55 protein-coding genes and 3 tRNA genes (1 of these 58 running past the window's edge) are annotated in these 57,671 nt (G+C 41.7%); 22 read left to right on the forward strand and 36 right to left on the reverse strand.

From position 1 onward, the window contains the following. The first annotated feature begins 723 nt into the window (after window positions 1-723). The 4 genes from thrS to rplT all read left to right on the forward strand — a co-directional run bounded on the left by thrS (window position 724) and on the right by rplT (window position 3,994). Window positions 724-2,670 (forward strand): threonine--tRNA ligase, encoded by a 1,947-nt coding sequence (thrS, locus tag CRO16_RS00005; protein WP_097054315.1) that lies wholly within the window; start codon window positions 724-726, stop codon window positions 2,668-2,670. 58 nt (window positions 2,671-2,728) lie between these two features. After that, window positions 2,729-3,250 (forward strand): translation initiation factor IF-3, encoded by a 522-nt coding sequence (gene infC, locus CRO16_RS00010; protein WP_262504842.1) that lies wholly within the window; start codon window positions 2,729-2,731, stop codon window positions 3,248-3,250. A gap of 70 nt (window positions 3,251-3,320) precedes the next feature. Then, window positions 3,321-3,518, forward strand: a complete 198-nt coding sequence (gene rpmI, locus CRO16_RS00015) for a 50S ribosomal protein L35 (protein WP_097054316.1) — start codon at window positions 3,321-3,323, stop codon at window positions 3,516-3,518. A gap of 131 nt (window positions 3,519-3,649) precedes the next feature. Continuing rightward, a complete protein-coding gene (rplT, locus tag CRO16_RS00020; RefSeq protein ID WP_097054317.1) occupies window positions 3,650-3,994 on the forward strand; it encodes a 50S ribosomal protein L20 in 345 nt (114 codons plus the stop codon). Window positions 3,995-4,148: 154 nt separating this feature from the next. Here rplT and CRO16_RS00025 read toward each other — a convergent pair whose 3' ends face one another. The 8 genes from CRO16_RS00025 to tgt form a co-directional block, all read right to left on the reverse strand. After that, entirely contained in the window at window positions 4,149-4,580 is a 432-nt protein-coding gene (locus tag CRO16_RS00025; RefSeq protein ID WP_218839717.1) for a secondary thiamine-phosphate synthase enzyme YjbQ, read from the reverse strand. Window positions 4,581-4,610: 30 nt separating this feature from the next. Continuing rightward, on the reverse strand, window positions 4,611-5,438 hold the full coding sequence (locus CRO16_RS00030; RefSeq protein WP_097054318.1) for an amidohydrolase family protein: 828 nt from the start codon (window positions 5,436-5,438) through the stop codon (window positions 4,611-4,613). 85 nt (window positions 5,439-5,523) lie between these two features. Then, a complete protein-coding gene (locus CRO16_RS00035; RefSeq protein ID WP_245858904.1) occupies window positions 5,524-6,765 on the reverse strand; it encodes an asparagine synthetase B in 1,242 nt (413 codons plus the stop codon). Window positions 6,766-6,856: 91 nt separating this feature from the next. Next, a complete protein-coding gene (gene dnaB / locus CRO16_RS00040) occupies window positions 6,857-8,410 on the reverse strand; it encodes a replicative DNA helicase (RefSeq protein WP_097054319.1) in 1,554 nt (517 codons plus the stop codon). 167 nt (window positions 8,411-8,577) lie between these two features. Beyond that, the gene (locus CRO16_RS00045) at window positions 8,578-9,531 is read right to left on the reverse strand and encodes an acetyl-CoA carboxylase carboxyltransferase subunit alpha (protein ID WP_097054320.1); all 954 of its coding nucleotides are present in this window, start codon (window positions 9,529-9,531) and stop codon (window positions 8,578-8,580) included. A gap of 45 nt (window positions 9,532-9,576) precedes the next feature. After that, entirely contained in the window at window positions 9,577-10,500 is a 924-nt protein-coding gene (locus CRO16_RS00050) for a DMT family transporter (RefSeq protein ID WP_097054321.1), read from the reverse strand. Continuing rightward, the gene (locus CRO16_RS00055) at window positions 10,487-11,563 is read right to left on the reverse strand and encodes an LptF/LptG family permease (protein WP_097054322.1); all 1,077 of its coding nucleotides are present in this window, start codon (window positions 11,561-11,563) and stop codon (window positions 10,487-10,489) included. The genes CRO16_RS00050 and CRO16_RS00055 overlap by 14 nt, the downstream gene beginning before the upstream one ends. 1 nt (window position 11,564) lies before the next feature. Continuing rightward, window positions 11,565-12,695: a tRNA guanosine(34) transglycosylase Tgt gene (tgt, locus tag CRO16_RS00060; protein WP_097054323.1), complete on the reverse strand. Its 1,131-nt coding sequence runs from the start codon at window positions 12,693-12,695 to the stop codon at window positions 11,565-11,567. Between the two features lie 719 nt (window positions 12,696-13,414). Between tgt and CRO16_RS00070 the strand changes: the two genes are divergently transcribed. From CRO16_RS00070 to CRO16_RS00080, 3 genes are all read left to right on the forward strand, one after another. After that, window positions 13,415-14,260 carry a transketolase gene (locus CRO16_RS00070; protein WP_097054325.1) on the forward strand — a complete coding sequence of 282 codons (846 nt, stop codon included), beginning with the start codon at window positions 13,415-13,417 and terminating at the stop codon, window positions 14,258-14,260. 110 nt (window positions 14,261-14,370) lie between these two features. Continuing rightward, window positions 14,371-15,324: a transketolase family protein gene (locus CRO16_RS00075; RefSeq protein WP_097054326.1), complete on the forward strand. Its 954-nt coding sequence runs from the start codon at window positions 14,371-14,373 to the stop codon at window positions 15,322-15,324. 117 nt (window positions 15,325-15,441) lie between these two features. Next, a complete protein-coding gene (locus tag CRO16_RS00080; RefSeq protein WP_097054327.1) occupies window positions 15,442-16,050 on the forward strand; it encodes an outer membrane beta-barrel protein in 609 nt (202 codons plus the stop codon). Between the two features lie 59 nt (window positions 16,051-16,109). Here the strand turns inward: CRO16_RS00080 and CRO16_RS00085 are convergent, their stop codons facing one another. Next, the gene (locus tag CRO16_RS00085) at window positions 16,110-17,015 is read right to left on the reverse strand and encodes an FKBP-type peptidyl-prolyl cis-trans isomerase (protein WP_097054328.1); all 906 of its coding nucleotides are present in this window, start codon (window positions 17,013-17,015) and stop codon (window positions 16,110-16,112) included. Window positions 17,016-17,093: 78 nt separating this feature from the next. Between CRO16_RS00085 and CRO16_RS00090 the strand changes: the two genes are divergently transcribed. Next, window positions 17,094-17,486, forward strand: a complete 393-nt coding sequence (locus CRO16_RS00090; protein WP_097054329.1) for an RNA-binding S4 domain-containing protein — start codon at window positions 17,094-17,096, stop codon at window positions 17,484-17,486. A gap of 39 nt (window positions 17,487-17,525) precedes the next feature. Continuing rightward, entirely contained in the window at window positions 17,526-18,029 is a 504-nt protein-coding gene (locus tag CRO16_RS00095; protein ID WP_097054330.1) for a phosphoribosyltransferase family protein, read from the forward strand. Here the strand turns inward: CRO16_RS00095 and CRO16_RS00100 are convergent. Continuing rightward, on the reverse strand, window positions 18,021-18,542 hold the full coding sequence (locus tag CRO16_RS00100; protein WP_097054331.1) for a shikimate kinase: 522 nt from the start codon (window positions 18,540-18,542) through the stop codon (window positions 18,021-18,023). The two genes, CRO16_RS00095 and CRO16_RS00100, sit on opposite strands and share 9 nt — an antisense overlap. Before the next feature lie 133 nt (window positions 18,543-18,675). Between CRO16_RS00100 and CRO16_RS00105 the strand changes: the two genes are divergently transcribed. The 4 genes from CRO16_RS00105 (at window position 18,676) to CRO16_RS00120 (ending at window position 19,592) form a co-directional block, all read left to right on the forward strand. Next, window positions 18,676-18,748: transfer RNA gene (locus tag CRO16_RS00105), tRNA-Lys, on the forward strand. Between the two features lie 23 nt (window positions 18,749-18,771). Continuing rightward, window positions 18,772-18,844: transfer RNA gene (locus CRO16_RS00110), tRNA-Lys, on the forward strand. 57 nt (window positions 18,845-18,901) lie between these two features. Next, window positions 18,902-18,985 (forward strand) — tRNA-Leu (locus CRO16_RS00115). Between the two features lie 184 nt (window positions 18,986-19,169). Continuing rightward, the gene (locus CRO16_RS00120; protein WP_097054332.1) at window positions 19,170-19,592 is read left to right on the forward strand and encodes a hypothetical protein; all 423 of its coding nucleotides are present in this window, start codon (window positions 19,170-19,172) and stop codon (window positions 19,590-19,592) included. A gap of 364 nt (window positions 19,593-19,956) precedes the next feature. Here CRO16_RS00120 and CRO16_RS00125 read toward each other — a convergent pair whose 3' ends face one another. The 4 genes from CRO16_RS00125 to CRO16_RS00140 all read right to left on the reverse strand — a co-directional run bounded on the left by CRO16_RS00125 (window position 19,957) and on the right by CRO16_RS00140 (window position 25,763). Further along, window positions 19,957-22,227: an aconitate hydratase gene (locus CRO16_RS00125; protein ID WP_097054333.1), complete on the reverse strand. Its 2,271-nt coding sequence runs from the start codon at window positions 22,225-22,227 to the stop codon at window positions 19,957-19,959. Window positions 22,228-22,520: 293 nt separating this feature from the next. Further along, window positions 22,521-23,474 carry an AAA family ATPase gene (locus CRO16_RS00130; RefSeq protein ID WP_097054334.1) on the reverse strand — a complete coding sequence of 318 codons (954 nt, stop codon included), beginning with the start codon at window positions 23,472-23,474 and terminating at the stop codon, window positions 22,521-22,523. A 20-nt stretch (window positions 23,475-23,494) separates the two neighbouring features. Next, window positions 23,495-24,931, reverse strand: coding sequence for a peptidylprolyl isomerase (locus tag CRO16_RS00135; protein WP_394341383.1), 1,437 nt, complete (start codon window positions 24,929-24,931; stop codon window positions 23,495-23,497). Then, a complete protein-coding gene (locus tag CRO16_RS00140) occupies window positions 24,906-25,763 on the reverse strand; it encodes a peptidylprolyl isomerase (protein ID WP_097054336.1) in 858 nt (285 codons plus the stop codon). The genes CRO16_RS00135 and CRO16_RS00140 overlap by 26 nt, the downstream gene beginning before the upstream one ends. Before the next feature lie 153 nt (window positions 25,764-25,916). Here CRO16_RS00140 and CRO16_RS00145 point away from each other — a divergent pair, with 153 nt between their 5' ends. After that, window positions 25,917-26,168 carry a hypothetical protein gene (locus tag CRO16_RS00145; protein ID WP_097054337.1) on the forward strand — a complete coding sequence of 84 codons (252 nt, stop codon included), beginning with the start codon at window positions 25,917-25,919 and terminating at the stop codon, window positions 26,166-26,168. Window positions 26,169-26,235: 67 nt separating this feature from the next. Beyond that, on the forward strand, window positions 26,236-26,745 hold the full coding sequence (locus tag CRO16_RS00150) for an OmpH family outer membrane protein (RefSeq protein ID WP_097054338.1): 510 nt from the start codon (window positions 26,236-26,238) through the stop codon (window positions 26,743-26,745). A gap of 358 nt (window positions 26,746-27,103) precedes the next feature. On the opposite strand, the gene guaB is transcribed toward CRO16_RS00150, so the two are convergent. The 7 genes from guaB to CRO16_RS00185 all read right to left on the reverse strand — a co-directional run bounded on the left by guaB (window position 27,104) and on the right by CRO16_RS00185 (window position 33,931). Beyond that, on the reverse strand, window positions 27,104-28,576 hold the full coding sequence (guaB, locus tag CRO16_RS00155) for an IMP dehydrogenase (protein ID WP_097054339.1): 1,473 nt from the start codon (window positions 28,574-28,576) through the stop codon (window positions 27,104-27,106). A 184-nt stretch (window positions 28,577-28,760) separates the two neighbouring features. Next, entirely contained in the window at window positions 28,761-29,255 is a 495-nt protein-coding gene (locus CRO16_RS00160; protein WP_097054340.1) for a hypothetical protein, read from the reverse strand. Further along, window positions 29,255-29,776 carry an FMN-binding protein gene (locus CRO16_RS00165; RefSeq protein WP_097054341.1) on the reverse strand — a complete coding sequence of 174 codons (522 nt, stop codon included), beginning with the start codon at window positions 29,774-29,776 and terminating at the stop codon, window positions 29,255-29,257. The genes CRO16_RS00160 and CRO16_RS00165 overlap by 1 nt, the downstream gene beginning before the upstream one ends. Window positions 29,777-29,864: 88 nt before the next feature. Continuing rightward, a complete protein-coding gene (locus CRO16_RS00170; protein WP_097054342.1) occupies window positions 29,865-31,031 on the reverse strand; it encodes a porin family protein in 1,167 nt (388 codons plus the stop codon). Window positions 31,032-31,158: 127 nt separating this feature from the next. Then, a complete protein-coding gene (locus tag CRO16_RS00175) occupies window positions 31,159-32,022 on the reverse strand; it encodes a hydroxymethylglutaryl-CoA lyase (RefSeq protein ID WP_097055714.1) in 864 nt (287 codons plus the stop codon). A gap of 272 nt (window positions 32,023-32,294) precedes the next feature. Then, window positions 32,295-32,912 carry a LysE family translocator gene (locus tag CRO16_RS00180; protein WP_097054343.1) on the reverse strand — a complete coding sequence of 206 codons (618 nt, stop codon included), beginning with the start codon at window positions 32,910-32,912 and terminating at the stop codon, window positions 32,295-32,297. After that, the gene (locus CRO16_RS00185; RefSeq protein WP_097054344.1) at window positions 32,912-33,931 is read right to left on the reverse strand and encodes a quinone-dependent dihydroorotate dehydrogenase; all 1,020 of its coding nucleotides are present in this window, start codon (window positions 33,929-33,931) and stop codon (window positions 32,912-32,914) included. Before CRO16_RS00185 ends, CRO16_RS00180 begins: the two co-directional genes overlap by 1 nt. Before the next feature lie 110 nt (window positions 33,932-34,041). Here CRO16_RS00185 and pepT point away from each other — a divergent pair, with 110 nt between their 5' ends. Together pepT and CRO16_RS00195 are read left to right on the forward strand one after the other, a co-directional pair. Then, the gene (pepT, locus tag CRO16_RS00190; protein ID WP_097054345.1) at window positions 34,042-35,307 is read left to right on the forward strand and encodes a peptidase T; all 1,266 of its coding nucleotides are present in this window, start codon (window positions 34,042-34,044) and stop codon (window positions 35,305-35,307) included. A 141-nt stretch (window positions 35,308-35,448) separates the two neighbouring features. Then, entirely contained in the window at window positions 35,449-36,042 is a 594-nt protein-coding gene (locus CRO16_RS00195; RefSeq protein WP_097054346.1) for a YdeI/OmpD-associated family protein, read from the forward strand. A gap of 350 nt (window positions 36,043-36,392) precedes the next feature. Here the strand turns inward: CRO16_RS00195 and yajC are convergent, their stop codons facing one another. From yajC to CRO16_RS00215, 4 genes are all read right to left on the reverse strand, one after another. Continuing rightward, window positions 36,393-36,686, reverse strand: coding sequence for a preprotein translocase subunit YajC (yajC, locus tag CRO16_RS00200; protein ID WP_097054347.1), 294 nt, complete (start codon window positions 36,684-36,686; stop codon window positions 36,393-36,395). Between the two features lie 23 nt (window positions 36,687-36,709). Next, the gene (locus CRO16_RS00205; RefSeq protein ID WP_097054348.1) at window positions 36,710-37,162 is read right to left on the reverse strand and encodes a DUF1573 domain-containing protein; all 453 of its coding nucleotides are present in this window, start codon (window positions 37,160-37,162) and stop codon (window positions 36,710-36,712) included. Between the two features lie 49 nt (window positions 37,163-37,211). Further along, window positions 37,212-38,150, reverse strand: coding sequence for a transcription antitermination protein NusB (locus CRO16_RS00210; RefSeq protein ID WP_097054349.1), 939 nt, complete (start codon window positions 38,148-38,150; stop codon window positions 37,212-37,214). Between the two features lie 87 nt (window positions 38,151-38,237). Continuing rightward, a complete protein-coding gene (locus tag CRO16_RS00215) occupies window positions 38,238-39,335 on the reverse strand; it encodes a Glu/Leu/Phe/Val family dehydrogenase (RefSeq protein WP_097054350.1) in 1,098 nt (365 codons plus the stop codon). A gap of 129 nt (window positions 39,336-39,464) precedes the next feature. On the opposite strand from CRO16_RS00215, the gene CRO16_RS00220 reads away from it, so the two are divergent. The 3 genes from CRO16_RS00220 (at window position 39,465) to CRO16_RS00230 (ending at window position 44,290) form a co-directional block, all read left to right on the forward strand. Further along, a complete protein-coding gene (locus CRO16_RS00220) occupies window positions 39,465-41,222 on the forward strand; it encodes an ABC transporter ATP-binding protein (RefSeq protein ID WP_097054351.1) in 1,758 nt (585 codons plus the stop codon). A 75-nt stretch (window positions 41,223-41,297) separates the two neighbouring features. Continuing rightward, window positions 41,298-41,687 carry a PUR family DNA/RNA-binding protein gene (locus CRO16_RS00225; protein ID WP_097054352.1) on the forward strand — a complete coding sequence of 130 codons (390 nt, stop codon included), beginning with the start codon at window positions 41,298-41,300 and terminating at the stop codon, window positions 41,685-41,687. An 80-nt stretch (window positions 41,688-41,767) separates the two neighbouring features. Beyond that, complete coding sequence (locus CRO16_RS00230; protein WP_097055715.1) at window positions 41,768-44,290, forward strand: M14 family metallopeptidase; 2,523 nt, start codon at window positions 41,768-41,770, stop codon at window positions 44,288-44,290. 276 nt (window positions 44,291-44,566) lie between these two features. Here the strand turns inward: CRO16_RS00230 and CRO16_RS00235 are convergent, their stop codons facing one another. Next, window positions 44,567-45,211: a cation transporter gene (locus CRO16_RS00235; RefSeq protein ID WP_097054353.1), complete on the reverse strand. Its 645-nt coding sequence runs from the start codon at window positions 45,209-45,211 to the stop codon at window positions 44,567-44,569. A 175-nt stretch (window positions 45,212-45,386) separates the two neighbouring features. Here CRO16_RS00235 and CRO16_RS00240 point away from each other — a divergent pair, with 175 nt between their 5' ends. Then, complete coding sequence (locus tag CRO16_RS00240) at window positions 45,387-45,875, forward strand: endonuclease domain-containing protein (protein ID WP_097054354.1); 489 nt, start codon at window positions 45,387-45,389, stop codon at window positions 45,873-45,875. A 199-nt stretch (window positions 45,876-46,074) separates the two neighbouring features. Here CRO16_RS00240 and CRO16_RS00245 read toward each other — a convergent pair whose 3' ends face one another. The 4 genes from CRO16_RS00245 to CRO16_RS00265 form a co-directional block, all read right to left on the reverse strand. Further along, window positions 46,075-48,258 carry a TonB-dependent receptor gene (locus CRO16_RS00245; protein ID WP_097054355.1) on the reverse strand — a complete coding sequence of 728 codons (2,184 nt, stop codon included), beginning with the start codon at window positions 48,256-48,258 and terminating at the stop codon, window positions 46,075-46,077. A 64-nt stretch (window positions 48,259-48,322) separates the two neighbouring features. Beyond that, entirely contained in the window at window positions 48,323-48,610 is a 288-nt protein-coding gene (locus CRO16_RS00250; RefSeq protein ID WP_097054356.1) for a hypothetical protein, read from the reverse strand. Window positions 48,611-48,643: 33 nt separating this feature from the next. Next, window positions 48,644-48,982 (reverse strand): tRNA-binding protein, encoded by a 339-nt coding sequence (locus CRO16_RS00255; RefSeq protein ID WP_097054357.1) that lies wholly within the window; start codon window positions 48,980-48,982, stop codon window positions 48,644-48,646. Between the two features lie 387 nt (window positions 48,983-49,369). Then, entirely contained in the window at window positions 49,370-49,828 is a 459-nt protein-coding gene (locus tag CRO16_RS00265) for an Mpo1 family 2-hydroxy fatty acid dioxygenase (protein ID WP_097054359.1), read from the reverse strand. Between the two features lie 92 nt (window positions 49,829-49,920). Here CRO16_RS00265 and CRO16_RS00270 point away from each other — a divergent pair, with 92 nt between their 5' ends. Then, on the forward strand, window positions 49,921-50,490 hold the full coding sequence (locus tag CRO16_RS00270) for a thioredoxin family protein (protein WP_097054360.1): 570 nt from the start codon (window positions 49,921-49,923) through the stop codon (window positions 50,488-50,490). Window positions 50,491-50,816: 326 nt separating this feature from the next. Here CRO16_RS00270 and CRO16_RS00275 read toward each other — a convergent pair whose 3' ends face one another. The 6 genes from CRO16_RS00275 to CRO16_RS00300 form a co-directional block, all read right to left on the reverse strand. Continuing rightward, on the reverse strand, window positions 50,817-51,944 hold the full coding sequence (locus CRO16_RS00275; protein ID WP_143544378.1) for a hypothetical protein: 1,128 nt from the start codon (window positions 51,942-51,944) through the stop codon (window positions 50,817-50,819). 147 nt (window positions 51,945-52,091) lie between these two features. Continuing rightward, window positions 52,092-53,087 (reverse strand): STELLO glycosyltransferase family protein, encoded by a 996-nt coding sequence (locus tag CRO16_RS00280; RefSeq protein ID WP_097054362.1) that lies wholly within the window; start codon window positions 53,085-53,087, stop codon window positions 52,092-52,094. A 47-nt stretch (window positions 53,088-53,134) separates the two neighbouring features. Further along, window positions 53,135-53,863, reverse strand: a complete 729-nt coding sequence (locus CRO16_RS00285) for a glycosyltransferase (RefSeq protein WP_218839718.1) — start codon at window positions 53,861-53,863, stop codon at window positions 53,135-53,137. A gap of 178 nt (window positions 53,864-54,041) precedes the next feature. Then, entirely contained in the window at window positions 54,042-54,905 is an 864-nt protein-coding gene (locus CRO16_RS00290) for a glycosyltransferase family 4 protein (RefSeq protein ID WP_317042517.1), read from the reverse strand. 665 nt (window positions 54,906-55,570) lie between these two features. Beyond that, window positions 55,571-56,587: a glycosyltransferase family 4 protein gene (locus CRO16_RS00295; protein WP_097054364.1), complete on the reverse strand. Its 1,017-nt coding sequence runs from the start codon at window positions 56,585-56,587 to the stop codon at window positions 55,571-55,573. A 3-nt stretch (window positions 56,588-56,590) separates the two neighbouring features. Next, window positions 56,591-57,671, reverse strand: partial view of an O-antigen ligase family protein gene (locus CRO16_RS00300; RefSeq protein WP_097054365.1) — the 3' portion only. The gene runs 293 nt beyond the window's last position; the window shows 1,081 of its 1,374 coding nt (coding positions 294-1,374); its start codon lies off the right edge, out of view; the stop codon is at window positions 56,591-56,593.

Consider the following 57,671-nt stretch of genomic DNA (forward strand, 5'->3'; position numbering starts at 1 on the left):
ATTTTTGGAAGGATCGTCTTGTTGAAATAAAAGGAGTTGAACCTTTTCTACCTGTGCCCTACCCGGGATTCCTTTTCAGTATAATTTGTGAACTTCGCTCCTGTTTTAAGCGGCTGCAAATATACAACCGATTTTAAAACCTGCAAGAAAAAATTTTATTTTTTTTCGAAGCTTCCTGGAAAGCTTTCTATTCAGAACAGGGATGCAAATCTACAACCTTTTTCCGGTACAAAACAAACAAAATTTTAAACTTTTTTCAGAGAACGTATTTGCTTTGAAGCTCCTGCCCTACTGGGCTTACAACTCCCGGTCCAAAGACCTGTTGTTGTTTCTCAAAGCGGCTGCAAATATACGATCGGATTCCATTTGTGCAAGTCTCCTGCAAAAGTTTTTTAAGTTTTTTTTGACATTTTTAGAGCCACATAAGATAAGGTGTTGGAAATGATATTTTTGAGAGATGTTAAATTTCCAACCCTCCCCAGGTTCCAATCCCTGGCTGGGTTTCTTTTTCGCGTTAGGGACCTGCCTACGCTGAAGCTACGGCAGGCAGGTAGCAGCAAAAATCCTTTTTGTGAGGGACAAACAAAAAGATTGAAGTGTATAGCCCGCCTCACCTAAGCCAAAGACTGTGGAGGGGAAACGCCCAAAAAATTACTAGTCATATATAATAGTATTGTAAAGCAAAGCATAACCTGTTATCTTTGCAGCCTTAATTAAAGTTTTATGATAAAGATTACGTTGCCGGATGGCAGTATAAAGGAATTCGAAAAGGGAACTACTCCTATGGAGGTTGCCAAAAGTATTAGTGAAGGTCTTGCGCGGAATGTCATTTCGGCAAAATTTAATGATACCACGGTTGAAGTTTCCACACCTCTTACTACCGATGGCAGCCTTACCTTATATACATGGAATGACGAGGAGGGAAAAAAGGCTTTTTGGCACTCCTCTTCTCACGTGATGGCGCAGGCAATTCAAGATCTTTATCCGGGAGCGAAACTAACCATCGGTCCGGCAATCGAGAACGGCTTCTATTACGATGTGGATTTTGGAGCGCAGAAGATATCTGACAGTGATTTCAAAAAGATCGAGGATCGTATGCTGGAGATCGTCCGCGGAAAACATGACTTCAACATGCGTTCAGTACCAAAGGAAGAAGCATTAGGTTACTATAGACGTGAAAACAATCCGTTCAAAGTTGAACTTATTGAAAACCTTGAGGACGGAACCATCACTTTCTGTGACCACGACACCTTCACCGACCTTTGCCGCGGCGGACATCTACCCAATACCGGTTCTATTAAAGCCGTAAAAATAATGAGCGTGGCCGGAGCCTACTGGAGAGGTAATGAAAAGAATCCACAGTTGACAAGGGTATACGGCATTTCATTTCCGAAGCAGAAAGATCTTAAGGAATATCTGGAACTCTTGGAAGAAGCAAAAAAGAGAGACCATAGAAAACTTGGAAAGGAATTGGAATTATTCACCTTTTCACAAAAAGTTGGTCAGGGATTGCCCTTATGGCTACCAAAGGGTGCTGCTTTAAGAGAGCGCCTGGAAAATTTTCTGAAAAAAGCCCAGAAAAGAGCCGGATATGAAATGGTGGTTACGCCACATATCGGTCATAAAGAATTATATGTGACTTCGGGTCACTATGAAAAATACGGGGAAGACAGCTTTCAGCCGATTAAAACTCCTAATGAAGGAGAAGAATTTTTGCTGAAGCCTATGAATTGCCCTCACCACTGTGAGATCTACAACAATGGCCACTGGAGCTACAAAGATCTTCCAAAGCGCTTTGCGGAATTTGGAACTGTTTATCGCTACGAGCAGAGCGGCGAATTACATGGACTTACCCGTGTTCGCGGCTTCACTCAGGATGATGCCCACATTTTCTGTACGCCAGACCAGCTGGATTCTGAATTTAAGAAGGTGATAGACCTTACCTTATATGTATTCAATTCTTTGGGATTTGAAAATTTCACTGCACAAGTGTCTTTAAGAGATCCTGAGAACAAAACCAAATACATAGGATCTGACGAAAACTGGGAGAAAGCAGAGAACGCTATTATAAATGCAGCGATAGAAAAAGGCCTTAATTATGTGATCGAAACCGGAGAAGCCGCCTTTTATGGCCCCAAACTGGATTTCATGGTAAAGGATGCTCTGGGAAGACAATGGCAGTTGGGAACAATACAGGTAGATTACAATTTACCGGAACGTTTCAATCTTACCTATAAAGGAAGTGATAACGAAATGCATCGCCCGGTGATGATCCACCGTGCTCCTTTTGGAAGTATGGAACGCTTTGTAGCCATACTCTTAGAGCATACTGCAGGTAATTTCCCGTTGTGGCTGATGCCCGAACAGGCTATTATTCTCTCTCTCAGTGAGAAATACGAAAAATACAGCCAAAAAGTTTTAACTTTGCTGGAAAATAACGAAATTCGCGCCCTTGCAGACAACCGAAGTGAAACTATTGGTAAGAAGATCAGGGAAGCCGAGGTAAGCAAGATTCCGTACATGTTGATCGTAGGGGAACAGGAAGAAAATAACGGAACAGTTTCTGTACGTAAACATGGGGAAGGTGATCTTGGCAGCATGTCTGTCGAAGACTTTGCCCAATTAATTAAAAAAGAAGTAAATAGTACTTTACAATCATTTGAAGTTTAACCAAAATTTTTGAGCCATAGCAATACGTAGAAAAAGAACCAAAAGACCTCTTAGAGAAATCAAAGAAGATCCGCACAGAATTAACGGAAAAATCCGTGCGGAAGAAGTTCGCCTTGTAGGCGACAACGTGGAAATGGGTGTTTACCCAACCAGAAAAGCATTAGCCATTGCCGAGGAGCAGGAGCTGGACCTTGTGGAGATCTCTCCCAATGCCAATCCTCCCGTTGCAAAAGTAATGGACTATAAAAAGTTTCTCTATGAACAGAAAAAACGTGATAAGGCATTAAAGGCCAAAGCCACCCAGGTGGTTGTAAAAGAGATACGTTTTGGTCCTAATACAGACGATCACGACTATGAGTTTAAGAAAAGGAATGCAGAGAAATTCCTCAAAGACGGAGCAAAATTAAAGGCTTTCGTTTTCTTTAAAGGACGTTCTATTGTATTTAAGGAGCAGGGAGAGATCCTGTTACTGCGCCTTGCTACAGATCTTGAAGAACTTGGAAAGGTAGAGCAAATGCCTAAGCTGGAAGGAAAACGTATGACTATGTTCCTTTCTCCCAAGAAAACCAAATCGAAATAATTTCGTGATGGCTTCAAACAGCTAATTACGAATTACAATAATAAGTGAGATAATTAAAAAGAAGGACAGAATGCCTAAGATGAAAACAAAATCCAGTGCCAAGAAGCGTTTCAAGCTTACCGGTACCGGAAAGATCAAAAGAAAGCATGCTTACAAGAGTCACATTTTAACAAAGAAGACTAAGAAGCAAAAGCTTGCGTTGACTCACAGCACTTTGGTGCATGAGGCCGACGAGAATAATATCAAACTTCAGTTACGTTTAAAGTAATTGAACCTTTGATGGTTTACCAAATTTAATAACCCTGGAGTAAGGCAACTGGAAGTACGAATTTAGAAGTTAGAAATTAAACTTTCGGTTAAAAGTGTCAACGACCGCCTGCTACAAAAAAATTTAAAAATATGCCAAGATCAGTAAATTCAGTTGCGAAGAGAGCCAGAAGAAAAAAGGTTCTTAAGCAAGCAAAAGGTTACTTTGGACGTCGTAAGAACGTTTGGACAGTAGCTAAAAACGCGGTTGACAAAGCAATGTTATATGCTTACAGAGACCGTAAGACCAAGAAAAGAAATTTCCGTTCACTATGGATCATCCGTATTAATGCAGGTGCCCGTCTACACGGAATGTCTTATTCACAATTCATGGGGAAAGTAAAAGCCGCAGGGATCGAATTAAACCGTAAGGTTTTAGCCGATCTTGCGATGAACCATCCCGATGCGTTTGAAGCTATCGTCAAAAAAGTAAAATAAATTAAACTGTTATCTCACTTATAAAGGATCCCGTTCGAAAGAGCGGGATTTTTTTTGCTGAAATTTTGATGAGGAAATACACATGTGCCTGGGATAACTTTTCACACAGACCTGCAAGGTATATGGAACTTTACAGATCCCTGTCTCAGTTTCCCTATTTTCTCTCTCCGTAAATCGTCAGGACCAATTTCCTGCTGCCACCTTGATTGCGGTGTTCTCCTAAATAGATGCCTTGCCAGGTACCAAGGTTTAATTTTCCATTTGTAATGGGGATCTGAAGGGAATTCCCCATCAATGCAGCCTTTATATGAGCCGGCATGTCATCGCTACCCTCTAAGGTATGCCTGTAGTATGGCTGATCCTCCGGCACCATTTTATCAAAATGACTTTCAAAATCTTCCCTAACCGTGGGATCTGCATTTTCGTTGATGGTAATTCCGGCGGAAGTATGTTTGATGAAGACATGAAGAAATCCCACAGAAATTTCCTTTAGCTCCGGAAGTTGGCGGAGAACTTCATCAGTAATTAAATGAAAGCCTCTTGATTTGGCCGAAAGTTTGATCTCCTTTTGAAATATGCAATTCAAATTTCCCGTTTTTGACACCTCTGTTCTTTCTTACTTCAAATTATAAAAATTCACGGCATTCTTCCCAAAGATCTTCTCTTTTTCTTCTTTTGAAACGCTGCGGAAAAATTCTTCAACTATCGCAATTACTTCCTTATAACCTGCTGCGGAAAGGCATACCGGCCAATCTGATCCAAAAATGAGGCGGTCCGCTCCAAAGGCTTCATACGCCACTTCCATAAAAGGAAAAAGATCAGTAGGTTTCCAGCTGAAGTTTTTGGTTTCAGTCACTAATCCCGAAATCTTACACCATACATTTGCCAATTCCCCTAATTGACGGATGTTACTTATCCATTCCTTCTCGGGTTTTCCAAAGATCTTAGGTTTTCCCATATGATCCAGTACAAATTTTTGTCTCGGGAATGCCTCCACGAGTTCAACGGCAGATCTAAGCTGGTAATCAAATGCCAGAATATCATAGCTTAGTCCGAGATTAGCCAGCAATCCTATTCCCCGCTGAAATTCCGGAGAGGTCATAAATTCACCTTTTTCATCCCAGACGGTGTTACGAATTCCTTTCAAAAAAGGGTTTTTAGAGAAGTATTTCAACCGCTCCTCCACATCGGGCGAAGTGAGATCTATCCATCCCACCACTCCTTTGATAAAGCTATACTGTTCTGCCATCTTCAGAAGCTTTTCTGTTTCAGCTTCAGATTGGTCTGCCTGCACTGCAATACAGCCGGAAAATCCGTTTTCTTTGAGTAGTGGCCGCAAATCTTCGGGAGTATAATCCTTTTTTAATACGGCCATTTCATCTGTAATCCAAGAGTATGTTTGTGGATCAAATTTCCAGAAATGTTGATGGGAGTCGATTCTCATATGACAAGGGAGGAGATATTGGATTGGTTGATCGTGTTAGAGCCGGACCATGGTCCGTCTTTACAAAGGTATAGGTGCATAGCACCTATGTTTTTTGCTTCTGTTTCTTTGCAGCCGGGAAGAGCACATTATTGAGGATGAGCCTGTAACCCGGGGATGTGGGATGCAATTGCAGCTCGGTCTTGGGATCCCCTACCATGTGCTGATAGTCTTCGGGATCATGACCTCCGTAAAATGTGAAAAATCCGTTGCCTTTAATTCCGTGGATATATTTTGCTTCGCCGTTGATCTTGCTTTCTCCCATGACCAGTACAGTAGGTTTTATGGTCGCAGGATCATAAGCTGTGGTTTGTCCCATAAATCCTTTAACCAGCATGGTATGATTCTGGGTTAGCATGGTAGGTATGGGATCCCATTTTGCCGAATATTCCATAAGTGTAAAATAATCCACATCCATTGAAACCTGTCGCTTATTAGTCATATCTATTGAAGAAAATTCATAAACCATAGGATTTCTTTCCAGGATAAAATTTTCAAAGGCAAAGCTCTTCTCAAAATTAAGTCTGCTCTGGTAGTCTGCATCACTGGGATCGCCGTCAAACATAGGTTCTGCGATATCTACACCTTCGGCAGAAAGAGCGATATCAAAGCTGTCGGTTGCGCTACACATGGCGAACATAAATCCGCCACCCACCACGTAATCTCTTATTTTTAGGGCAACATCAAGTTTTTCTTCAGAAACCTTATCATACCCCAAACTTGCCGCTAAAGCTTCCGCCTGTTTTTTATCTTCAATATACCATGGGGCCGTACGGTAGCTGCGGTAAAACTTTCCATACTGCCCGGTAAAATCTTCGTGATGTAAATGAAGCCAATCAAAGAGCAGTAAAGCATCATTAAGTACTTCTTCATCATAGATGGTCTCGTAAGGAATCTCGGCATAAGTAAGCACCATGGTTACGGCATCATCCCATGGCTTATTGCCCTGGGGAGAATAAACCGCAATTTTTGGTGCCTTTTCCAGCAGGACCGCCTCCATATTTTTTGCCGGACTGGAAATTTCTTCCAGGATCTCTTCGGTTTTTTGATCACTTATTACCTCAAAAGAGACTCCACGAATCTGGCATTCGCGCCGCAGTTCTTCAGAATCTGGCAGCAGAAAGGATCCGCCGCGATAATTTAAAAGCCATTGTACCTTTACTTCTTTTTCAAGCATCCAATAGGTTATTCCATAAGCTTTAAGATGATTCCGCTGGGTTTCAGCATCCATGGGAATGAGCACCTGGGATGCCATTGCGGGAAGAGAAAGCAGGAAAAACAAGAGCATAAAAAAGCCGGAAAAGAATGAGTTCTTTCCGGCTTTTTTAATAGGTTCAGTAAAAGATTTTCCGAAGAAAATCAGAAGAAAAATTGCGTTTTTAGAAAGGCACGTCGCTGTCGTCATTGTTAAAATCATCATTCATTGAGCTTCCAAAGGCTTCATCGGCACTGGGGAAGTGGCTGGTGTTGAAGCCAAAATCTCCGGCATCATCATCGTTCATTTTTGAATGGAATTCAGACGGAGAATCGAAATCATCTAAGTTATCGAATTTACCTAAATGTCCAACGAATTTCAACCTAATATTCTCTAATCCCCCGTTACGGTGCTTAGCAACAATGAATTCTGCCTGCCCGTCTGTTGGAGAGCGTTCTTCATCATCCCACTCCTCTATCTTATAGTATTCGGGACGGTAAATGAAGGATACAATATCGGCATCCTGCTCAATTGCCCCCGATTCCCTAAGGTCACTCAAAAGTGGCCTTTTTGAACCTCCCCTTGTCTCCACGGCACGGGATAACTGCGAAAGTGCGATCACCGGCACGTTCAATTCTTTGGCAAGTGCCTTAAGGTTTCGTGAAATGGTAGAGATCTCCTGTTCACGGTTTCCGCCTTTTTGGCTTCCGCCGGCAGTCATTAACTGCAGGTAATCAATTACGATCAATCTAATTCCATGTTGTGAAGCGAGCCTTCTTGCTTTAGCTCTAAGGTCAAAGATGGAAAGAGACGGGGTATCGTCTATAAATAAAGGCGCTTTTTCAAGACCTTTCACTTTTACGTTAAGCTGTTCCCATTCGTGCTTTTCCAGGTTTCCTGTACGGAGTTTTTCTGAAGAAAGTCCGGTTTCTGAAGAGATCAATCGGGTGATCAACTGTACAGAAGACATCTCCAGAGAAAAGAATGCTACCGGAATGTTCTGGCCTACAGAAATATTTCGTGCCATGGACAGCGTTAGGGCGGTTTTACCCATACCCGGACGCGCTGCGACAATAATAAGGTCACTCGGTTGCCATCCCGAGGTCAATTTATCAAGTTTTTCAAATCCTGAAGGAATTCCGGAAAGCCCCGACTTGTTAGAGATCTCCTGGATCTTTTTCTTCGCCTGCATAACAAGGTCCTGAGCGGTCTCTGAAGATCTTTTGATATTCCCTTGCGTGACTTCGTAAAGTTTGGATTCTGCGGTGTCTAAAAGGTCAAAAACATCGGTAGTTTCGTCATAGGACTCTTCAATGATCTCGTTTGAAATTTTTATAAGACTTCGCTGAATATATTTTTGAAGAATGATCCTTGCATGGAACTCAATATGTGCAGAAGAAGACACCTTTTGGGTAAGCTGAACCAGGTAGAAATCACCTCCCACCTGCTCCAGCTTCTGATCTTTCCTTAATTGATTCGAAACCGTTAATAAGTCGACAGGTTCTGAATTCTCAAAAAGCTTAAAAATCGCTTCGAAGATATGCTGATGCGCATTTTTATAGAATACCTCCGGATGTAAAATATCAATAATTTCATCAACCCCTCGTTTGTCGATCATCATTGCGCCAAGTACAACTTCCTCTAAATCAACGGCTTGTGGCGGAACTTTTCCTTTCTCGAGACTTATCACATTCCCGGGACTGTAATTATAATTTTGGGGGGCTTTGGCTTTTTCCATGTTACGAATGTAGAAAAATAGAGTTTAGTACCTTGCTGCGAACCGGCTGACTTAGTCCACAGTTTATGAACATTTTAACTGTTGAAAACTTTAATAATTTGTTGATAAGGCCAAAAAAATCCGAAGAGCGACCCTTCGGATTTTTTCAAATCTTATATATAAGGAGTTTAACCTTTAAACACTCCCATTTGAGCATATTTTTCCATCCGGTTTTTGACCAAATCTGCTGGTGATAAGTTTTTAAATTCACCATAAGCTTCAGAAATGGCATTCTTCACAGTTTCAAAAGTCATTTCCCTGTTACTGTGTGCACCTCCAAGCGGCTCCTTAACGATCTCGTCAATGAGCTTCTGCTTTTTCATGTCTTTGGCAGTAAGTTTTAGAGCATCGGCAGCTTTTTCCTTGAATTCCCAGCTTCTCCAAAGAATTGAAGAACAGGATTCAGGAGAAATTACAGAATACCAGGTATTCTCAAGCATAAGCACTTTATCTCCCACTCCAATTCCCAAAGCTCCTCCACTGGCACCTTCTCCAATGATCACTACGATAATTGGCACTTTTAGACGGGTCATCTCCAGAATGTTTCTGGCAATAGCCTCTCCCTGTCCACGTTCTTCGGCTTCAAGGCCGGGATAAGCCCCGGGAGTATCTACAAAAGTAACCACAGGAATTCCAAACTTTTCTGCAGATTTCATAAGACGCAGCGCCTTACGGTAGCCTTCCGGATTTGCCATTCCAAAGTTTCGGTATTGACGGGTCTTGGTATTATAACCTTTTTGCTGCCCTACGAACATATAACTTTGATCACCTATCTTTCCAAGGCCGCCAATCATAGCTTTGTCATCCTTCACATTGCGATCGCCATGAAGTTCCAGGAAGGTGTCCCCGCAAATGGCGTTGATATAGTCTAATGTATAAGGACGGTTTGGATGCCTGGAGAGCTGCACCCGTTGCCAGGCAGTTAGATTCTTATATATTTCCTTTTTTGTCTCGTTAAGTCTTTTTTCAATTTGGCGACAGGTGGCCGAAACATCGACCTCGCTTTCCTTACCTATGGCGCAAGCCTTTTGGTATTGTTCTTCCAACTCCTTTATAGGTAATTCAAAGTCTAAATATTCCATAATGAGTTATGGGTTGTTTAAAATTAGCTTACAAATATAAGAAACTTAAAAGGTAGCTTTCGGTTGTTTTTTGAATTTTCTGCGCGTCTTGAGAAAGCCGTTAAGGATCACCGTAGACAGAATGATCGCTGCACCATAGTAAAATTCAGGGTTCATTGCTTCTTCGCTGCCAAAGATCCAAAAGGCCAGCAAGATTCCGTAAACCGGCTCCAGGTTGATCGTTAGCATAATGGTGTATGGACTAAGGTGTTTCATCACTGCCACGGAAGCTATAAAAGCGTAGGCGGTACAGACTGAAGCCAGGATGAGCAGATAGGTCCAGTCCATAGCCGAAACATCAAAGAATTTATTACTAAAACCTGCAGTATTACTTCCGGAGAAGGTAATGATAAGAAGGTAAATTGTGATTGCCGCGGTACCGGTAAGTAATTCGTAAAATGAGATTACCGAAGCATCTTCCTTTTGAGCCAGTTTCCCGTTGATCAAAGAAAATACTGCGGAAAGAAAAGCTGAAAGCAAAGCGAGGAGGATCCCGGCTAAATACTCGGTCTCTACTTTAAAGATGATATAAAGCCCGCAGATCACCACCAGACCAAAAAGGATCTCATACCATATTACTTTTCGTTTGTAAAAGATAGGTTCCAGAAAGGAAGTGAAAAATGCTCCTGTAGAAAGTAAAGCCAGTGTAATGGAAACATTGGAGACCTTAATTGCTCCAAAAAAGGTGAGCCAATGTGCTGCGATAACGACCCCGGCGATCAACATCACCATTACTCTTTTGGGTGCGAGACGCAATTTTTTTTTCCTGAATTTGATCCACAGGTAGATGAATCCGCTGGCAAGCAGCATACGGTACCATACCAGCGGCACTGCATCGAGGGTGATCAAAGCGCCCAGCACAGCTGTAAATCCCCAAATGAACACGATGACGTGAAAATGGAGATAACTTCTTAATTTATCGTTTGGCATTCCAGAGCAGGTAAATAGCTAATATCCCAAAGAAAATATTGGGGAACCACACAGCAAGCAAGGGAGAAAAAGTACTTTGTTCGGCGATGGTTCCAAAGACCTTGTCCATAAAGATAAAGACAAATGCCAGGGTAATTCCCAGGGCCAGGTTTACTCCCATTCCGCCCCGCCGTTTCATGGAAGAAACAGCCACCGCGATCACTGTAAGAATATATGCTGAAACCGGTAAACTCCAGCGTTTGTATGCTACCACCTGGTAACGATTAATATTTCCGGAACCTCTCCTTTTTTCCTGTGCAATAAAATCCCGAAGCTCCTGATAGTTCAGGGTTTCGGCCATATAGGAAACCGGAGTAAGATCCTCAAATTCGAAGGGAAGTACCGTATCTAAACTTATTTCAGTAATAAGTTCATCCCCTTCTTCTCCTATGATCCTCTTATTAAAATTAGTAAGAGTGTAGGTAGAATCCTCCTCGTTGAGTTTCAACCGGGAGGCACTTATTTTGAATTTTAGTTCATTGCCTTCAAAATGTTCCAGCGTAAAATTTCTTGCCGTGTTAAGCCGTGGCTGGAAATGCGAAGCATAGATGTACTCCTTATCATTAATTTGCCTGTAAACATCGCTTGTTTCCTGAACTTCGGCTCCGCGTTTGAGATAGGTGTACTTAAATTCATTGAAACCTTTGCTGGCATTTGGCGCCAGGTACATGCCCATCACCAAAGCTCCCAGGGAAACAACAGTGGAACCAATGAGATAAGGCCGCAGAAACCTCCAAAAGCTTACTCCACTACTCAAAAATGCAATGATTTCGGTGTTTTGCGCCAGTTTTGAGGTGAACCAGATCACCGACAGAAACAGGAACAGCGGAAACAGCAAATTGGCGAAGTAAACCGTAAAATCTATATAGTAATTTACTACCTCCCAAAAAGGCACCTCATTCTCCAGGATCTTGTCGATCTTTTCTGCAATGTTGATGGTGATCCCTATAGGAATAAACAGGAACAACATCATTACGAATGTTCCCAGGTAACGCTTTAATATGTACCAGTCAAGGATCTTCAACTTAGAGACGATTGTTCATTTGCTTTACCATCACATTTTTCCAGGAGGAAAAATCCCCGGCTAAGATATGTTTTCTCGCTTCACGAACCAACCAGAGGTAAAATCCGAGATTGTGCATGGTTGCAATTTGTTTGCCAAGCAGTTCATTTACCGAAAAAAGGTGTTTCAAGTAAGCTTTGGTATAATATGTATCCACATAGGTATTGGCAGCTTCATCTATAGGAGAAAAATCGTCTTCCCACTTCTTGTTCTTGATGTTAATGGTTCCGTGCGATGTGAATAACATTCCGTTTCTTGCATTCCGGGTAGGCATCACACAGTCAAACATATCAACTCCCAGAGCTATATTTTCCAGAATATTAATCGGAGTTCCCACTCCCATGAGGTAGCGGGGTTTTTCCTTCGGAAGAATATTGGTCACGATCTCTGTCATGGCATACATTTCTTCAGCCGGTTCTCCAACTGAAAGTCCTCCAATGGCGTTTCCTTCTGCTCCGGCGGAAGCTATATATTCCGCAGATTCCTTCCTCAGATCTTTATAGGTACTTCCCTGAACAATTGGAAATAGCGCCTGAGAATAACCATATAAGGGCGGAGTTTTTTCAAAATGAGTGATACACCTGTCAAGCCACCGGTGTGTGCGATGCATAGAATTTTTTGCATACCTGTAGTCGCACGGGTAAGGCGTACATTCATCAAAAGCCATAATAATATCGGCCCCGATAGCCCGCTGAATTTCCATTACGTTCTCGGGCGTGAAGTTGTGATAGGAGCCGTCGATATGCGATTTGAACCGCACCCCTTCTTCTTTGATCTTTCGTCTTTCAGAAAGGGAATACACCTGGTATCCGCCACTATCGGTAAGGATATTCCGGTCCCAGTTCATGAATTTGTGAAGTCCGCCTGCCTTTTTTAAAATTTCTGTTTGCGGCCGAAGGTAAAGATGATAAGTGTTCCCCAGGATAATATCCGGGTCTACCTGTTCCTTAAGATCCTTTTGGCTTATTCCTTTTACTGTAGCTATAGTTCCCACCGGCATAAAGATGGGAGTTTCAATAATTCCGTGATCTGTAGTTATCACTCCGGCCCTTGCACTGCTGCCCGGATCTGTAACTGCTAATTCAAATTTCATAGAAGATTTTAATGGGCGCAAAGATAGCTATTTTTAGTGGTCAGAGGCCAATGGTCAGTGATCAGAAATTTTTTCGATGTCAGGTCGAGCGGAGTCGAGACCTTGGTATTAAATTACAAGCACCAAATTCCAAAAATAAATATCCCGACACGGATTGCAAATCCGCGCCACCATCAGCGAAGATCTCTGTAATCAGCGGGAAATAGTTAAGCACTAAATCCAAAACACACATAATTTCAAAAGCTTTTTCAATGTCAGGTCGAGCGGAGTCGAGACCTTTGTATTAAATTACAAGCACCAAATTCCAAAAAGAAATATCCCGGCACGGATTGCAAGTCCGCGCCATCATCAGCGAAGATCTGCGTAATCAGCGGGAAATAGTTAAGCACTAAATCCAAAACACACGTAATTTCAAAAGCTTTTTCAATGTCAGGTCGAGCGGAGTCGAGACCTTTGTATTAAATTACAAGCAACAAATTCCAAAAAGAAATATCTCGGCACGGATTGCAAATCCGCGCCATCAACAGCGAAGATCTGTGTAATCATCGGGAAAAAATAGTACTTCCCGAGTCCAATTACCTCTCTAACAAATTAATCATTCTCCAATAACTAATCTCCAACTTTCCCACTGTTAACAGCTTTTGATAAGAATTGGGGCTGGTTGATTTCCAAAGCTTTTATAAAATAGTATTTTTGCAACACATTTAATCAAAACCCAGATGTCAAACACACAACAACTAGAAGATTTTGTCACCCAGGTGAGAAGGGACATTGTAAGGCAGGTTCATAAAGTTAATTCGGGTCATCCCGGAGGTTCTTTAGGCTGCGCCGAATTTATAAGCGTCCTTTACCAGGAAGTGATGGATCGCAAAGAAGGATTTGATATGGACGGAAAAGGCGAAGACCTGTTCTTCCTTTCCAATGGCCATATCTCTCCTGTTTTTTACAGCGTACTTGCCCGCAGCGGATATTTTCCAGTAGAGGAACTCAGCACCTTCAGGCTTATTGATTCCCGTCTGCAGGGACACCCTACTACTCATGAAGGTCTACCGGGAGTAAGAGTAGCTTCAGGCTCTCTCGGTCAGGGACTTTCAGTAGCTATAGGTGCCGCAAACACCAAGAAACTTAACGGCGATGATCATTTAGTGTATTCATTGCACGGAGATGGCGAACTGCAGGAGGGACAAAACTGGGAAGCTATTATGTATGCAGCGGCAAAAAAAGTAGATAATCTTATTGCCACTGTAGATAGGAATCACCAGCAAATCGATGGCTGTACAGATGATGTTTTACCTATGGGTAACCTGGTAGAAAAATTTGAGGCTTTTGGATGGGATGTTTTGGAACTGGAAAATGGGAATGATATTTCTCAGGTTCGTGAAGCTCTTAAGGAAGCCAAGGGTCGTACCGGAAAAGGAAAACCTGTGGCCGTTATAATGACTACCGAAATGGGTCACGGCGTTGACTTCATGATGGGCAGTCACAAATGGCACGGAGTTGCCCCTAACGATGAGCAGCTGGAAAAAGCCCTGGCTCAAAATCCTGAAACCTTAGGCGACTACTAGCCCCACCCTTCCTCTCCGAAGGGGAGGAGTTGAATCGAGAAAAAATGAAAATTATTACTAATTAAAAATATACCCGAACTCCCCTCCTTTGGAGGGAACGGGGGAGGCTTATGAAAAAATATACAAATACAGGAAGTAAAGACACCCGTTCGGGTTTTGGAGACGGCCTTACCGAACTGGGAAAAACCAATCCTAACGTGGTAGCCCTTTGTGCCGATCTTACCGGATCTTTAAAAATGGGAGATTTCGAGAAGAATCATCCCGAGCGTTTTTTCCAGGTAGGAATTGCCGAAGCAAACATGATGGGCATTGCAGCCGGAATGACCATTGGCGGAAAAATTCCATTTACGGGAACTTTTGCCAATTTCTCTACCGGAAGGGTTTATGACCAGATAAGGCAATCCATTGCCTATAGTGACAAAAATGTCAAAATTTGCGCCTCGCATGCCGGTCTCACTTTAGGGGAAGACGGGGCAACCCACCAGATCCTTGAGGACATCGGGTTGATGAAAATGTTGCCGGGAATGACAGTGATCAACACCTGCGATTATAACCAGACGAAAGCAGCGACCATTGCCATCGCAGAACATCACGGACCTGTTTACCTTCGCTTCGGAAGACCAAAAGTTGCCAATTTCACGCCTGAAGATCAAAAGTTCGAGATTGGAAAAGCTGTACTTCTGAATGAAGGTAAGGATGTGACCATTATCGCTACCGGACATCTGGTTTGGGAAGCGCTTCAAGCGGCTGAACAACTTGAGGAAAAAGGTATTTCTGCTGAAGTGATCAACATTCACACCATCAAGCCTCTTGATGAAGCTGCTATCCTGGCTTCAGTGGGAAAAACAGGTTGTGTGGTGACCGCCGAAGAGCATAACTTCCTTGGCGGCCTTGGAGAGAGTGTAGCGCGTACTCTTGTACAGCACCAGCCTGCTCCACAGGAGTTTGTTGCCACGATGGATACCTTCGGGGAAAGTGGAACTCCCGAACAACTTATGGAGAAGTATGGTTTAAACGCCGCAGCAATCGTAAAAGCTTCAGAAAAAGTGATCAAAAGAAAATAATTTTTGTTCCCTGAAAGATAAGGCCTCTCAAAAAAGCAATTTTTAGAGAGGCTTTTCTTTTTAGAAATATTTTTCGAAGGAAACCGTTCTATAGATCATGAACTTAAAAAACCTATTATGAAAAAGTACGTAGTGCTCTTAATGTTTTGTATCACTTCCGCAGCAATGGCCCAAAGTGGATTTGGAGTAAAGGGCGGACTCAATTATGCCGACAACGGAGAAATGACCTATACTGATTTTACAAATGCCGGCGAAGACATCATAGAAGGTGGAGAAAGTAAAATGGGATATCACTTTGGTGTTTTTTATCAGATGAATATCCTTGGATTTTCTCTAAGGCCGGAGCTGGTGTATACCACTACAAAAAGTTCCTACCAATTCAACCAGGAAGAAGCAGATTACAACGTTTCAAAAATAGATCTTCCCATCCTGGTAGGCACAAAAGTTTTTGGTCCCGTGAAATTGTTTGCCGGGCCAAGTCTTCAATATATAGTTGACAATGACTTTGAAGGTTTTGAACTGGGCGATGTAAAAGATGAGTTCACCATTGGCGCACAACTGGGAGCGGGAATCCAGCTCGGAAAGATAGGATTGGACGTGAGATACGAAAGAGCCCTAAAAGAAAACGAAGCAGAATTTATGACGCTGGATGGGAGTAACAGTGGACCAACAAGAGTGGACACACGGCCGAGTCAGGTAATTTTCAGCCTTTCCCTGGATCTTTAGTATAAATATAAGCATTAAAAAAGCCCCTTTTCGGGGCTTTTATTTTTTAGCTAACATGATTAACTGTCGCTGTCGAGATAATCAGGAGTTCCATCCCCATCGGTATCAGGGAAGGTGAGACTGCCGTCTTCGTTTATTACAATCTCTTCTTTGGTAGGTACAAAATCCCCGTCATCATCGGCATCCATATAATTAGGAACTAAGTTTCCGTCTGTGTCATCATTGTTTACCTGTTCATCTTCATCAAGATCTTCCATCCACGAGGGAATTCCATCATTGTCATGATCGGCTTCATTAGCACCATAGAGTCTAAAGGTAAAAACCAACGGACTGTAGGAAGGAATCGAAGCCTGTGGAGTGTTGAAATATCCCAAACCTGAAGGCAGGAATACGGCACCAATACCATAGTCATTATTCCAATTGATCGTATTATCCGGCTGCACTTCAAAGCCCGAAGCTCCTCTAAACTCAGATAGGGATTGTGAAAATCCGGGAATGGTACGGGTAAGATCGAACCATACAGGATTTACCGAAGCATCGAACATTCTACGATTTAGCAAAGACCCTCTGTAAGAAACAAAGGTAGAATCAGAGAATTTTGGCTGATATTGATCTTCGGCACCTTCCCTAACCTTTAGAAGATAAATGGTATACTCCACGTCTTCAAAAGTATAAGTCTTGGCTTCCAAAAGTGGAGATTGGCTTAGAGGCGTTTTATCTGCATTGGCAGCATTGATCGTATCGATCTCTATCTGATAATTAAAATCTGCCGGTGGATTTTCAAAATCCTCATAGTTATAAAAATGAGTCTCAAGATAAGCATCAAGTGCTGCCTGGTCTGCAGTTTCCTGCTCTCCCCTATCTCTTGGTGGTTCAGGTTCTGCCGATCCATCATCATCTTTATCACAGGATATTAAAAATGCAGCTGCAAGAACAGGCAAAAACAAAAATTTCTTCAAATTCATCAAAAGGTATTTTAGGGCCGCAAGATACAATATTCTTGTATTTTTGCTGAAGAATGATACATTTTTACTGCAGATTATATGAGAGTAGATAAGTTTTTATGGTGTGTGCGGTATCACAAAACCCGAAGCATTGCCACAGAAGCATGTAAACAGGGTAAAGTACGGGTGAATGACGCGATCGTTAAACCTTCCCGGGAAGTTTATCCAACAGATAAGCTCACGGTTAGAAAGAACCAGATCAATTACCAGATCGAAGTGCTTGACCTTCCGAAAAGCCGTGTAGGAGCAAAACTCGTGAACCTGTACATCAATGATATTACTCCAAAGGAAGAATTCGAAAAACTGGAACTGCTTAAATACTCCCAGGATTATTACCGCAAAAAAGGAACCGGAAGACCTACCAAAAAAGATCGGAGAGAACTGGACGATTGGTTCGATCCAGAGGATAATGAGGAAGATCAAAAAGATTAAAAAATAAAAGCCTGTTTGTTATCTTTGAAAAAAACCACCATGGAGAAAACTTCTATTCCCATTCTTGATCACGACCAAATTAAGCATAAGATAAAACGAATTGCTTACCAGATATATGAAAGCAATGTAGATGAGAAACAGATCGTGCTGGCCGGGATCTCCAAAAGTGGGTTTACATTAGCTAAACGATTACAGAGTGAACTTAATAACATTTCAGATCTTGATGTCTTGCTGTGCGAAGTAAAGATCAACAAAAAGAACCCCCTGGAAAAGATTTCCACCGGTATGACCTCGGAGGAATATCAGAATAAATCCCTGGTGCTTATCGATGATGTACTGAATTCCGGAACTACCCTGATCTATGGAGTTAGGCATTTTCTCGATGTGCCGCTTAAAAGATTTAAAACTGCCGTCCTGGTAGATCGCAGCCACAAAAAATATCCCGTCAAAGCTGATTTTAAAGGCATCTCCTTGTCGACCTCTTTACATGAAACGGTAAAGGTGCATTTTAAGGAAGGAGACGACAGCGTAGAGCTAATTTAGCTTGTCAACTATTTCTGAAGTAATTTCTAAAACACTTTTGTCGTCTGTAGAAATAATTAAGTCACTTTGGTTATAATAAAAGGTTCTCTCAAAAAGGTGTTTCCGAATAAAATCCTCAAGAACTTCAGGAGAACCCAGATCTTTTATAAGTGGCCGGTGTTCTCTTTCGGAAAGCAATCTTTGTTTAAGCTGAAGCAGGCCGGTTTTTAAATATATGAGAGTAGCTCCTGCGGAATTCTTTATGAGCTGCAGGTTTTTTCCATAACAGGGAGTGCCCCCACCCAGGGCAAGAATAAAACTCTCCTCCTGCTCCAGAAGATATTCAAGTACCCGGGCCTCCTTCCTTCGGAAATATATTTCTCCTTTTTCGGCAAAAATTTCGGCAATTGTTAGATTCTCCTGTTTCCTTATTTCGGCATCCAGGTCAAGAAATTTAAGGTCCATTTTGCCTGAGAGCTCCTGTCCCACTACAGATTTACCCGAACCCATGTAGCCTGCTAAAATAATTTTCATGCCTTAATTCAATGATTTATAAGCAGTTTTACCCCACCTTTTAAATGATGAACAAATTTATATCAATTTGTTCTTGAAAAATAAATTAATGTGGGTATATTTGCACCCGCATTAGCAAAAATGCAATAAGGCAGATCTGGTAGCTCAGCTGGTAGAGCATCTCCCTTTTAAGGAGAGGGTCCTGGGTTCGAATCCCAGCCAGATCACTTTTAGAGTTCTTTTTTATATTGACCTGGTAGCTCAGTTGGTAGAGCATCTCCCTTTTAAGGAGAGGGTCCTGGGTTCGAGTCCCAGCCAGGTCACAATTTCATTTAGACTACTGCAAGAGCAACCTGTTTCTTAAAGAATTCTGAATAAATGCCCAGGTGCTGGAATTGGTAGACAGGCATGGTTGAGGGCCATGTGTCCATTAGGGCGTGCGGGTTCAAGTCCCGCTCTGGGCACTTCTTCAAAATCCAATTCCACTATAGTTTTTTCCTAAGCTTCTTCTTTTCGTTAAAAATTTCACGTTTCTTACCCACCTTCTTACACAAAAGCTAAATTTCTGTTAATCATATATTTAGGCAATTCACGAGAAGAAATAAAGTTTATTTTTATCCTGTTGGTTCACTTTATTTATACTCACAGATGCAATTTCAGCTTTACACACAACTTCTAAAACTCGATCTCTCCAATGATCATCTTTTGCAGATGTATTATGTCATCTACTATGACCTAAGACAGGAAGACAGAGAGATGGCAGAGAATGTGGCAAAACTCATTGAGATAAGAGAGAAGACAAAGCTGGAGCTTAGAAGACTGCTTTTCAATATAAAAAATTCCATCAACGCATCTAAGGTGGGAAGTGCAGTTCTCAACTTTTTACCCGTATTTTTAAAACTGGATTATCTCGCCAGAAACACTTTCAATAAATTAAATTTGAAAGCATGTTATGAAAAAGAGAAAAAAAACATTAAATTGTATTACGAAACTCTTTATAATCAGGATATTCCATCTACAACCTTAGATGTTTTGTTAAAACAGAAGCGTAAGCTGGAATCCTTACCATAATAGATGAGAGTATAGTAATTTTTACTGGGGGGCAAAAATTACTTGATTGAATACTCCGGCAGGAATGCCGGGGTTTCTCATCTACTTTTAAAAAAGGCTGTCTTTTTAGACAGTCTTTGTTTTTTGGGCAGTACTGGAATAGTTCCGTAAAATCTTACGGCAGAAGTTCAGAAGTTCTCTCCTGCACGCTCTAACCCCATAATGCTGGGTAACTCTCCATCAACGCCTGATAATTAAAATATGCCGCTCCTGTGGGGTTTCTAAAGAATTTTTTCCCTAAGTCTCTTTACAGGAAGTTGGTTGGTAAGACCAAAAAAAGCTCCCGCACAGGCAGGAGCTCGTACTTCATTCTATTTGAAGCTACTTAGGCAGCAGCATTCTCCTTTTTGATAAGATTTAAAGCAGAACCTTCCCTAAACCATTCAATTTGTGGCAGGTTGTAGGTATGATTTGCTTTTATTACATCTTTGGAACCATCTGCATGGACTATTTCAATAGTCAGCTGCTTGTCTGGCGAAAAGTTTTCAAGATCGATAAAGTTAAAGGTATCATCCTCCTGGATAAGATCATAATCGCTCTCATTTTCAAAAGTAATACCCAGCATTCCCTGTTTCTTCAGGTTCGTTTCGTGGATCCTTGCAAAGGATTTTACAAGTACCACCTTCACTCCTAAGTGACGTGGCTCCATAGCCGCGTGCTCTCTTGAAGATCCTTCCCCATAGTTATGGTCTCCCACAACAACAGTAGGAATACCAGCAGCCTTATATTTCCTCTGAGTGGCAGGAACTCCGTCGTAGTCGCCGGTGATCTGGTTTTTCACGAAATTGGTCTTCATGTTGAATGCATTGACTGCGCCAATTAGACAGTTATTGGAAATGTTATCCAAATGCCCTCTAAAACGCAACCATGGTCCCGCCATGGAAATATGGTCTGTGGTACATTTTCCAAAAGCTTTGATCAGCAATTTAGCCCCAATGATGTTCTTACCATCCCATGGCTCAAATGGCTCCAGCAATTGAAGTCGTTCAGAATCAGGATTAACTTTTACCTCAACGGAAGATCCATCTTCGGTAGGTGCAAGATATCCCGGATCCTCTACATCAAAACCTTTTGGCGGCAACTCAATTCCTGTGGGTTCATCCAGTTTTACGTATTCCCCATCTTCATTTAGTAAAGTATCTGTGGTAGGATCAAAATCCAGCCTTCCGGAAATTGCAATTGCTGCTACCATTTCTGGAGAACCTACAAATGCGTGGGTATTAGGATTTCCATCTGCTCTTTTTGAGAAGTTACGGTTAAAGGAATGTACTATGGTATTCTTTTCCTCTCCTTTACGGTCACTTCGATCCCATTGACCTATACATGGTCCGCAGGCATTGGAGAAAATAGTGGCATCAAGATCCTCGAAGATCTGCAATAAACCGTCTCTTTCTGCAGTATAACGAATAGTCTCAGACCCGGGATTGATCCCGAAATCTGATTTTGCTTTTACTTTTTTATCAACCGCCTGTTTGGCAATTGAAGCCGCACGGGTTAGATCCTCGTAAGAAGAATTGGTACATGATCCAATGAGTCCCCAATCAACATTGATTGGCCAGTCATTAGCTCTTGCTTTCTCTCCCATTTCAGAAATTGGAGTAGCAAGATCCGGAGTGAAAGGACCATTAAGGTGAGGCTTCAATTCAGAAAGATTGATCTCTATTACCTCATCAAAATATTGTTCAGGATTTGCGTAAACTTCGGCGTCTCCAGTAAGATGTTCTTTTACTTCATTAGCTGCATCTGCAACATCTGCTCTATTCGTGGCGCGCAGGTAACGTTCCATGGAAGCATCATATCCAAAAGTTGAAGTTGTAGCTCCAATCTCGGCACCCATGTTACAAATAGTACCTTTTCCGGTAGCCGACATAGATTGGGCTCCTTCTCCAAAGTACTCAATAATTGCCCCTGTTCCTCCTTTTACGGTAAGGATTCCGGCCACTTTTAAGATCACATCCTTGGGAGCGGTCCATCCGGAAAGTTTCCCGGTAAGTTTTACTCCAATAAGTTTAGGGAATTTAAGTTCCCATGCCATTCCGGCCATTACATCTACCGCATCTGCACCACCAACACCTATGGCAACCATTCCAAGTCCGCCGGCGTTCACTGTATGAGAATCGGTTCCGATCATCATTCCCCCCGGAAAAGCATAATTTTCAAGAACTACCTGGTGAATGATCCCGGCACCTGGTTTCCAGAAGCCAATCCCGTATTTATTGGAAACAGATTCAAGAAAATCAAAGACCTCATCACTGGATTTTTTGGCACTTGGAAGATCGAATTGAGCTCCCAGTTTAGCCTGGATAAGGTGATCACAGTGAACAGTAGTTGGCACTGCTACAGTTTTCTTTCCTGCCTGCATGAACTGCAAGAGGGCCATTTGAGCCGTGGCATCCTGGCAGGCAATTCTGTCCGGTGCAAATTCTACGTAATCTTTTCCACGGGTGTATTTTTGGGTAGGTTTCCCATCCCATAAATGCGAATAAAGGATTTTTTCTGAAAGCGTTAAAGGTTTACCGGCAACCTCACGGGCAGCATTCACACGCTCTCCCATTTGGTCATAAACCTTCCTGATCATATCAATATCGTATGCCATATATAAGAAATTTATTTTGTCTGAAAGTGATGCAAAATTACGAATTCTCTCAGGAATTAAAAAATCATAACCAAAGCAGATATTTCCCTGAAGATAATTTAATAATTCCGTAAAATTAGCGGGATAAAATTAAGTACATCCTATAAATGGAGCTTCAGAATAAGAAATTAGTAAAAGAGAGCCCTGAATTTTACTCCTGATTAAAGTTCACTTAAGGAATCCGAGAACGAAGAAACAATTAGTAGCTGAAAATTTCAGCTAAAAAACAGGAACTGCAGAAAAATAAGGGAGATTTAAAATAAGCTTTTGATGATCTCTTCTTCAGAAATCCCTTCGGCTTCGGCTTTATAATTTTTGATCACCCTGTGGCGTAAAATTCCAAAAGCTACGGCCTGAACATCTTCAATATCCGGAGAGAATTTTCCGTGAACAGCGGCATTAGCTTTAGCTCCTAAAATGAGATTTTGAGAGGCTCTTGGTCCGGCACCCCAGTCGACATATTCTTTTACCATTGGCGTGGCACGATCTCCTGCAGGCCGAGTTTTACCGACAAGATCCACGGCATATTCCACCACGTTATCGGCAACGGGAATACGTCTTACCAAATGCTGAAAATCGACGATCTCTTTTGCAGAAAACAAAGGATTAATCTCTACCACCTCGTCTGAAGTTGTTCTTTTTACTACCTGTATCTCCTCCTCAAAAGAAGGATACTCGAGTTTGATTGCAAACATGAACCTGTCAAGCTGAGCTTCGGGTAAAGGATAAGTTCCCTCCTGCTCAATTGGATTTTGAGTTGCGAGCACAAAGTAAGGCAGATCGAGTTTATAATGTTGACCCGCAACCGTCACTGCCCGCTCCTGCATAGCCTCAAGTAGAGCTGCCTGGGTTTTGGGAGGGGTTCGGTTGATCTCGTCTGCAAGAATTATATTTCCGAAGACAGGACCTTTAATGAATTTAAAGTGCCGGTTTTCATCCAGGATCTCAGATCCCAGAATATCACTCGGCATAAGGTCGGGAGTGAATTGGATTCTTTTAAAGTTAAGCCCCAAGGCTTTGGCAATGGTATTGACCATTAAAGTCTTCGCCAGGCCGGGAACACCTATAAGCAAAGAATGCCCTCCCGAAAAGACCGACAAAAGAATTTGGTCTACTATTTCCTGCTGCCCAATGATCCTTTTGGCTATTTCCTGCCTTAGTTCTTGGTGCCGGGTGACCAGATTTTTTACCGCCTCAACGTCTGACATACTTTTGCTTTACTTCAAAATTACTTTTTTAACCAGTTACTTGTATACTCGCAATCACGATACTGTCCATTCACCCGTACATAAGTTTCACTGATCTTCTCTTTTTGCCATTTTTCAATGGCTTTAAGCTGCTTATCTCTTAGTGCCAGCTCCCTGATTTTATTATAATCCTGGGCATAATTGGCCTCATGTTCCGGGTAGCGATTAATCACCGTGATGATCTTGTAAAAAGGTCTTCCTGTATTATCCTGATCTGTGAGCACATTTGAAACCTGTCCCTTTTCAAGACTCACCACCTGCTCATACAAAAGAGGATCTATTTTGGTAAGTTCGAATCTGGTATCTCCTGTAGTAGGATTGATCAGTTTTCCGCCACTCTCTCTTGTTTCTGCTTCATCTGAAACTTCCTTCGCAGCTTCAGCAAAAGTGATCTCCTTATTGTTGATCCTTTCTCTTACTTTCTGGATCTCCTCTAAGGCTTTTTGCTTGGTTTCTTCACTAACATCCGGAATTAGAAGGATGTGCCGCACATCAACCTGCTGACCACGGATTTTATCTACTGTAAGAATGTGGTAACCGTATATGGTAGAAAATGGTTTACTTACTTCTCCTTCCTGTAAAGAAAAGGCTGCATCTTTAAATTCCTTTACAAAAGGATCATTTCGTGATAAGGAAACTTTACCTCCTGATGACCTGGAAGAAGTATCGTCTGAATATAGCACCGCTTTGGTAGCGAAACTTGCACCATTTTCAAGAACATCTGCCCTCATTTCATTTAAACGAGCAATGATCTCATCTTTCTCCTGCTGCGGAATTTCGGGCTTAACTACGATCTGGGCGATCTCAACCTCATCTCCAAAAACCGGGCGCTCTTCTTCAGGAATGCTTGTAAAGAAAGCTCTAACTTCTTCCGGAGTGATCTCTACTCCTTCTACGATTTGCATTTGCATTTTAGAAGCCAGTTCGTTCTGTTTTACGATCTCGAACAATTCACTTCTAAATTCGGCTTCATCCTCTCTTTTGTAAAATTCCAGCACTTTTTCAAGGCTTCCCACCTGTTGCACCATGTATGCCAGTTGTTGGTCAATACGTGCATTGATCTCGGCATCGGGAACAATAATGCTATCCTGTACCGCATGGTGAGCATAAAGTTTGTCTTCCATTAACCTTCCTGCCAAATTGCAGTTGGTAACATCTGCGGTAGACACGCCCTGACTTTGCAATTCCAAATACATTTTGTCAATATCACTTTCTAAAACAACGTAATCCCCAACTACTGCGGCAACCCCGTCCACTTTAAATTTCCCTGTGCGGTCCTGGATCTCAGTTTTAATGTCAGATTCTATATCAATGGAAGTACTGTCTGTAACGATCACCTCCTGGGCCTGTAATGACCCCGCAAGTAAGGTGAAGAAAAGGATTGGGGAAAAATTATTTATATATCTCAAAATTGTCATTTTTAATAGCATCTTGTGTAATGTCTTTTTCTAATTTTTTAATAAGCTCCAGTTTTCGTCGGTTAAGCAGGATCTGTTTTATGCCCGGCAAAGAGTATTCCAAGGGAGCTTGTTCGTTGCGTAATTTAACATCTTCAACAGAGATCAAATATACTCCTAATGAATCTTCAAGTTGCAAAAAATTCTTATTTTTTAGAAAATCAGGAAAATCCTGCGGGTTCAAAGGTCTTATCTTATCATAAACCTGCTTGGTTTTTACCCATACCGAATCATTTAGAGAATAGGAATTGAAATGAATGGCCATGTCAAGCAAAGCCTGCTTGTCTTCATCATTGAACCGGCGAAAAAGGGTTTTAATATTTTCAAAGTCATTATTGTTCTTTGTAATATTGATATAGCGCAGTTTTACAAGATTTTCATTCAGTAGAAAATTCTCTCCGTGCTCCTCATAATAGGCTTCGGCTGCAGCCCTGCTTATGTTTGTGTCCAGCTCCCGCGCAACAATAGCATCGGTATAAGCCTTGGCATAAAGTTCATTTTTGTAGTTCTGTACCAACCTGTCAAATTCCGCCTGTTGTTCACTGCTTAAATTGACTCTGGCCCTGTCAAGTAAAAGTTTTTGAGTAGCCCAGCGATTGATGAAATTATTTACCAGGAGAGTACTATCATCCGGAGAGGTATTTTCAGAAATGAGCTTAGCCACATCTTCCCTGTATAAATAGGAGTCGTTCACCCTTGCAACAACTTCTTTTTCTTCGGGTTCGTTTAAAAAACCGCAACCTGCAAAAATAAATAGCAGCAGCAAAACGACAATTCCTTTTCTAATTCTCAATGTAACTTAAGGTATTATAGATTGGCAAAAATAAGAATTCCTGCCTGTTTACCAACCTCCTGTAAAAACGATTAAGAGCGGGAAAAATTATATTTTTGAGGATTATTCAAAAAAGCTAATATTTCCCTTCTCTGCAGAAGCTAAAAATATTCTATGACCGAAGAAAGAAAACTAAAACTCATCTGGGATTTCAAAGGGCCCGATGCCAATATTACCGCCCGCCATCATGCCGCACATCTAAAAGATTTCATTCGGATGAACGATCTTTCCATGAATATCGTAAAAGTGGAGGAACTCTCTCCGGCCCATTCCATTGCCTATCTCGTGGTTACAGATGCTGAAATGCCTCCTGTAAGAGATGCTCTAAAACCACACCGTGGGCAGCTATATGAGCCGAAAGATTAAATTTATATTATTAAAATCTTCATAAATACCTCTGCTCCTTTATATTTGCGGAAATCAAAACGAAATCATGAAAAAATACTTTTTAATTTTCAGTTTAGCCATGGTGAGCTTTTCGGCGATGGCACAATCCAAAATAGGAACCATAGATGCCGAATACATTCTCAATCAGATGCCCGAAATGACTGGCGTCAATGAAGGAATTCAGACCTACAACCAGGAGCTTCAAAAAGAACTGGAGACCAATGTTGCCAAATATGAAACTCTGGTAAAGGATTACCAGGCCAATAACACAACTTTTTCTGAAGAGGATAAAAAAGCAAAAGAGAGCGAGATCATTGGTCTCGAAAACGACATTAAGGGCTTTAGACAAAAAGCCGGCGTTATGATGCAAATGAAGCGTAATGAATTAACGCAGCCGATTTACGAAAAGATCAATGCAGCGATGCTGGAGGTGGTCAATGAGGAAAATTTTACCCAGATCTTCCATGCCGGCGGAACCAGCCTTGCTTTTTCAGCCGAAGAATTTGATATTACTATGAAGGTCTTGAAGAAGCTTGGGATTGCAGTAAAGGAATAATTTTAGTGGTCAGTGGTCGGTGGTCAGTGGTCAGAAGTTTTCAGTTACCAGTTACCAACAATTTATGTAAAATAAAGGGTCTCCAAAAATAACATTTTTGAGACCCTTTTTAATTTACTCATTCTTTCTGAGGCCAAGTCTATTCAACCTGCTGAAGAACTACAGAATCTATATTTTGCCCCTACGAAATTTTGTTTTACGGCTACCGATTTTTGGTCCCTACGGAACAAAAACGGAGTTGGCGCGGATTTGCAATCCGTGCCGAATCAATTCCATTTTCAACCGCCGACTGCCTGCTAAGCACTGCCAACTCAAAAACGTCTTGGTTCTAGTCTCTTGGCTCTTGGCTCTTCAAAGACTATCTACTGTAATTCGGAGATTCTTTTGTTATGGTTACGTCGTGCGGGTGGCTTTCATTGATTCCTGAAGCAGTGATCTTAATAAATTTTGCCGACTCCTGAAGCGTTTCCACATCTTTGGCACCACAATATCCCATTCCGGCTTTTAATCCGCCGATGAATTGATGGATGCTTTCGTAAAGATCTCCTTTATATGGTACCCGTCCTACAATTCCTTCGGGCACTAATTTTTTGATATCATCCTCCACATCCTGGAAATACCGGTCTTTAGAACCTTGTTTCATAGCCTCCACAGATCCCATTCCGCGGTAGGATTTGAATTTTCTTCCTTCGTAGATAATGGTTTCTCCCGGAGATTCTTTGGTTCCGGCAAGCAAAGATCCCAGCATCACAGAATCTGCTCCGGCGGCAATAGCTTTCGGGATATCCCCGGTGTACCTGATACCTCCATCGGCAATCACCGGTACTCCGCTGCCTTTAATGGCTGCTGCCACTTCAAGCACAGCAGAGAATTGTGGAAAACCTACTCCTGCTACCACTCTTGTTGTACAAATAGACCCGGGACCGATTCCCACCTTCACGGCATCGGCACCCGCTTCTACAAGATATTTTGCAGCTTCGGGAGTTGCGATGTTCCCCACCACAACTTCCAGATCGGGAAATTTCTTTTTCACCTCTTTAAGAACCGTAACCACTCCGCGGGTATGGCCGTGAGCCGTATCGATTACAATAGCATCGACTCCTGCATTCACCAAGGCTTCAGCTCTTTCAACTGCATCTCCGGTCACGCCGATGGCGGCTGCAACTCGAAGCCTTCCGTAAGTATCTTTATTGGCAATGGGTTTTTGGGTAAGTTTCGTGATATCTCTAAAGGTGATCAAACCTACCAGCTTATCTTCTTTATTCACCACCGGCAACTTTTCGATCTTGTTTTGCTGTAAAATGCCTTCGGCCTCCTCCAGAGAGGTACCTTCGGCTACTGTGACAAGATTTTCAGAAGTCATTACTTCCGAAATTGGCCGGTTGTTATTCTTTTCAAACCGCAGGTCACGATTGGTCACAATTCCCAGGAGCTTCCCATCCTCATCTACAATGGGAATTCCACCAATGCTATGCTCCCGCATATTTTCTTTGGCATCTCTCACCTTTGCAGTAATGGGAAGAGTTACCGGATCTATGATCATTCCACTTTCTGCACGTTTGACCTTTCGCACTTTAAGGGCCTGTTCTTCAATAGTCATATTTTTATGAAGCACACCAATTCCTCCTTCCCTCGCAATTGCAATTGCCATACGGGATTCGGTCACCGTATCCATAGCTGCGGAAACTATAGGCACGTTGAGGGTAATGTTGCGTGTAAATTTTGACTGGATGTTGACCTCGCGAGGTAGGACTTCTGAAAAGGCAGGGACTAAAAGTACATCATCGTAGGTGAGTCCTTCGCCCAGTATCCTGGAGTTGTGTGCGATCATGGCAATTAAGATTTAATTGCGTGCAAATATACAGACTATAAATTACAAGCAGACAATTAGTTTTACTAATTATTTGCCATTCCTGGAATTATACAGGGTTCTGGCCGAAAAAGCAGAGTTTTAGAGGGTCAAAAACCTAAACGGGAAATAACATTTTTGGGAAGTTAACTATATGAAATTAATTCTAATTCCCCTTTTTGAAGAGCAGCTGGTAAAGCACTATGACCGCTGATGCTGCAAAACAAAAAGTCATTAGAATACCTGAAACTAGCACCAGGTATTTTACCCATTCTATGCCTTTCCAGACAAAATAGATCCCTCCAAAGGTGAGTAAAATGGAGAAGAAGGGTTCCAGGATTAGAAAAAATTTCAGTTTTTTAGGTAATTCTGCAAATAAAAGTATGCTTCCTAATAAGAAGAAAATAAAGGACATTGAGAGGATATGGGTGTGTATGATGGTGAGCATCTCCCGTTCTCCTTTTTCAAACTTCATCACCGCGGCATCAGGATCATCCTCATTCCCAAGATAATTTTCCTCAATACCCTCTGGAGTTGTAGTTTCTGTTTGCCCTACAAACAAAAGTCCTGTAGCATAGCCAACTGAAAGTACTACCACAAAAACAGCAAGAAAGGATTTAATTTCCTTCGGAAGGCTTAAAAGAAGACCGTTGTACCGCATTAAAGAACCTTATTTTCTTTTAAGATCTCAATACTTTCCAATAGATCTTTCACAGCCATTTTCATTGAACGTACCGAAATGGTAGCCCCGGAAATTGCAGCGATATTATTTAATTCTGAAGGTTTGGATTTTCCCACAAATTGCCTAAGCCATCTTTTGCTTCCAATTTCTCCTCCATATTCCTCCCTGTACACTAAAACTTTGGTACGTGCTATAGAAAGATCTTTGTTCAGGATGACCAGGTAATCAAATTCAGCAGTTTTACTGGGTGCTTTATCCAGGTATGCATATCCAAGGATTTTCTCTCCACTCTTAAGCCGGAAGAAATTCTCTTCAGATATTTCTGAAGGCAATTTTTCCTGGAGTTCCTTTCTAATGTGTACTCCTTGATGTTCAAAGGAGTTCACCTGAAACTCATCCTCTATTTCACGATCTACTCTTTTTCCCAAACCATCGGAATTGAAAATTATTCCGGTTAAAGGTATTATTAGAAGGATCGTGATGAAAAATTTCTGGATCATTTTGCAAATTTAATTAATTATAACAGATTTGAATAACGCCGAAAGCCGGGAGAAGGTCTCCCAACTTTCAGCGTTTTTCATCTCCTGTTTAGAACCAAACTCCTATTCCGAAGTTCAGTTGGTTTTTTGCTTCATAGCCTTCAACAGCATTATCCTTAATCTGATAATCCCCTTTAAATACTACTCCTGGTACAATATGATAGCTCAACCCAAGAGTTATATCATTGCGGTCATAAGCAGGATTCTCAACAAGGTCACCTTCGGTGGCTGCATGAGTGTCGTAATCCTCATATCGTGCAAATGCAAACAGTTTCTGTTTGTTCATCAACGGCAGCAGGTTGTAGGCAGCTTCAGCATACCATCCTGAAAGAGCACTTCCAAGGTCTCTTCCGGTAAGGTCGTTATATGCTTCAGTATCGCTTAAGGAAGCGTAAATATATTCTCCCCTGGCAGTAAAACGTTTGTACACATAGCGCGCATCCAAACCTACCATAGACATGCCTACATCTGCTCCATCAAGCATATCCACTTCGTCTGCAGCCTGGGTTCTTCCAAAATATCCGGCTAGACCGAGTCTCATTCCTAAAATTCCGTAGTATTCAACTTTAGCAGAAAGATTGGGAGTATTGACTGTGGACTGAATTCCTTTTTGGCGACCTCCGCGAAGTCCGCTGCTGCCACCAATAAGGCCTTTACCACTTGCATCGGTAGATTTAAAGCCGTTGAAAACATATGCCTGATAGGTAAGGTTGGCCGAGTTGATCCTTCCCGTAAGACCAAGACCAATCTCTCTCCAGGTAGTTGGAATGATGGAACCGGCAATTGCAGGACGCTCCACGCCATTGAAAGTAGTTGGCTCGTGATATTCGTTAATAATACCCATAGGCACTAACATTAAACCAGCACGAAAATTAATGTTCCTGGCAAAATTATAATTCACAAATGCCTGCTCAACATAGACTTCTTCGACATGTTCAAATTCTATTTCAGTAAAGAACTGAACCTCATCATTGAACTGGTAACCCAACAACATCACAAGACGTTGTACATCCAGTTCCCCGTTGTCACCTTCAGGTTGATTATAAGTGATCTCTCCATAAGCTCCAAGGGTAACAGCATCTTTATTGGCCGAAAGCACGCGTTGTGCAGAGTTTAATTGATATTGGGGGTCAAAAGTGATAGAATCCTGCTCGGTTTGTGCAAAAGAATTTAATGAAGTAGCTGCCAAAGCTACCGAGAGTAATAGTTTTTTCATCGGTGGTTTATTTAGACTGATTTAAAATAGTGCTGCAAATATAGAACTGTGAATATTTTTAACACATTTATTTAGACCAATTTTAAATACTTTTTTTTGATACCAAATGAAGAAAGTATTGGTAATTCTAATGATAGATGCTGAAGATCTTCGTGGCCTCGTTGTGAGAAGCTTCGAAACTCATCATTTTCACATTCGTATCGCTCTTTTTGGAAGTAAAATAAGATAGTAACTTTTCGGTAGGCATATTTCCTGTGAGTTCATCCTTGGCCATTGGGCAGCCTCCAAAACCCTGTATAGCCCCATCAAATCTTTTACAGCCGGATCTATAAGCCGCATCCACTTTTTCAAACCATTTTGTGGGAGTAGTATGTAGATGTGCCCCAAATTCTATTTCAGGATATTTTGGGATCAGGTTGGAAAAAAGGTACTCAATGACCTCAGGAGTAGAGCTGCCAATGGTATCTGAAAGGGAAAGGATCTTCACTCCCATTCCTGAAAGTTTTTCTGTCCACTCCCCCACAATCTCCACATCCCACGGATCTCCATAAGGATTTCCAAAACCCATGGAGAGATATGCGACGACTTCCTTATTCGTTCTTCCGGCAATATCCAGGATCTCCTGCAGCGTTTCCACAGATTCAGCAATAGTTTTGTGAGTGTTTCGCATCTGGAAATTTTCCGAAATGGAAAACGGGTATCCCAGATACTGAATTTCGGGATGTTGAGCTGCATCCTGCGCCCCGCGAGTATTGGCAACAATAGCCAGCAGCTTGCTTTGAGTGCGGGAAAGATCAAGCCGGGAGAGTACTTCGGCCGTATCTGCCATTTGCGGAATGGCTTTGGGAGAAACAAAACTTCCGAAGTCAATGGTATCGAATCCGCAGCGCAAAAGAGATTGTATGTACTGAACTTTTTGTTCTGTAGGAATAAAGGTTTTTATTCCCTGCATCGCGTCCCGTGGACATTCAATGATCTTAATGTTCCCCATAGGCCAAATATAGAATTTAGAATTGAGATATGAGAATAGAGATATGTTTTGAACATCGGCACGGATTGCAAGGATTCCGGATTCAAGATTCAAGATTCAAGATTCAAGATTTAAAATTCAAAATTCTTCTGCCAAAATCCGGGAGGTCAGCACTAAATATTTTTGAGACACGGCACGGATTACAAATCCGCGCCAATGAGGCCTTAAGCTAACGGCCAACAGCCAAAAGCTAACAGCTTTTTCTCAATACTCAATACTAACTACTAACTACTCTATACTAATATAAATATCCCTATTCCTACAAACACAATTACCTGCAACCATTTAAAAACCAAACCTGAAGCGGGATGTTTTTGCAGGTAAACAGAGATCTTGCCGGCGAGGATGGCAACTGCAGAAAAAATGAGAAAGGCCTGCAGCATAAATAAAAAACCAAGGATATAGAACTGGTAAATGGTATTTCCTTCAGGATCCCAGAGAAAGCCGGGAAAAAAGGCAAGGAAGAAGATGGCAACTTTAGGATTTAAAACGTTCATTAAAAATCCTTTTTTATAAAGGGAAGTCAGCTCCTTCTTTTGTTCGGTTGCAGGTTTATCGACATGGATGGAAGGATCACTTTTAAAGACTTGCCAGGCCAGGTAGAACAAGTATCCCGCACCTAAGATTTTAATGAAAAAGAATAAATTTTCAGACTGCCTTATAATGGCTGAAACGCCAAATGCCACTAAACTGGTATGAATAATAATTCCCGATACCAGTCCCAGGGTAGTAACTATGCCATGCTTCTTGCCGTTGGTCATTCCCTGCACCAGAACATAAATAATATCGGGGCCGGGAGAAATCGTAAGCAGCATGGCTGCTGCAAGAAATGCTATAAGTTCCCCGGCCACTATGAGCGTTTTAAAATTTCCTTATTGATCTTTTTCACCAATTGTGGTCCTTCATAAATAAATCCCGTGTACAGCTGCACCAGGCTTGCACCCGCTTCCAGTTTTTCAATGGCATCTTCGGGAGACATGATCCCTCCCACCCCAATGATCGGAAAAGCTTTGTTGCTTTTTTCGGAAAGGAATCTGATCACCTCTGTGGCACGCTTTGTAAGAGGTTTACCACTGAGGCCGCCGGCCTCCATTTGATCCGGGGAAGTCAATCCTTCCCTTGAAATTGTTGTGTTTGTTGCAATTACCCCTGCAATCCCGGTGTCTTTGATGATATCTATGATATCGAGCAGTTGAGAATCCGTAAGATCTGGTGCTATTTTAAGGAGGATAGGTTTGGGAGCAGGTCGCTTCAGGTTTTCCTGCTGTAAAGTGTTCAAAAGCCTGGTAAGCGGTTCCTTGTCCTGCAGCTCCCTTAGATTGGGTGTGTTGGGAGAACTCACATTCACCACAAAATAATCTACATGCTCAAAAAGGGCATTAAAGCAGATCATGTAATCATCTACGGCATTTTCATTGGGAGTGACTTTGTTTTTTCCAATGTTTCCGCCAATTATGACCCCATCATTCTTTTTAAGTCTCTCAACCGCCTCAACCACACCTCCATTATTGAAGCCCATCCTGTTGATAATGGCCTTGTCTTCCCTTAACCTGAAGAGTCTTTTCTTTTCATTTCCCGGCTGCGGCTTGGGGGTAAGAGTTCCAATTTCTATAAAACCGAATCCAAAATTCGAAAGTTCTTTGTATAGCTTTGCATCTTTATCAAAACCTGCAGCCAGTCCCACAGGATTTGGGAATTTAATTCCGAAGACTTCCCGTTCCAACCGCTTATCCTCTACTACAAATTTCTCCCGAACAAGTTTTTGGCTTCCGGGTAGCAGGAACAGCTTGCGAAGTGCAGAAAATGTGAAATAATGCACCTTTTCGGGATCAATATTAAAAAGAAGCGGCCTAATTATTTTTTCGTACATGAAGCAGGTTTTGAACAAAATTAACACAATGCGACATAAAATAGCAGGAAAAGTCAAAAGGTTTTGAAGCTACTTTTTATATCGCTATTTTTGGGAAAACTTCAGCAAAAATGACCAATAAAGAAGCAATAATAGATCGCTTTTTAAGCTATGTGAAAATAGATACGCAAAGCGATGAAACCAGTGATACCACCCCCAGTACAGAAAAACAATGGGATTTGGCAAATAAACTTCGGGAGGAGCTGCAGGAGATGGGAATGCAGGAAGTAACTATTGATGAAAATGCTTATGTAATGGCCACGCTCCCTTCCAATGTGGAGCATGAGGTGCCGGTAATTGGTTTCGTATCACATTTTGATACGACTCCCGATTTTTCAGGAACAAATGTGAATCCGCAGATCATTGAGAACTACGACGGAAAAGACATAATTCTGAACAAAGAAAAGAATATCATCCTGTCTCCGGATTATTTCAGCGATCTGCTTCAGTATGAAGGCCAAACCTTAATAACTACCGACGGAAATACCCTTTTAGGCGCCGATGATAAAGCCGGTATTACTGAAATTATGGAGGCAATGAAATATCTGCTGAACAATCCGCAGGTAAAGCATGGGAAGATCCGTATTTGTTTTACGCCCGATGAAGAAATAGGACGAGGGGCACATAAATTTGACGTAGAAAAATTCGGGGCCGAATGGGCTTATACCATGGATGGCAGCCAGGTAGGAGAACTGGAATTCGAAAACTTCAACGCTGCAGGTGCCGTTGTTAAGGTCAGCGGAAAAAGCGTGCATCCGGGATATGCAAAGGACAAGATGATCAACAGCATGTATATCGCCATGGATTTCATCAATTCCCTACCGCGTTTGGAAACTCCGGAGCATACCGAAGATCGTCAGGGCTTTTTCCACCTCAACGCCATTGAAGGAGATGTGGAGGAAACTACCTTACATTATATCATACGGGATCATGACCGGGAGCATTTTGAGGCCAGGAAACAAATGATGCAGGATCTTGCCGGAGAGATCTGCAACCAGTATGAAAGAGATTGCGTGACGGTGGAGATCAAAGATCAATATTTCAACATGCGTGAAAAGGTGGAACCGGTAATGCATATTGTAAATATTGCTGAAGAGGCGATGAAACAAGTAGATGTTACGCCCATCATCAAACCTATACGTGGCGGAACCGATGGCGCACAATTAAGCTTCAAAGGACTCCCCTGCCCAAACATCTTCGCCGGCGGACATAATTTTCACGGAAAATATGAATATGTGCCTGTTGAGAGCATGCAGAAAGCGGTGGAGGTAATAGTAAAAATTGCAGAGCTTACGGCTTCCGGGATTCAAAATTCAGAATTAAAGATTCAGGATTAAGTAAGATAAATGACGGCACGGATTGAAAATCCGCGCCGATTGTTTTGTTGATGAATTTGAACCTTTCAGGGTTTTATACCATGAAAGGGTTATTCCAAGACGTACCAATTAGCTAATAACCTCTAACTAATTAACCAACTCATGGCGGTAAAGTCAGCAGAAGAATATATTGCAAAACATCCCGACTGGGAAAGCGAGCTAAGGGAACTTAGGGAGATGATCCTCACTACAGATGTAGAGGAGACAATTAAATGGGGAGCTCCAGTGTATACGGTGGACGGCAAAAATGTATTAGGCCTTGCGGCATTTAAGCACCACGCCGCTATCTGGTTTTTCCAGGGAGCACTTCTAAGAGAGAATACGGCACTTCTTGAGAATGCACAGGAAGGGAAAACCAAAGCCTTACGCCAGGTGCGGTTTGAAAAAGGTCAAAATATCCCCCTGTCGCAGCTGCGGAAGTATGTTGAAGAAGCTATACAGAACCAGAAGGAAGGAAAAGAGATAAAACCGGTTAAAAATAAAGAGGTAGAAGTGCCGGAAGAGCTATTGACAGAATTTTCCAAAAACTCCGAGTTAGCATCGGCTTTTAAGAACCTAACTCCCGGTAAACAACGGGAATATTGCGAATATATTAGAGAAGCTAAAAGAGACAGTACAAAAATGAGTCGTTTGGAAAAGATCATTCCCATGATCCAGGCCGGCAGCGGATTACATGACAAGTATAAAAATTGTTGAAAAAACCCTTTCAGGGTTCGGAACCCTGAAAGGGTTACTACAACCAAACCTCATAGGTCTTGAAGACCTGTGAGGTTTTTTTGATCGCAGGTTTCAGAACAAGGTTTCAGCCATTAGGAATTCCCCCCTTTGATTTAAGGAAAAGCATCAACCCCAGACCTGCAAGGTTTTCAAAACCTTGTAGGTCACTTTTTATAGTAAAACCTACGAGGTTAAATAAAAGACTTTTAGGTTGGCAGGATCAAATAAAGCTCCGTTAGGAGCCATAGGTTGGCAGCACCGCAGGTGCGACAACAAAAAAAAAGCCCCACGCGATCGCGCAGGGCTTTTTAATGTTGATCCTTTGGGATCTATTTTGTTTCCTTTACAGGTTCATTCAGTTTTCGGCTCATCTCCATAGAAATGGAAGACCTGTCAAAAGTGATCTTTCCTGCTCCGGTTTCTATAATTACTGCGTTTTGTTTTTCGCTGAAATCAATTATTTTACCGTGCATTCCGCTTTTTGTTACAATCCTGTCACCTCTCTTAAGTTCGGATGCGAATTGTTTTTCTTGTTTAGCACGTTTCATTTGAGGGCGTATCATAAAGAAATACACCACTACAAACATTAAAATAATTGGGGCAAACTGGGTTAATTGATCCATATGGGTCTATGCTATGCAGGGTCCTAAGACTGTGCTTTAGGCTCTACGAAAGCTTTAATTTTTAATTGTTCTTTTCCGGTCTCTGTATTGGCAGTAATATTTACTGTTTTAGTTACCTGATTTTGTCCGGAACCGTTGAATTTCACTACCATTTCTCCTGTTTCTCCCGGAGCGATAGGATCTTTGGTCCAGGTTGGAACAGTACATCCGCAAGAACTGGTAGCGTTAGTGATCACCAATGGAGCTTTCCCTGTATTTGTAAAAGTAAAGGTGTGCTCTACGTTAGTTCCCTGTGCGATAGTTCCAAAGTCATGCTCTGTTTCTTCGAAGCTGATCTCAGGATAAACAGTGGCCTGTGCATCACGCACTGCAGCTTCTTCTACGTTTTCTGCCTGTACTTTGTCTGCTGCATTGTCCTTGCAGGAGGTGAAATTAAACGCAGCAACCAGCGCTAATAATAAGATTCCTTTTTTCATGATTTACAATTTATAGTTAAAGTGGATAAAATTAAGAAAATTTACAGGACTACATAAGACCCCTGCCCATTTTGTTCAGTTTGCCGTTCTCCCTGTACTCCTTAGAGAGTTTATCAAGGATACCGTTGATAAAAATACTACTTTTAGGGGTACTGTATTCCTTGGCAATTTCTAAATATTCGTTAATAGTGACCTTTACCGGAATTGATGGGAACTTCAGGAATTCACAGATGGCCATTTTGATCAAAATAGTATCGAGACCTGCAATTCTTTCCTTATCCCAATTAGGTGTCTTCCCCTCCATTTCGGCTGCTAAACTGTCATCATTAAGCAAGGTCTTCCTGAAAAGCTGAATGCCATACTCTTTGTCCTCATTACTTTTAAAAAGCCTGGTAAGTGCCTGCTCCTTCCCGGGAGTTGCTTTTTGCAACATTTTTACTATTGCGGTATTGACAAGCGGCAGGTCATCGATCCAGGTGATCTTCCTGTCTTCAAGATAATCGTAAAGTTTTTCGTTGGGAGCAATAACTTCTTTAAAGATGGAAATCAAAAAATCTTTATCCTCTTTAAAAGTTGAAGTTCGGGTAGACATGTAATTCCGGAAGATGTCACTTTTCCTGATCTCAGACCACAGGATCTCCACATATTCATCGTCATACTTCCAGTTATTAAGCTTACGGGTTTCCAATGCTGCCCGTAATGCCTCATTATCACTAAGCAGAGCGATCAATTCATTGTTAACGAATTTCCTGTTAGGATCAACATCTTCTTCAGAAGGCAAATGTTTTTGCTGGGCTTTCTCCAGGTAATCCTCTACATGATCCTTAATCTCTACAAATAAATCAAGCATTAAAAGATACAGGTCATACATCTCATCCATGCTCTTGAGAAGGAATTTCTCTTCAAGATTAAGATTATCATTTTCACTCTGTGAATACGCGTACAACGACTGCATTACTTTAACCCTGATATGTCTTCTGGTCAACATAGCTGTAAAAGAACTTTAAAAAATTAGGGCGAAAGGTCTTTTCCTTTCGCCCGGCAAAAATACTATTAAATTAAAAAACCGCTGGGGTTATTTACTATTTTTTCTGTCTGCAATTCTCTGCTGTGCCACCTTAAGTGCAGCTTCATGCGTTGAAATATCATTAACTTCAGCCGAGTTAAGGATTTCAAGGGTAGTATTGTAGATATTCTCGGTCTTTTCCATGATCTCCTTCTTTCCGTAGCCTTCGAGTTCTGCGTAAACATTGATGATCCCTCCCGCGTTGATCAGAAAGTCGGGAGCATAAACGATGTTCTTTTCCCTAAGAACTAATCCGTGTCTCCTGTCATCTGCCAGCTGATTGTTTGCAGCTCCTGCGATAATATCCACTTTAAAGCGCTCAATGGTGTCATCGTTAATCGTAGCTCCAAGAGCACATGGCGCATAGATATCAACATCTGCGGCATATACATCGGCACCACCATAGATCGTGGCGTTATATCTATCGCGGATCTCTGTTAGTTTCTGCTGATTTATATCACTAATGATCACCTGTGCACCTTCTTTGGTGAGGTGGTCTACAAGAGATTCACCAACATGACCGATTCCCTGTACAAGAACGCGTTTTCCCTGCAGGTCATCGCTACCGTACCTATACTTCGCTGCAGCTTTCATCCCCATAAAAACCCCGTAAGCAGTAATGGGAGAAGGGTTACCCGCGCCTCCCTTGCTTTCTGAAATTCCGGTAACATAAGGAGTCACTTCCCGCACGGTATCCATGTCGGCAGTTTCCATCCCTACATCTTCAGCAGTAATATATTTTCCGCTTAAAGAGTGGACAAATTCTCCGAACCTACGCATAAGTTCAGGCGTTTTCTGAGTTTTTGCATCGCCAATAATGACAGCTTTACCACCTCCCAGATTGAGACCGGTGACAGCACTTTTAAAAGTCATTCCGCGGGAAAGGCGCAGTACATCATTAACGGCATCCCATTCACTCTGGTAGTTCCACATGCGCGTTCCACCTAAAGCAGGTCCCAAAACTGTGTTATGGATCCCGATAATTGCCTTTAATCCTGTATCTTTGTCGTTGCAAAAAACCACTTGTTCATGGTCATCAAAAGAAAGCTGCCCAAAGACCGGAGCGGCTTTTTTAAGTTCATTTGCCTTTAGAACATCCACTGTCATAAGTTTTTTAATTTAAAAAATTTCGGTTATCGAAAAATTGTATGGCAAAAGTAAATAATATTTCAATTTCTAAACCTTTTGCACCTCCAAAAATAAGAAATCGAAAATATTTTGAAGTTGTTTACCAGTATGAAAGAATTAAAGCATCTAAATAAATACTTCTATAAATATAAATGGCACCTCATAGGCGGGATCTTTATTACCATCATCGCCAGGGTATTTGCGCTAGTCACTCCGCGGTACATAGGTGAATCCACCAGTGCCATAGAAAGATGGGTGAATGGAGAAGTGACTTCGGAAGCTGCGCTGCGCTCTGAATTGATGACCAATATCCTCATCATCCTTGGCGCCACCCTCCTTGCAGGACTTTTCACCTTCCTGATGCGACAGGCGATCATTGTGGTCTCCCGGCATATTGAATACGACCTCAAGAACGAAGTCTTCCAGAAATACCAGGAGCTGTCCCTTAACTTTTACAAAAAGAACCGAACCGGGGACCTCATGAACCGCATTAGCGAAGATGTTTCCAAGGTGCGTATGTATGCGGGACCGGCCTTTATGTACAGCATTCAAACCGGGATCCTGTTTATTGTGGTGATCCCGTACATGTTCCTGCAGGCACCGGAGCTTACCCTGTATGTGATCGCTCCCCTGCCCATCCTCTCTTTTGCCATTTACAAGCTGAGTGTGGCGATCAACAAGAAGAGTACCATCGTGCAGCAATACCTTTCCAAGCTAAACACTTTTACACAAGAGAGCTTTAGCGGAATATCAGTGATCAAATCCTACGGACTGGAACCTCAAACAGGGGCTTCTTTCGTCACCTTGTCCAATGAAAATAAAGAGAAGAATATTGATCTGGTGAAGGTGCAGGCTTTCTTTTTTCCACTCATGGTCTTGCTTATTGGTGCCAGTAATATCCTGGTGATCTATATAGGTGGGAAAAAATTCATTAGCGGCGAAATAGCCGAACTCGGGATCATAGTTGAATTCCTGCTCTATGTGAACATGCTTACCTGGCCGGTGGCCACTGTAGGTTGGGTGACGTCCATCGTTCAGCAGGCCGCAGCTTCCCAAAAACGTATAAACGAGTTTCTGAAGGAGGTACCACAAATTCAAAATCCCTCGACAACGCCTGAAGATGTGCAGGGTTCCATAGCTTTCAAAAATGTCACCTTCACCTACGAAGATACGAATATCACCGCCCTCAAAAATGTAGGTTTCGAAGTAGAATCCGGAGAAACCCTGGCGATCATAGGAAAAACAGGTTCGGGGAAATCTACGATCCTGGAATTAATTGGAAGGTTATATGACGTGGAGCAGGGAGAGATAAGCATTGATGGCAAGGACATCAAAACCATGAACCTGAAAGAACTCCGGGAAAGCATTGGCTACGTGCCGCAGGATGCTTTCCTCTTTAGCGACTCCATCAGGAATAATATAAAATTTGGGAAAGCTGATGCTACCGATGAGGAGATCATCACCGCCGCCAAAAATGCCGCTGTGCACAGGAATATTGAAGGCTTCAGCAAAGGTTATGACACTGTGCTTGGGGAAAGAGGAATTACCCTTTCCGGCGGACAAAAACAGCGGGTATCAATTGCCCGGGCGATAGTGCACGATCCAAAAATTCTTCTTTTTGACGATTCACTTTCCGCAGTAGATACAGAAACGGAGGAGGAAATTCTGAATAACCTCTTCAGGATCAGTAAAAATAAGACGACGATCATCGTTAGTCACAGGATCTCATCGGTAAAAAATGCCGATAAGATCATCATTCTTGAAGACGGGCAGGTAGTACAACGCGGGACGCACCAGCAATTGCTTAACACCGAGGGATATTACCGGGAGCTCTACCTCAAACAGCTCAGTGAAAAAGAAATGTAAAAATTTGTTGTAGAATGTTAATTTTTTTTAGATTTTTGAACCTATGATTTACAAACCGTAAAAGATAAATTGATTATGAGCGACAATGGAACGATTGAAAAAGAAGAGATTTTTTCCAAGGTCTTGAGAGCCGGGAGACGCACCTATTTCTTTGATGTTAGGGCGACTAAGGCAAACGATTATTACCTGACGATTACCGAGAGTAAAAAATTCACCAATGAAGACGGATCTTTCCACTACAAAAAGCACAAGATCTACCTTTACAAAGAAGATTTTATCGGTTTTAATGAAATCCTGCAGGAGATGACCGATTACATTCTTAATGAAAAAGGTGAGGAAGTGATCAGCGAGCGTCACCAGAAGAATTTCAAGAAGGAATATGAGGAAGAAACCGAGCCGCAGTCTGCAACTGCCGCTGCTCCTTCTGCTGCTGCCTTTACCGATATCAGTTTTGAAGATATATAATTGAAAATATACTCCATAAAAAAACCGTCCCGAGCAATTGGGACGGTTTTTTTATATTGGGGTGCTAAAAAATGCCTTTTATGAAATCTCTTTTATTTGCCCTTGGTTTTTTGCTAAGCCTGCCGGCCTTTGCCCAGGAAGAGCTTGAGCTTGACCTTTCCTATTATCTGCCTCAGGATGTCACCTACAACAAAAATATTCCCACCCCTCAGGACGTACTCGACTACATTCCCGGGGAATGGCATGCCAGCCATGATCAAATTCTGATCTATATGTATATCCTGGCCGAAGCTTCTCCACGGATCAGCATTGAAAACAGGGGTTTCACCTATGAAAAAAGGCCGCTGGTGTTGCTTACCATTACTGCGGAAGAGAATCATGAAAATCTGGAACAAATAAGGGAACAGCATCTTTCTCTGACCAAAGCCGGATCTGAAAATTTAGATATTTCCCAGATGCCTATTGTGGTAAACCAGGGCTTCTCCATCCACGGGAATGAAGCCAGCGGTGCCAATGCCGCTATTCTTGCTGCTTACCATTTAGCTGCTGCTGAAGGACCCGAAATCGAGGAGCTGCTCGACAATACCATAATTCTTTTTGATCCTGTGTTCAATCCCGATGGGCTGCAGCGTTTCGCGAACTGGGCCAACATCCATAAAAGCGAAAATATCAACCCCGATCCCCAGGATCGCGAGTACGATGAAGTGTGGCCGGGCGGCAGAACAAATCACTACTGGTTTGATATGAACCGGGACTGGCTGCCTGTACAGCTGCCCGAAAGCCGCGCCAGAATAAAAACCTTCCATAAATGGTATCCCAACATATTGACCGATCATCATGAAATGGGCTCCAATTCCTCCTTTTTCTTTCAGCCCGGTATTCCGTCAAGAACTCATCCTCTTACTCCTGCCTTGAATCAGGAATTGACAAAGGAAATCGGCACTTATCACGCTGCAGCCTTTGATGACATAGGTTCTCTTTACTATACCGAAGAGAATTACGACGATTTTTACTATGGAAAAGGATCTACTTTCCCCGATATCCAGGGAAGCATCGGGATCTTGTTTGAGCAAGGCAGCTCCCGCGGACATGCACAGGAAACCGATAACGGGATCCTTACCTTTCCTTTCACCATTAAAAATCAATTCACCGCTGCTCTTTCCACTTTGGAAGCCGCAAAGAAGATGCGTGTAAAGCTGCTGGATTATCAGCGGAATTTTTATCAGAATGCACGCAAAGAGGCGGGAAAAGGCGCTTATGTCTTCGGAAATTCCAAAGATGCAACTTCGGCTTACAAGCTGGCTGAGATCCTGCAGCGCCACCAGGTGGAACTGCATGAAGTGAAAGAGAAATTCAGTTTAAACGGAGAAACCTTTGAACCCGGAAGCAGCTACCTGGTTCCTAAACAGCAGCGACAGCACCGACTTGTAGAAGCAATGTTTGAAAGAAGAACCGAATTTCAGGATAGTTTGTTCTATGATATCTCTGCATGGTCTTTCCCGCTGGCTTTCAATCTCGACTTCAGCAGTGATGTCGCGATGAAATATGCAGGGGAACCCATTGACAGCCTTACAAAACCTACCGGGTCTGCACCTGAAAAGAGCGGGTACGCTTACCTCATGGAGTGGCATGCCTTCGAAGCTCCCAAAGCATTGAACAAGATCCTGAATAAAGGCCTAAGGGCTAAAGTAGCCATGCAGCAGTTCAATCTTGGCAACCGCAACTACGATTACGGCACCATCATGATCCCTGCGCAGAATCAGAAAATGAATGCAGACGAGATCTATAACTTTCTAAAGCAACTCTCCAAAGATACCCATGTGGAAATTTCAGCTGCAGACACCGGACTTACCGGGGGGGTGAATTTGGGTAGCAACGAGTTTCGTGCCCTTGAACCACAGGAAGTAGCACTTATTGTAGGCAACGGAATCACACCTTATGATGCGGGAGAGATCTGGCACCTGTTCGACCAGCAATATGATATGAAGATCACCAAACTGGATCTTTCAAATTTCTCAGGAGCCGATCTAAGCAGGTATACCGATATTATCCTTCCAAACCAATGGGGTGGCAAAGCTTTGGGAGAAGGAGAAGCCAAAAAATTAAAGGAATGGGTCCACGACGGCGGCACCCTTATAGGTTATAAAAATGCTGCCAGCTGGCTGGATAAAAATGAATTCATGGAGATTGAATTCAAGGAGAATGAAGTGCAGGCGAAAAATGTCACTTTTGAGCAGCGACAGGATTTTAGAGGTGCGCAGGGAATTGGCGGAGCTATTTTTGAAGCAAAACAGGATCGCTCTCATCCAATCAACTTTGGATATAAGAATAACAAAATTCCGCTTTTTAGAGACACCACTATCTTTATAGAAGCCGATTCTACAAGTTATAAGAATCCGCTGCAATACACAGAGAAACCACTTTTAAGCGGGTACATCAGTGAAGAAAACCTGGAGCTCCTTCCCGGCACAGTTCCGTTTAAGCATAACAGTATGGGAAGAGGAAATGTGATCCTTTTCACGGATAATACTAACTTCAGGGCTTTTTGGTATGGCACTAATAAGCTATTGATGAATGCTGTGTTCTTTGGGGAAGAAATGTGATGTAGTATTGAGAAGTTAGTATTGAGTATTGAGAATAAAAAGGAGAGGTTCCAAAAATGTGATTTTTGGAACCTCTCCTTTTTTTTGGCTAAAGCCCAATATTTTTAAGTCTTTTCAGAACCTCCGGCTTCGGCCGGAGGCAATTCAAATTTTTTATCAAATATTGAATTACCAGTGGCTTTAGCCACTGGTTAGAGATAATTAAAGGAAAGGGCTTTAGCCCAACGATTCTGTTGACACTAATCTAAATACTCAATTCTCTATACTCAATACTCATTAACAACAATCACTGCTACGACTCAAACTTTTGGATCTTGCATTTTCAAAGGCTTCCCTGCCCTCTTTCCAGGCATACCAGGCAATCCCAAGACTACCCAGGGCGTCAACATAAGGGATCTGCCACAGTTCATAAAGCAGGCTTGAAGCCAAAAGAATAAAGGAAAGATAAAAGCAGGTCTTGGTGCATTTGGCGTCGGAAATGATGGGCTTACTATCCAGCTGATTTCCTACCTTTATTTTTTCACGGTACAAAAAGTACATCGTGAGAATAGACAATACAGCAATGATGATCCCTGCCAGGGTGGTGTCGGGTTCAGACTTGTTGATCACTGCGAGGATCGCTCCAATAACTAATCCGGCGGTGAGGATATACAGGGCTGTACCGGTAACTTTCAATGCCGTTATTTCAAAGCTGTCTCTTTCCACTACAGGATTTCTTTTCATCCTGTAGATCATATGTGCTATTCCTATTCCCGAAAGCACTTCCACAAAACTGTCCAATCCAAATCCAAAAAGTGCAAGCGTTTCATCACTGGCACCATAGAAGGTAGAAACGATCCCTTCAAGAAGATTATACCCAATGGTGATGAAGCTAAGGATAAGGGCATAGTGCAACCTTTTATTGTATAATGAAATTTCCATAAATACTAAGATAGAAATACGAAGCTAGAATGTCGAAGTTACACACACCAAGTTCACTCCTTTCAATCAATAAAGGAGAATAGAAAAATTAGGCTTAAGCCGGAGGCAATTCATGAAAATCCATTTTTACCTGTCAGCTTGAAAAATTCGTTATCAAAATTTATTATTTTTAACAATGGCCGGTAAGAACTACAAAGCATCATTTGAACAGTCCCCTCCCTCGGAGGGGTGGCCGCAGGCCGGGGTGGGTAAGCCTCCAATTCTCACTATCATAGATTCCACACCAATTAAACGAAGACAAATTTCTTACCTGGAAGTAAATAAAAATTTGAGAAACCGAGCAAGATCCTTACGTAAAATGGGTAATAAGCCCGAAATAGTATTTTGGCAACAGGTTCATAAAGGAAAATTTTACAACATTGATTTTGACAGGCAGAGAGTAATTGGAAATTATATAGTTGATTTTTATATAAAAGGCCTTGGTTTGATTATAGAAATTAACGGCTCCAGTCACAACGAGAAGGTAGAGTATGATGAGCGACGTGAGAAATATTTCAAAGATCTGGGACTTCAGGTTTGGAAAACCACTTCTTCTGAAGTCATGATGGATGTTGAACAGGTGTTGGAGAATTTGAAAACTTTTATTTTAAAAAACTGTTCCTGACATGGTTGCTCAGCCAACAAACTCTCTTACAATAGTGAAAATACAGGATAAGGAAATTGGCTTCCCATCCCACCCCGCCCCCTGGGCACCCCTCCGGAGGAGGGGACGCTCAGATGAATAATTTTTAGCAAAAAAGGCAACTCACAACTGACAACTCACAACTTGAAATAAGCAAAGGGTCACTGGAAATCTGCAATAATTAAAGATTGATCTTTATCCCCCCATTCACTACAAAACCATCCACCGGTGCATAGATATCCCTGAACTGCGGATTCGAAATGGAGCCGGTGTAGATGCTGTCAAATCGTGATTGCCGGGTATCTGTGAAATTCTCAAAATTCAGGAAGAGGGAGAAATTCTCCCATTTCTTCTCAGTCATTAAACCAAAGATCCAGTAATCCTGTCCGGTTAGGTCACCTTCCAGTTTTTGTTTTCCGAAGTAATAGCCCTCAAGACCAATCATCAGCTTATCATGGATCTCGTAAACCAGCACATTATTCAGCCTGTGTTGGGCAACAAGCGGCATCTCAAAAGTCTCTCCGTCGTAATGCCGGTTTACATCGGCCAGAGTATATCCTGTGAAGAGTTTGAAATTTCCGTAGCTAAACCGGAAATTTGCTTCCAGTCCCTGCGTGTCCAGATACCCCTCAGGCTGCCGGTATTCATAAACCGGAGTTGGTGTATTTTCAAAGCTCTGTCCCAAAATGAGAGGATCATTAACGCGGGTGTAAAAGAAGAGGGTATTCACACTGAACTCGATCATCTCAAAAAGATCTGTGCGGTAGTTGATGTCAAAATTTGCACCGATCGAACGTTCAGCTTCAGTTGCTGAAACGTCTATAGGCAACACGTTCCTAAACTGTATCCTTTCAGCATCTTCAGTAAAAATTGTGGGAGTTTTATAGCCGAGTCCGCCGCCAATCCTGGTGGTAATGGCATCAGAAATATTAAACATCGCAGAAATCCGAGGCAGTACAAACCAGCCATATTCATTCTGGTAATCTGTACGTAAACCGGTTTCAAGGCTGAATTTGTGAGACAGGCGCCAGTTATTCTGCAAAAATGCTCCATAGGTGATGTGGTTGTAATCTACAACTTCAGTATTTTCAAGCGGTTCCTGCTCAAAACGATCGGAAACCAGGTTGAGTCCGGCTATCCACTCCAGATTTTCCGTTCCGAAATTATAGGCCAGCTCGGTAAATGAAGCCAGTTGGTCTCCGGAAAAGGTGTAATCAGGGATCTCAATCTTTCGTTCAAAGAAACTAAAGCTATTCTTGATACTTAAGAAATTGCCATTTTCAAAATCCTGAGAATATCCGGCGCGGGTAGTGATCCTTTCCGTATTATTTCTCTCAAAATATGGGTCTGTCACATTCTCTCCTTCCAAAAATGCGATATTCCCGCCTGTTCTTTCTTCAATGACTGTATTCACCCCAATTTCAAGAGTAGCAGCTTCGGAAGGGTAATAAAACAACTTAGGATTCACTGTCACCCTGTTCACTTCCGGAATTGCTGTAAGTCCAATGTCTGAAGGATCGTAAGGATCGCTGTAATTATAAGATGCAAAGACCGTAGTTCCAAAGTTGCGGAATTTATCGGAATAGAATCCGCTTGCATCAAGGCCAAGAGCAGAGGTACCATTCAGCAGAAAATTAATTTCCCGCTCTTCCCCCGGAGTTTTCGAAACCAGGTTAACCAGCCCGGCGATAGCTCCGCCACCATAAAGCGTCGAGGAAGCTCCCTTCACCACCTCCACCTGTTGCAGGTCAAGTGGCACGATTTGCAGCAGACTTAATCCTCCCGAAAAACCGGAATATAAAGGATATCCGTCCTTCAGCAGCTGTGTATATTTCCCGTCCAGTCCCTGAATGCGGATACTGGAATTATAGGAAGTTGCAGAAGTCTGCTGGGTTTGGATCCCGGTTGTTTCATTCAGCAACATGCGAATATCCCCGGGTTTCATATTTCCTTTTTCGCCCAATTCTTCACCCGAGATCACTTCAACACGGGTTGGAAGATCGGCGATAGTTCGGCGGGAACGGGTGGCCGAGATGATCACCTCATCCATATGTTCCCCTTCAGGAGCAAGATAAATGGTACGAAGAGAGGTATCTTCCAAAGGAAAAGTAAGCTGCAATTCCTCTTGTGCAAAGCCCACATAGCTGAACACTAATATTTGTTTTCCATCAGGAATGCCATCAATTTTGATCATTCCTTCCATATTGGCCGTAGCTCCAATTGTAGTTCCTTTTACAAAAGCATTGACCCCATAGAGCGGGGTATTGGTTTCGGCATCAAAAACCTGAGCCTCGAATTGATTTTGAGCAGTTGAAACTGCAGAAATTAGCACCAGGGCTAAAAACGATAATAATCTTATGTACATTTTTATTGTTTAAAGTGAATAAAGAAGTTCCGTAGTCATATAACTTCGGAAAAATTGATAGTTATTACACTTTTTTGGGAGGTTGCCAGATGTCGAACGACAAATCTGATTGAAATTTTACTTCCAGCTGTTCATTAAGAGGTTTATAGATGCCGGAAAAATAAGGAAGTTCAGGAGATAATTGATTTTGCACAAAACCTGCGCAACTGCCACAGCTTAGAAAGGGAGAGCAGGAGTCATCGCTTTCAGAAGTTTCTCCTATGGAAATTTGCTCGTCACATGAGTCCCAACAGCAGGGAACAGCATTAAGAAAGATTACCAGAAAGGAAAGTAAAACTGCCGCAGTTTTCATGGCCCCAAATTTACAAAAGCTGGAGCAAATTCATTAACCAATTCTCAACCCGTTTTCCACCGGAAAATCGGTATTGAGCAGCACAATATCATTTTTAGCACCTACAGCCCCCAGTACCAGGCATTCACTCATAAAACTAGCGATCTGTTTCTTCGGAAAATTTATTACGGCAATTACCTGCCTGTCCTGCAAATCATTAATACTATAACGCCGGGTGATCTGCGCCGAAGATTTGAGGATGCCGATTTCAGGACCAAAGTCGATCCTGAGCTGATACGCCGGATTCCGCGCTTCGGGAAAGTCTGAAACTTCAATAATGGTTCCCACCCGCATTTCTACTTTTTCGAAGTCATTCCAGGTTATTTGGTTCATTGGTTAATTGGGGATTAGTTAATTGGTTAATTGGGCTGTTGGTTATTGGTGTGGAAACAAAGTTAAAAATTCTGTTCATCCCCCCCCAACCCTCCCCAAGGGGGCTATATAAGATTTGCTTCGCCCTCGTCACGGATTGCAAATCCGCGCCATCGGAAAGGGATTCAAAATTCATCATCTCCCCCCGCCCTCTCCAAAGGAGAGGGAGCTAATCAGTCAAAAATTCTGCGAAATTCTGCGAGATCAGCGGGAAACATTTTCGGTTTTCCCCTCCCGTATTCCGAAGGATCGGGAGGTGCCGAAAAAGTTTTGGGTATTTTACACTTCTAACTTCGTACTTCTAAAATCTACCTTCTCAATACTCATTACTAACTACTCACTACTATCTCACCCAAACACCTTTTTAATCACCCACGCCGGACCAATGAGCAGGAATTGAATATCCTTTAAAAAAGAAGGTTTTTGACCTTCGATCTTATGTCCGTAGAACTGGCCGATCCAGGCTATTACAAAGATTAAAAGGGAGATCATCCATAGTGGGACCAGCTTAGCCAGGTAATAATTCCCGGCAATACAAAGCGTGGCGAAGATGAGGATCTTAATTCCCATAGAAATGGAAAGCCTCATGTAGAAGAGTAATACCAGGAGCAGCGCTACTACTGCCCAGTTCTCCAAAAACGGAATATACATTGGAAAAACTTTTACCAGCGGACCGGGCGGAATACTCATTAAGAGGCCGACAATAGAAAAGAAGATGGCCGGAACACAAATATAATGGATGAGTTGATTGGTATGGTTTTGATGGCTTACCGCATATTCCGAAAACCATTGATCAAGTGTTTTCATAATTTCTTCAGGATTAGCAGCAACAAGATAGGAATTTCAGGAAAAATCCGAAGGAAATTTGTATTTTCAGAGCTCTAAAATAACTTTTAAGAATGGCAGAAATCGCTTCCAATAATCTACCGCTGGGTTCAAAACTCATAGATTTTGAATTACCCGATTCGGTTACGGCAAACCTGTATTCCCTGGCCGAAGTGCAGGGAGAACGGGGAACCGTGATCATGTTTCTCTGCAACCACTGCCCCTACGTGAAGCACGTGGTAGATGAGATTGTAAGGGTGGCAAATGATTATAGGGTACTGGGATTTAGTTTTGTGGCCATCAGCAGCAATGATGTGGAGCAGTATCCCGAAGATCATCCGGATCTTATGTGGAAATTTGCGAGGAAACATAATTTCACCTTCCCCTACCTTTACGACCGCACCCAGGAGGTAGCGCGGAATTACAAAGCCGAATGCACCCCCGATTTTTACCTTTTTGACGGGGAAGAAATACTGGTCTATCACGGACAGCTTGACAGCTCCCGCCCGGGTAACGGCCATTCCACCAACGGAAGAGACCTTAGAGAAGCCCTGGACGCCGTCCTCAATAGCCGTCCTGTTCCCGGTCCGCAGAGGCCGAGTGTGGGATGCGGGATCAAATGGAAATATAAGGGGAAGGTTTAAGGGTAAAAAAATTCCAAACACCAAATTCCAGTTCGCCCTCGTCACGGATTGCAAATCCGCGCCAGCGGGAGGGATTCAAGATTCAAAATTCAGGATTCACTCCGGCCTATTTTAGACATTGAATTAATGATCCACTGATCACCAACTGCAGAATTAATACTGCCTACGGTGCACCTTGAAGGAGGTTTAATCGACTTGCTTGCCCTAGTCACCGCAAATCCGCGCAAGCGGGAGGGATTCAAGGATTCATTGTTTATTGTCATTGTTTCATTTTTCTCACCCCTCCTTCAATATTGTGGGTGCCGAGAAGAATGGGATGGGATAAATTATATTCCTGAAACTGTAAATATTAATTCTATTACTCTTGAGATAAATTTTAAAACAATTATAAAGGAACTGGAATTAATAGTGGAGGTAAGGCTCCATGAATGTGCCGGAAAACCAATTAAAAGACATAGCAAAAGTATAGAAGTTCCTTTAAAAACTTGTGTTAAGAGTAAGTTTATTTTTCTGGTAGCATTAGAAATAACTTGAGGGAATAGCTGATTCAATTCCCTTTGGGACAGGATTAAATAAACAGCAAAAGATGATGTGACCCACAGAAATATCCATCTCCCATAGTCCCAACCAAGAATAAATAAAGGAACAACGGAAATAAATTGAAGAAGCAAGAGATTGGAGATAATTGTTTTAGAAAAGACATTATACCCCTGGTAACCCAATAATTTAATGTTCAACTTGTCAGTATTGCTTAAAATGAAATAGATTACAACAATAATTACAATCCATCCTATGGGAGCATAAATACCATCTTGAAAGTTGCGTAAAGTGTGGTAACTGAATAAAAGACCCTGCTTCAAGGACCAGGACAAACCATCAATTGCTGCTGGAATATTTAATTTTTCAGCAGACTCATGTGGAAAAGAAATAGCTTTCCATGAGTCCCAGATTTTTTGAGAAATATAAAATGAACCCTTATAATATAAAACAAGAAAGAAGACCAGCAAAGAGGGAAATAAAAATAATACAGAAGTCCAGAAGGATTTCTTTTTGGAATAAAGCAATAAAAATATAATCGGAAATCCAAAAAAAGCAATAGACTCGTGGATTAAGATACCTACTACTAAAGAAAGATTAACAAATATTAAGTTTGGTCTAGTTCTTCTTGTGATTAGATGAATTATTAGAATAAAAATAAGCACTAAGAGAATATCCTTTCTTACCCAGAAATCATGAATAATTGGATTCCCTAGAAAAATAACGAAAGGCAGGAAAAATAAAGTGTATCCCCCTTTTTTCAGCTTAATTACAAAGAAACCTATTAAAAGAATAAAAGAAATTAGACTCAGAGTTATGATAGCACTATATGGGTCTAATCCACAACATGAATTTAATTTAAGAATTATTTCTCCGAGTAATCCCCTCCTTACAAAACCTCCCTGGTAATTAATCAAGAACTCGGTAATTTGCCAGCTCTCTTTACTATAACCCAATCTAATTTTCTGGATTAGTAGATAGATCAGGAAAAAAGAAAAAAGAAAGTAATAACAATTAAGAATTAAGGTTCTGGAGTATTTTACCTTCATGGATAACAATGCTAATTAAGATTTAATATCCTCTAACCAACTATGTAACAGGTCAAGTTCCTTTTCGCCAACAAAGCCTAATCGAACTAACTCTTTGTAACACGTATTCATATTTTCGGCAATGTGTTCTTTTCCTTCTTTAAGGTTCAGGTCATTCAAACATTTACCTATTTCTAAGTTTTTCGTATAGCCTATAATTTCATCTTGAAAATCTTTCATGAGGTCATGATTATTCCTTTCTTGTCGAACAGTACTCTGGTGGAATAAAACCGGCCATCCACAAGTCCAGGCAATTCTTTGAGCCACAAAAGAGCGCCAAATGTCTGTCATTCGAAAACTACAAAAGGAGGGTAAATATAATAAGGGAAAAGCTTCTTTGAACCATGTAGTATTCTGACTGTTGAAGGGACAAAATGTATGCTTTCCCAAAGCTACATTGTGAAATTTATTAAAAGTTAATGGCAAAGAACAAGTAAGTCTAAATATGGCATCCACATCTGGATTCTCATCCGCCAATCCCTGCTGAATGGGACAGTCAATTAAATTTCTTGTGGTCAACTCCGGTAATTTATTTTTAATCTTTTCTAATGGAAACCCCCTTGGCCATATATTAGCTTTTGTAAAAAATTTATAAACATTAACCCATCCTTCATTCTCTAATAAATACGCAGGCACACTTCGGCTTCTGTTTATCCAAAAATCTTCCAGAGGAAAATTGTCATCATCAGTTTCAATTATTTTCTTAGCACCTTTAGAAATTGCTATTAAATAACCTAGATTTTTCCTTGAATAGTGCCTTAATGGTAAAATTTCAGCAAGTGAATATGGCAAGGATTCTTGTCTCTTAAGAGAGTAAAAATCACAGCCTTCCAGCTTAAAATCTTCCGGGCTTTTTGTATCTCCTATCACAATGTATCCAACATCATTTTTATAAGTTTCATCAGCAAAGGTTCTTAGGACAGAATTTCTGTCATCTGCAATGGAGGTAATTATTAAAAAGGTTTTATCCATAATCTGATATTTCAAATCTTAATGCCCAGGAATATTCTGCAGCTTCATTAAACCACAGGAGTTTTAAACCTTAAGCGTAAGAAAAAATAATGAAGTAATACTTGAAAGGAATTTTTAATCGCCTTCTGCGAAACACTTGGAGAAGGAGCACGATAATGTATTGGAATCTCCGCATACCTGCTTTTCCGTAATAAATAACGCAATTCTGTTTGATAGAAATGAGCTTTCGATAGTAATTTGTAATCAACAAATCTGTTTACAATATGTGCATGAAAACCCTGATAACCTGAGGTCATATCATATAATTTTGTACCTAAAAGAACATTGGATAAAATAGTTCCGAATTTGGACAAGAAGCTACGTTTCCATGTAGAATCACATATTGAACCACCATTAATAAATCGACTCCCAAACGCACATTCATTTCCTTCATTTAAGACTCTTAAGAACATTGGTAAAGCTTTTGGATCGTGAGAAAGGCCGGCATCCATTTCAATAATAATTTGATGCCCATTATTTAATGCTTCTCTATAACCTCTCAAATAAGCATCAACAACATTTTTATTTTCGGGAGCCCAGACTGTGATAAATCTGACATCACTTCGTGAAAGTGTCATACATAATTCCAGAGTGTTATCCCGAGAAACTTTATCAACGATGAAATATATTGTTCCAGTTCCTAATCCATCTAATACTTCAGTCAGAGAGGAGACAAATGGATGAAAATCTGAAGATTCATTGGCCAGAGGAACTATTACAGCAAAGTCGGATTTCATCACGTTACTTTATAAAGAAGGAGTTTTGTCTTCTGTCCAGTTTTCTTGTTACAAGAAAAATGATAGAACAGGTGCGTTATGTTAATAAAATAAAATTGGGTTAAAAGTATAGATAATAATTTAAATTCTGTACCCTTTATGTCTCTGTTTCCTACTTCTTAATCCCTCATGCTTCAAACTAAGTACGCAATATCTCTAACCACATCAATTTCACTCTCTCCCAATCAAAAGCCTCTACTTTATTTCTTGCTGCAACTGTTCTTTCCAGGGAACGATGTGGATCCCGGAGGAGGTTGTTGACGGAAACAGCCATACGTTCCGGATCTTTGGGTGGGACCAGCACCCCGTCTATGTCGGCAGAAATGAGGTATGGGAGTCCGCCGGCCTTTGTAGAAATCACGGGCATACCGAGAGCCATAGCCTCAACTACGCTTACGGGGTTGTTGTCGATATTTGTCGTGTTTAGAAAAATGTCAAAATCGGCAGCAAAGGCTGTCCAATCTTCTCTTGATAAGCGACCGGGAAAGCGAACCGGCAGCCGGTGTAGTTTAGCATAGCGAATACAATCCTTCCAGGAGTCATCTTTCTTTGGGCCTATCATGCAGAGTTCGGCATCCGGATATTCAGGCAGCAGGAGTTCCAACACCTTTATTGCCAGCAGCGGATTATAGATCTCTGCAAAGGCACGTACCCACAAAAGTTTTGGCCGAAGCTCATTTCGTTCTTTGTATTGATAATCTTTCAGGTTTATGCTGTTAGGTATATATCTCACGTTTGTAAATCCTGCCTGCTGAAAAATAGTTTTCATGTATAGCGAAGGAGCCACATTTAGAAAAGCCTTCCCAAAGAGCTTTTTTGATGCTTCGGGCGAGCTTTCCAGTCTATTCGGTAATTCTCCCCCATGAAGTATGGGAATATATTTTAGATTAAGCTTTTGACATAGTCGGCCGACTGCATAAGCATACCAGAAATTTTGAGTGCTGTAAGTATCGATAAGGACGTAGTCTGCAGTTTTTCTGTACCTGTAAACCAGCAAGAGCATTTCCACAATGCGAAATAGTTTGTTCTTTTTTGAAGAGGCTGTTTTTACATTAAATCCTTCTTCTCTGAGTAGTGGTGCCAGAGTGTCGATGGAGGTGGGAGTGCCGCCGCTGGTGTATAATTTGTTACCTATGTAGATTAGGTTTTTCAGGATCTGCTTAAAATGTTTGAGTAAAAGTATATAATTTTAGTAGAATTTCACCCTGAGCTCTGACCGTCTTAAGGAAAGGTGGAAGGAGTTTTTTATTAAATGATAATTTTGGACCATTTGCTTCTTTTCCCGTTTTACCCCAACCCTAAAGGGAGCAGGGAAAAGCGTTCTATCAAACCAATGTCCATTAAGTAATTACTAATAATAGTTTTGGATTTAAAACGGCCTATCGAAAATTTTGCGTGAAAATTGAAATGATCCCGATAGCTATCGGGAGTAAAATTTTAGGCTGTTTGAGCGTAATGATTTATAGTTTTAAAAGAAATTTTTCCCGCGAGTTCCTAAAATTTAGGCTCCGAATGAAAATATTAGCAACATTTTCGTAAGCCTAGACTTTTTTGGTTCTTTTTTGGGCGATGCAAAAAAGAACATGCAATTTGTTAAAATTCATTCTCTTGCCCCCGCTCTAAAGGTCGGTGGGCAGAAGAAAGAATGAATTTGAGTTACATCATACCTTATCCATTCAAAACAGAAATCCACTCCTCCTTCACAATTTCCCAGTCGAACTGTTTGACCTTCTCATAAGCGGCTTGTGCAATTTGCTGACACTTTTGAGAGTTCTCAAGCAGTTCTTCTATGGCAGCGACCATAGCGGGGACATCGTTTTGCGGGACTAGGATGCCATCTTTGCCGTTTTCTATGAGGTAAGGCATGCCACCAACGTCTGTGGAGATGACGGGAAGTCCAAGAGCCATGGCTTCTATAACACTTATAGGCGTATTATCAACATCGGTAGAATTAATAAAGAAGTCGTAGTCAACAGAAAGAGCTGCCCAATCCCTCTTTTTCATCTTTCCCGGGAATTCCACGGGTAAATGGTGTTGTGCTGCGTATTCCATGCACTTTTCCATTGAACCGTCCTTCTCAGGTCCTACCATGCACATTTTTGCCTCCGGATGTTTGCGATATATCTGTTCAAAAACCTTTACTGCCATCATGGGATTATAGCGCTCCTGAAATCTGCGGACCCAAAGGAAATTTGGTTTAAAAGTCTTCCTCTCCTTAAAAGGATAATTTTCCAGAGTGATGGAATTTGGAATGATACGGGAATTGGTAAACCCGTGATCAACAAAAATATCATATAAAAAATGAGAGGGCGCTACATTTAGTCGGGCGTTACCGAAGAGAGACTTTGTAAGGTTTGGAGTTTTGTCCAGCCGTTCCTTTAGGTTTCCTCCGTGTAAGATAGGTATATAAGGCAGTTTTAACTGCTGACACAGCTTACCAATGCTGTAGGCATAATAAAAATTTTGGGCGCCATAGGTATCGATAAGCACCACATCGGTATCCTTACGATGACTCCAAATAAGCGAAAGCATTTCCACCAGGCGCAGCGCCTTATTATCTTTAGCAGAGGCCGTTTTCACCCAATATCCCTCCTGCTTCAATACTTCGCTGAAAAAAGAAATATAGGTAGCGGTAAAAGTAGGATTGGATAGATTGTTACCTATATAAAGAATTCTTTTTTTCATCAACTATTCTATAGCCGTACCGGCCGTTTTTGCTTCAAGGCGTTTTATTTTCCCTGGTTTCTTCTTGTCCTCCACAATGTATAAAAGGGCCAGTCCATACACAAAAGCCGGTAGGGCGATCCTCATGGCCGAATGATTTATGGTGAGGAACCAAAAGGCGACAAAGGCTAAAAAGTAGTAATTATTTTTAAATTTCAGCCAAAACAATAAAGGCACAAATATAAGAATAAGGATCGCAAAAATACCAAACATGCCGTGTTCCGATAAGAGACGACTTAATTCATTGTGAGAAGCTACTGCCCAACCTCTGAATTTTTTTCCTCTATCCACTCCAATACCTATAAAGGGATTATTATAAAAACCCTCCAATTCAGTTACAAATAACTCCACCCTTCCTGTAGTAATATCATCTTTTAGCTCTCCTGAAGCGTCACGACCGGTATACCTGTTCACAATTAGCCCCTGTGTCTCTCTAGCAGTGTAACCAACTACCAATAATGCTGCTATTCCCAACATCCCTAACTTAAAGAGAATTCCACTTCTTTCGTGTGCGTTTTGCTTGTAGTAAAAAAGAAGCACAAAAGCTACTATACAAATAATAGCCGTTACAACGCCTCCTCTTGAAAAGGTAACAAGGGCCCTGTAACTCATCAAAGCAAAAAGGATCAAGTCAACCACATTTATAAATTTATTCTTAATAGTGAAAAGGCGCATAAAAAGTATAACTGCACCTAATCCTAATACTGTAGCAATTTGGTTGGGGCCGTAGCCCCCGGAAGTTGCAAAATTTGAGTTGGTACCATACATCAAGGTTTCCCCCACACTTGGGGTACGGAAATACAAATAAACCATATTTGACACCAAAGGCAGCACCAGCATTAAAAGCACTAAATTAAATTCCTTTTTAGATATTTTTTTGTAATAACAATAGAGTGCAGATATACCAAGACAAACAGGACCACTCAAATTAAAAGCTACAGATCTTCTAAATTCACCTAAAGTACTATCCATAGACTGAGACGCAACAAAAATAGCCGGAAACAGAAGAAGGAGGTAAATCCAATAGGGAATAGTTTTCGCTGAT

Origin of the sequence: Salinimicrobium sediminis (assembly GCF_900215295.1) — a bacterium.
Taxonomy (GTDB): Bacteria; Bacteroidota; Bacteroidia; order Flavobacteriales; family Flavobacteriaceae; genus Salinimicrobium; species Salinimicrobium sediminis.

Bases quoted from the DNA above. Each gene is read 5' to 3' on its own strand.
- CRO16_RS00235 (WP_097054353.1), bottom strand. From the start codon at position 45,211: ATGGAAATTTCATTATACAATAAAAGGTTGCACTATGCCCTTATCCTT.
- CRO16_RS00130 (WP_097054334.1), bottom strand. From the start codon at position 23,474: ATGTCAGACGTTGAGGCGGTAAAAAATCTGGTCACCCGGCACCAAGAA.
- CRO16_RS00080 (WP_097054327.1), top strand. From the start codon at position 15,442: ATGAAAAAGTACGTAGTGCTCTTAATGTTTTGTATCACTTCCGCAGCA.
- CRO16_RS00070 (WP_097054325.1), top strand. From the start codon at position 13,415: ATGTCAAACACACAACAACTAGAAGATTTTGTCACCCAGGTGAGAAGG.
- CRO16_RS00290 (WP_317042517.1), bottom strand. From the start codon at position 54,905: ATGCTCTTGCTGGTTTACAGGTACAGAAAAACTGCAGACTACGTCCTT.
- CRO16_RS00050 (WP_097054321.1), bottom strand. From the start codon at position 10,500: ATGCCAAACGATAAATTAAGAAGTTATCTCCATTTTCACGTCATCGTG.
- CRO16_RS00185 (WP_097054344.1), bottom strand. From the start codon at position 33,931: ATGTACGAAAAAATAATTAGGCCGCTTCTTTTTAATATTGATCCCGAA.
- CRO16_RS00095 (WP_097054330.1), top strand. From the start codon at position 17,526: ATGGAGAAAACTTCTATTCCCATTCTTGATCACGACCAAATTAAGCAT.
- CRO16_RS00230 (WP_097055715.1), top strand. From the start codon at position 41,768: ATGAAATCTCTTTTATTTGCCCTTGGTTTTTTGCTAAGCCTGCCGGCC.
- CRO16_RS00210 (WP_097054349.1), bottom strand. From the start codon at position 38,150: ATGTTGACCAGAAGACATATCAGGGTTAAAGTAATGCAGTCGTTGTAC.
- CRO16_RS00030 (WP_097054318.1), bottom strand. From the start codon at position 5,438: ATGAGAATCGACTCCCATCAACATTTCTGGAAATTTGATCCACAAACA.
- CRO16_RS00150 (WP_097054338.1), top strand. From the start codon at position 26,236: ATGAAAAAATACTTTTTAATTTTCAGTTTAGCCATGGTGAGCTTTTCG.
- CRO16_RS00205 (WP_097054348.1), bottom strand. From the start codon at position 37,162: ATGAAAAAAGGAATCTTATTATTAGCGCTGGTTGCTGCGTTTAATTTC.
- yajC (WP_097054347.1), bottom strand. From the start codon at position 36,686: ATGGATCAATTAACCCAGTTTGCCCCAATTATTTTAATGTTTGTAGTG.
- CRO16_RS00285 (WP_218839718.1), bottom strand. From the start codon at position 53,863: ATGAAATCCGACTTTGCTGTAATAGTTCCTCTGGCCAATGAATCTTCA.
- CRO16_RS00165 (WP_097054341.1), bottom strand. From the start codon at position 29,776: ATGATCCAGAAATTTTTCATCACGATCCTTCTAATAATACCTTTAACC.
- CRO16_RS00215 (WP_097054350.1), bottom strand. From the start codon at position 39,335: ATGACAGTGGATGTTCTAAAGGCAAATGAACTTAAAAAAGCCGCTCCG.
- guaB (WP_097054339.1), bottom strand. From the start codon at position 28,576: ATGATCGCACACAACTCCAGGATACTGGGCGAAGGACTCACCTACGAT.
- CRO16_RS00265 (WP_097054359.1), bottom strand. From the start codon at position 49,828: ATGAAAACACTTGATCAATGGTTTTCGGAATATGCGGTAAGCCATCAA.
- CRO16_RS00100 (WP_097054331.1), bottom strand. From the start codon at position 18,542: ATGAAAATTATTTTAGCAGGCTACATGGGTTCGGGTAAATCTGTAGTG.
- thrS (WP_097054315.1), top strand. From the start codon at position 724: ATGATAAAGATTACGTTGCCGGATGGCAGTATAAAGGAATTCGAAAAG.
- CRO16_RS00075 (WP_097054326.1), top strand. From the start codon at position 14,371: ATGAAAAAATATACAAATACAGGAAGTAAAGACACCCGTTCGGGTTTT.
- CRO16_RS00195 (WP_097054346.1), top strand. From the start codon at position 35,449: ATGGCGGTAAAGTCAGCAGAAGAATATATTGCAAAACATCCCGACTGG.
- CRO16_RS00125 (WP_097054333.1), bottom strand. From the start codon at position 22,227: ATGGCATACGATATTGATATGATCAGGAAGGTTTATGACCAAATGGGA.
- CRO16_RS00160 (WP_097054340.1), bottom strand. From the start codon at position 29,255: ATGCGGTACAACGGTCTTCTTTTAAGCCTTCCGAAGGAAATTAAATCC.
- CRO16_RS00270 (WP_097054360.1), top strand. From the start codon at position 49,921: ATGGCAGAAATCGCTTCCAATAATCTACCGCTGGGTTCAAAACTCATA.
- CRO16_RS00225 (WP_097054352.1), top strand. From the start codon at position 41,298: ATGAGCGACAATGGAACGATTGAAAAAGAAGAGATTTTTTCCAAGGTC.
- CRO16_RS00145 (WP_097054337.1), top strand. From the start codon at position 25,917: ATGACCGAAGAAAGAAAACTAAAACTCATCTGGGATTTCAAAGGGCCC.
- CRO16_RS00175 (WP_097055714.1), bottom strand. From the start codon at position 32,022: ATGGGGAACATTAAGATCATTGAATGTCCACGGGACGCGATGCAGGGA.
- CRO16_RS00170 (WP_097054342.1), bottom strand. From the start codon at position 31,031: ATGAAAAAACTATTACTCTCGGTAGCTTTGGCAGCTACTTCATTAAAT.
- CRO16_RS00255 (WP_097054357.1), bottom strand. From the start codon at position 48,982: ATGAACCAAATAACCTGGAATGACTTCGAAAAAGTAGAAATGCGGGTG.
- CRO16_RS00045 (WP_097054320.1), bottom strand. From the start codon at position 9,531: ATGGAATATTTAGACTTTGAATTACCTATAAAGGAGTTGGAAGAACAA.
- tgt (WP_097054323.1), bottom strand. From the start codon at position 12,695: ATGAAATTTGAATTAGCAGTTACAGATCCGGGCAGCAGTGCAAGGGCC.
- CRO16_RS00245 (WP_097054355.1), bottom strand. From the start codon at position 48,258: ATGTACATAAGATTATTATCGTTTTTAGCCCTGGTGCTAATTTCTGCA.
- rplT (WP_097054317.1), top strand. From the start codon at position 3,650: ATGCCAAGATCAGTAAATTCAGTTGCGAAGAGAGCCAGAAGAAAAAAG.
- CRO16_RS00035 (WP_245858904.1), bottom strand. From the start codon at position 6,765: ATGCTCTTGTTTTTCCTGCTTTCTCTTCCCGCAATGGCATCCCAGGTG.
- CRO16_RS00250 (WP_097054356.1), bottom strand. From the start codon at position 48,610: ATGAAAACTGCGGCAGTTTTACTTTCCTTTCTGGTAATCTTTCTTAAT.
- CRO16_RS00090 (WP_097054329.1), top strand. From the start codon at position 17,094: ATGAGAGTAGATAAGTTTTTATGGTGTGTGCGGTATCACAAAACCCGA.
- CRO16_RS00280 (WP_097054362.1), bottom strand. From the start codon at position 53,087: ATGGATAAAACCTTTTTAATAATTACCTCCATTGCAGATGACAGAAAT.
- CRO16_RS00085 (WP_097054328.1), bottom strand. From the start codon at position 17,015: ATGAATTTGAAGAAATTTTTGTTTTTGCCTGTTCTTGCAGCTGCATTT.
- CRO16_RS00135 (WP_394341383.1), bottom strand. From the start codon at position 24,931: ATGACAATTTTGAGATATATAAATAATTTTTCCCCAATCCTTTTCTTC.
- CRO16_RS00240 (WP_097054354.1), top strand. From the start codon at position 45,387: ATGGCCGGTAAGAACTACAAAGCATCATTTGAACAGTCCCCTCCCTCG.
- dnaB (WP_097054319.1), bottom strand. From the start codon at position 8,410: ATGGAAAAAGCCAAAGCCCCCCAAAATTATAATTACAGTCCCGGGAAT.
- CRO16_RS00295 (WP_097054364.1), bottom strand. From the start codon at position 56,587: ATGAAAAAAAGAATTCTTTATATAGGTAACAATCTATCCAATCCTACT.
- CRO16_RS00220 (WP_097054351.1), top strand. From the start codon at position 39,465: ATGAAAGAATTAAAGCATCTAAATAAATACTTCTATAAATATAAATGG.
- CRO16_RS00120 (WP_097054332.1), top strand. From the start codon at position 19,170: ATGCAATTTCAGCTTTACACACAACTTCTAAAACTCGATCTCTCCAAT.
- rpmI (WP_097054316.1), top strand. From the start codon at position 3,321: ATGCCTAAGATGAAAACAAAATCCAGTGCCAAGAAGCGTTTCAAGCTT.
- pepT (WP_097054345.1), top strand. From the start codon at position 34,042: ATGACCAATAAAGAAGCAATAATAGATCGCTTTTTAAGCTATGTGAAA.